60 protein-coding genes, 3 pseudogenes and 2 riboswitches are annotated in these 54,563 nt (G+C 40.0%); of the genes and pseudogenes, 56 read left to right on the top strand and 7 right to left on the bottom strand.

Annotation, left to right across the window (positions count from 1 at the left end):
* Nucleotides 1–231 precede the first annotated feature (231 nt).
* Nucleotides 232–350: riboswitch (Fluoride riboswitch) on the top strand.
* 54 nt (nt 351–404) lie between these two features.
* The 6 genes from ACWJAF_RS10635 to ACWJAF_RS10610 all read left to right on the top strand — a co-directional run bounded on the left by ACWJAF_RS10635 (nt 405) and on the right by ACWJAF_RS10610 (nt 5,043).
* Nucleotides 405–1,586, top strand: coding sequence for a cation:proton antiporter (locus tag ACWJAF_RS10635; RefSeq protein ID WP_448863795.1), 1,182 nt, complete (start codon nt 405–407; stop codon nt 1,584–1,586).
* Between the two features lie 160 nt (nt 1,587–1,746).
* Nucleotides 1,747–2,292: a hydrolase gene (locus ACWJAF_RS10630; protein ID WP_448863793.1), complete on the top strand. Its 546-nt coding sequence runs from the start codon at nt 1,747–1,749 to the stop codon at nt 2,290–2,292.
* A 102-nt stretch (nt 2,293–2,394) separates the two neighbouring features.
* Nucleotides 2,395–2,829, top strand: a complete 435-nt coding sequence (locus ACWJAF_RS10625; protein ID WP_448863791.1) for an RrF2 family transcriptional regulator — start codon at nt 2,395–2,397, stop codon at nt 2,827–2,829.
* 390 nt (nt 2,830–3,219) lie between these two features.
* Complete coding sequence (pdxS, locus tag ACWJAF_RS10620) at nt 3,220–4,095, top strand: pyridoxal 5'-phosphate synthase lyase subunit PdxS (protein WP_296094650.1); 876 nt, start codon at nt 3,220–3,222, stop codon at nt 4,093–4,095.
* Nucleotide 4,096: 1 nt separating this feature from the next.
* Nucleotides 4,097–4,678 carry a pyridoxal 5'-phosphate synthase glutaminase subunit PdxT gene (gene pdxT / locus ACWJAF_RS10615; RefSeq protein WP_448863789.1) on the top strand — a complete coding sequence of 194 codons (582 nt, stop codon included), beginning with the start codon at nt 4,097–4,099 and terminating at the stop codon, nt 4,676–4,678.
* Nucleotides 4,679–4,713: 35 nt separating this feature from the next.
* On the top strand, nt 4,714–5,043 hold the full coding sequence (locus ACWJAF_RS10610; RefSeq protein ID WP_448863787.1) for an ATP-binding cassette domain-containing protein: 330 nt from the start codon (nt 4,714–4,716) through the stop codon (nt 5,041–5,043).
* 18 nt (nt 5,044–5,061) lie between these two features.
* Here the strand turns inward: ACWJAF_RS10610 and ACWJAF_RS10605 are convergent, their stop codons facing one another.
* Entirely contained in the window at nt 5,062–6,063 is a 1,002-nt protein-coding gene (locus tag ACWJAF_RS10605) for a LacI family DNA-binding transcriptional regulator (protein WP_448863785.1), read from the bottom strand.
* Nucleotides 6,064–6,371: 308 nt separating this feature from the next.
* Between ACWJAF_RS10605 and ACWJAF_RS10600 the strand changes: the two genes are divergently transcribed.
* From ACWJAF_RS10600 to ACWJAF_RS10530, 15 genes are all read left to right on the top strand, one after another.
* On the top strand, nt 6,372–6,716 hold the full coding sequence (locus tag ACWJAF_RS10600) for a hypothetical protein (RefSeq protein WP_448863783.1): 345 nt from the start codon (nt 6,372–6,374) through the stop codon (nt 6,714–6,716).
* A gap of 22 nt (nt 6,717–6,738) precedes the next feature.
* Nucleotides 6,739–9,120 carry a TIM-barrel domain-containing protein gene (locus ACWJAF_RS10595; protein WP_448863781.1) on the top strand — a complete coding sequence of 794 codons (2,382 nt, stop codon included), beginning with the start codon at nt 6,739–6,741 and terminating at the stop codon, nt 9,118–9,120.
* Between the two features lie 436 nt (nt 9,121–9,556).
* Nucleotides 9,557–10,003, top strand: a complete 447-nt coding sequence (locus ACWJAF_RS10590; RefSeq protein WP_448863779.1) for a hypothetical protein — start codon at nt 9,557–9,559, stop codon at nt 10,001–10,003.
* A 30-nt stretch (nt 10,004–10,033) separates the two neighbouring features.
* Nucleotides 10,034–10,963 (top strand): cysteine synthase A, encoded by a 930-nt coding sequence (gene cysK, locus ACWJAF_RS10585; RefSeq protein ID WP_296094630.1) that lies wholly within the window; start codon nt 10,034–10,036, stop codon nt 10,961–10,963.
* A 47-nt stretch (nt 10,964–11,010) separates the two neighbouring features.
* Nucleotides 11,011–12,045 carry a glutathione S-transferase C-terminal domain-containing protein gene (locus ACWJAF_RS10580; RefSeq protein WP_296033894.1) on the top strand — a complete coding sequence of 345 codons (1,035 nt, stop codon included), beginning with the start codon at nt 11,011–11,013 and terminating at the stop codon, nt 12,043–12,045.
* 103 nt (nt 12,046–12,148) lie between these two features.
* A complete protein-coding gene (locus ACWJAF_RS10575; RefSeq protein ID WP_448863776.1) occupies nt 12,149–13,186 on the top strand; it encodes a glutathione S-transferase C-terminal domain-containing protein in 1,038 nt (345 codons plus the stop codon).
* 26 nt (nt 13,187–13,212) lie between these two features.
* On the top strand, nt 13,213–13,644 hold the full coding sequence (locus tag ACWJAF_RS10570) for a GNAT family N-acetyltransferase (RefSeq protein ID WP_448863774.1): 432 nt from the start codon (nt 13,213–13,215) through the stop codon (nt 13,642–13,644).
* Between the two features lie 22 nt (nt 13,645–13,666).
* The gene (locus tag ACWJAF_RS10565) at nt 13,667–14,539 is read left to right on the top strand and encodes a transporter substrate-binding domain-containing protein (protein WP_296094639.1); all 873 of its coding nucleotides are present in this window, start codon (nt 13,667–13,669) and stop codon (nt 14,537–14,539) included.
* Nucleotides 14,540–14,572: 33 nt separating this feature from the next.
* The gene (locus ACWJAF_RS10560; RefSeq protein WP_448863771.1) at nt 14,573–15,316 is read left to right on the top strand and encodes an amino acid ABC transporter permease; all 744 of its coding nucleotides are present in this window, start codon (nt 14,573–14,575) and stop codon (nt 15,314–15,316) included.
* Nucleotides 15,313–16,071 (top strand): amino acid ABC transporter ATP-binding protein, encoded by a 759-nt coding sequence (locus ACWJAF_RS10555; protein ID WP_448863769.1) that lies wholly within the window; start codon nt 15,313–15,315, stop codon nt 16,069–16,071. Before ACWJAF_RS10560 ends, ACWJAF_RS10555 begins: the two co-directional genes overlap by 4 nt.
* A 188-nt stretch (nt 16,072–16,259) precedes the next feature.
* On the top strand, nt 16,260–16,745 hold the full coding sequence (locus ACWJAF_RS10550; RefSeq protein WP_448863767.1) for a GNAT family N-acetyltransferase: 486 nt from the start codon (nt 16,260–16,262) through the stop codon (nt 16,743–16,745).
* Complete coding sequence (locus ACWJAF_RS10545) at nt 16,742–17,713, top strand: glutathione S-transferase family protein (RefSeq protein WP_448863764.1); 972 nt, start codon at nt 16,742–16,744, stop codon at nt 17,711–17,713. The genes ACWJAF_RS10550 and ACWJAF_RS10545 overlap by 4 nt, the downstream gene beginning before the upstream one ends.
* A 93-nt stretch (nt 17,714–17,806) precedes the next feature.
* The gene (locus ACWJAF_RS10540; protein ID WP_448863762.1) at nt 17,807–18,292 is read left to right on the top strand and encodes a DUF6483 family protein; all 486 of its coding nucleotides are present in this window, start codon (nt 17,807–17,809) and stop codon (nt 18,290–18,292) included.
* Nucleotides 18,293–18,979: 687 nt separating this feature from the next.
* A complete protein-coding gene (locus ACWJAF_RS10535) occupies nt 18,980–19,816 on the top strand; it encodes a sensor histidine kinase (protein ID WP_448863759.1) in 837 nt (278 codons plus the stop codon).
* Nucleotides 19,809–20,552: a LytR/AlgR family response regulator transcription factor gene (locus tag ACWJAF_RS10530; RefSeq protein ID WP_448863756.1), complete on the top strand. Its 744-nt coding sequence runs from the start codon at nt 19,809–19,811 to the stop codon at nt 20,550–20,552. The genes ACWJAF_RS10535 and ACWJAF_RS10530 overlap by 8 nt, the downstream gene beginning before the upstream one ends.
* Before the next feature lie 136 nt (nt 20,553–20,688).
* On the opposite strand, the gene ACWJAF_RS10525 is transcribed toward ACWJAF_RS10530, so the two are convergent.
* From ACWJAF_RS10525 to ACWJAF_RS10515, 3 genes are read right to left on the bottom strand one after another with little or no spacing between them, the layout of a single operon-like run.
* A complete protein-coding gene (locus tag ACWJAF_RS10525) occupies nt 20,689–20,928 on the bottom strand; it encodes a hypothetical protein (RefSeq protein ID WP_448863754.1) in 240 nt (79 codons plus the stop codon).
* Between the two features lie 2 nt (nt 20,929–20,930).
* The gene (locus ACWJAF_RS10520; RefSeq protein ID WP_448863752.1) at nt 20,931–22,040 is read right to left on the bottom strand and encodes a M56 family metallopeptidase; all 1,110 of its coding nucleotides are present in this window, start codon (nt 22,038–22,040) and stop codon (nt 20,931–20,933) included.
* A 3-nt stretch (nt 22,041–22,043) separates the two neighbouring features.
* A complete protein-coding gene (locus ACWJAF_RS10515) occupies nt 22,044–22,412 on the bottom strand; it encodes a BlaI/MecI/CopY family transcriptional regulator (protein WP_448863750.1) in 369 nt (122 codons plus the stop codon).
* Between the two features lie 225 nt (nt 22,413–22,637).
* Between ACWJAF_RS10515 and ACWJAF_RS10510 the strand changes: the two genes are divergently transcribed.
* The 28 genes and pseudogenes from ACWJAF_RS10510 to ACWJAF_RS10375 form a co-directional block, all read left to right on the top strand.
* A complete protein-coding gene (locus ACWJAF_RS10510) occupies nt 22,638–22,799 on the top strand; it encodes a hypothetical protein (protein WP_448863748.1) in 162 nt (53 codons plus the stop codon).
* Between the two features lie 12 nt (nt 22,800–22,811).
* Nucleotides 22,812–23,084, top strand: a complete 273-nt coding sequence (locus ACWJAF_RS10505; RefSeq protein ID WP_448863746.1) for a hypothetical protein — start codon at nt 22,812–22,814, stop codon at nt 23,082–23,084.
* Complete coding sequence (locus ACWJAF_RS10500) at nt 23,081–23,512, top strand: hypothetical protein (protein WP_448863744.1); 432 nt, start codon at nt 23,081–23,083, stop codon at nt 23,510–23,512. Before ACWJAF_RS10505 ends, ACWJAF_RS10500 begins: the two co-directional genes overlap by 4 nt.
* Before the next feature lie 16 nt (nt 23,513–23,528).
* Nucleotides 23,529–23,717: a LytTR family transcriptional regulator DNA-binding domain-containing protein gene (locus ACWJAF_RS10495; RefSeq protein WP_448863741.1), complete on the top strand. Its 189-nt coding sequence runs from the start codon at nt 23,529–23,531 to the stop codon at nt 23,715–23,717.
* Between the two features lie 182 nt (nt 23,718–23,899).
* Nucleotides 23,900–24,670 carry an ABC transporter permease gene (locus tag ACWJAF_RS10490; protein ID WP_448863739.1) on the top strand — a complete coding sequence of 257 codons (771 nt, stop codon included), beginning with the start codon at nt 23,900–23,902 and terminating at the stop codon, nt 24,668–24,670.
* Nucleotides 24,671–24,690: 20 nt separating this feature from the next.
* Complete coding sequence (locus ACWJAF_RS10485; RefSeq protein WP_448863737.1) at nt 24,691–25,422, top strand: ABC transporter ATP-binding protein; 732 nt, start codon at nt 24,691–24,693, stop codon at nt 25,420–25,422.
* Nucleotides 25,423–25,673: 251 nt separating this feature from the next.
* The gene (locus ACWJAF_RS10480) at nt 25,674–26,387 is read left to right on the top strand and encodes a LytR/AlgR family response regulator transcription factor (RefSeq protein ID WP_448863735.1); all 714 of its coding nucleotides are present in this window, start codon (nt 25,674–25,676) and stop codon (nt 26,385–26,387) included.
* 317 nt (nt 26,388–26,704) lie between these two features.
* A complete protein-coding gene (gene cysK, locus ACWJAF_RS10475) occupies nt 26,705–27,637 on the top strand; it encodes a cysteine synthase A (protein ID WP_006428369.1) in 933 nt (310 codons plus the stop codon).
* Nucleotides 27,638–27,715: 78 nt separating this feature from the next.
* Nucleotides 27,716–29,026 (top strand): O-acetylhomoserine aminocarboxypropyltransferase/cysteine synthase family protein, encoded by a 1,311-nt coding sequence (locus tag ACWJAF_RS10470; RefSeq protein WP_448863733.1) that lies wholly within the window; start codon nt 27,716–27,718, stop codon nt 29,024–29,026.
* A gap of 28 nt (nt 29,027–29,054) precedes the next feature.
* Entirely contained in the window at nt 29,055–29,501 is a 447-nt protein-coding gene (locus tag ACWJAF_RS10465) for an RrF2 family transcriptional regulator (protein ID WP_006428371.1), read from the top strand.
* A gap of 308 nt (nt 29,502–29,809) precedes the next feature.
* Nucleotides 29,810–30,964, top strand: a complete 1,155-nt coding sequence (locus tag ACWJAF_RS10460) for an ATP-binding protein (RefSeq protein ID WP_028086796.1) — start codon at nt 29,810–29,812, stop codon at nt 30,962–30,964.
* Between the two features lie 3 nt (nt 30,965–30,967).
* Nucleotides 30,968–32,113 carry a trans-sulfuration enzyme family protein gene (locus ACWJAF_RS10455; RefSeq protein ID WP_448863730.1) on the top strand — a complete coding sequence of 382 codons (1,146 nt, stop codon included), beginning with the start codon at nt 30,968–30,970 and terminating at the stop codon, nt 32,111–32,113.
* A 12-nt stretch (nt 32,114–32,125) separates the two neighbouring features.
* Entirely contained in the window at nt 32,126–33,301 is a 1,176-nt protein-coding gene (locus ACWJAF_RS10450; protein ID WP_448863728.1) for a MalY/PatB family protein, read from the top strand.
* Nucleotides 33,302–33,331: 30 nt separating this feature from the next.
* Nucleotides 33,332–33,952: a peptidase C39 gene (locus tag ACWJAF_RS10445; RefSeq protein WP_448863726.1), complete on the top strand. Its 621-nt coding sequence runs from the start codon at nt 33,332–33,334 to the stop codon at nt 33,950–33,952.
* Between the two features lie 15 nt (nt 33,953–33,967).
* A complete protein-coding gene (nadA, locus tag ACWJAF_RS10440) occupies nt 33,968–34,882 on the top strand; it encodes a quinolinate synthase NadA (RefSeq protein WP_296033145.1) in 915 nt (304 codons plus the stop codon).
* A 149-nt stretch (nt 34,883–35,031) separates the two neighbouring features.
* Entirely contained in the window at nt 35,032–35,325 is a 294-nt protein-coding gene (locus tag ACWJAF_RS10435; RefSeq protein ID WP_448863724.1) for a hypothetical protein, read from the top strand.
* Between the two features lie 198 nt (nt 35,326–35,523).
* A riboswitch (FMN riboswitch) is annotated at nt 35,524–35,638 on the top strand.
* A 237-nt stretch (nt 35,639–35,875) separates the two neighbouring features.
* Nucleotides 35,876–37,012 (top strand): bifunctional diaminohydroxyphosphoribosylaminopyrimidine deaminase/5-amino-6-(5-phosphoribosylamino)uracil reductase RibD, encoded by a 1,137-nt coding sequence (gene ribD, locus ACWJAF_RS10430; protein WP_448863722.1) that lies wholly within the window; start codon nt 35,876–35,878, stop codon nt 37,010–37,012.
* Complete coding sequence (gene ribE, locus ACWJAF_RS10425) at nt 36,994–37,647, top strand: riboflavin synthase (protein ID WP_296033140.1); 654 nt, start codon at nt 36,994–36,996, stop codon at nt 37,645–37,647. Before ribD ends, ribE begins: the two co-directional genes overlap by 19 nt.
* Nucleotides 37,648–37,665: 18 nt before the next feature.
* A complete protein-coding gene (locus tag ACWJAF_RS10420; protein ID WP_448863720.1) occupies nt 37,666–38,883 on the top strand; it encodes a bifunctional 3,4-dihydroxy-2-butanone-4-phosphate synthase/GTP cyclohydrolase II in 1,218 nt (405 codons plus the stop codon).
* Nucleotides 38,884–38,916: 33 nt separating this feature from the next.
* Nucleotides 38,917–39,390, top strand: a complete 474-nt coding sequence (gene ribH / locus ACWJAF_RS10415) for a 6,7-dimethyl-8-ribityllumazine synthase (protein WP_296033137.1) — start codon at nt 38,917–38,919, stop codon at nt 39,388–39,390.
* A 39-nt stretch (nt 39,391–39,429) separates the two neighbouring features.
* Nucleotides 39,430–39,729: a hypothetical protein gene (locus ACWJAF_RS10410; RefSeq protein WP_448863718.1), complete on the top strand. Its 300-nt coding sequence runs from the start codon at nt 39,430–39,432 to the stop codon at nt 39,727–39,729.
* A 181-nt stretch (nt 39,730–39,910) separates the two neighbouring features.
* A complete protein-coding gene (locus ACWJAF_RS10405; protein WP_448863716.1) occupies nt 39,911–40,294 on the top strand; it encodes a winged helix-turn-helix transcriptional regulator in 384 nt (127 codons plus the stop codon).
* Between the two features lie 3 nt (nt 40,295–40,297).
* A complete protein-coding gene (locus tag ACWJAF_RS10400) occupies nt 40,298–41,644 on the top strand; it encodes an MATE family efflux transporter (RefSeq protein WP_448863714.1) in 1,347 nt (448 codons plus the stop codon).
* A 165-nt stretch (nt 41,645–41,809) separates the two neighbouring features.
* Nucleotides 41,810–41,917, top strand: a pseudogene (locus tag ACWJAF_RS10395) (AAA family ATPase); the annotation flags it as partial.
* A gap of 225 nt (nt 41,918–42,142) precedes the next feature.
* Nucleotides 42,143–42,553 carry a GNAT family N-acetyltransferase gene (locus ACWJAF_RS10390; protein ID WP_448863712.1) on the top strand — a complete coding sequence of 137 codons (411 nt, stop codon included), beginning with the start codon at nt 42,143–42,145 and terminating at the stop codon, nt 42,551–42,553.
* Between the two features lie 107 nt (nt 42,554–42,660).
* Complete coding sequence (locus ACWJAF_RS10385) at nt 42,661–43,701, top strand: alpha/beta hydrolase (protein ID WP_448863710.1); 1,041 nt, start codon at nt 42,661–42,663, stop codon at nt 43,699–43,701.
* Nucleotides 43,698–44,246 carry a DUF2318 domain-containing protein gene (locus ACWJAF_RS10380; protein WP_448863708.1) on the top strand — a complete coding sequence of 183 codons (549 nt, stop codon included), beginning with the start codon at nt 43,698–43,700 and terminating at the stop codon, nt 44,244–44,246. Before ACWJAF_RS10385 ends, ACWJAF_RS10380 begins: the two co-directional genes overlap by 4 nt.
* Nucleotides 44,247–44,321: 75 nt before the next feature.
* Nucleotides 44,322–44,402 (top strand): annotated as a pseudogene (locus ACWJAF_RS10375) (hypothetical protein); the annotation flags it as partial.
* Here the strand turns inward: ACWJAF_RS10375 and ACWJAF_RS10370 are convergent.
* Nucleotides 44,397–44,459 (bottom strand): annotated as a pseudogene (locus tag ACWJAF_RS10370) (hypothetical protein); the annotation flags it as partial. The pseudogenes ACWJAF_RS10375 and ACWJAF_RS10370 sit on opposite strands and share 6 nt — an antisense overlap.
* Here ACWJAF_RS10370 and ACWJAF_RS10365 point away from each other — a divergent pair.
* The 4 genes from ACWJAF_RS10365 (at nt 44,438) to ACWJAF_RS10350 (ending at nt 46,702) form a co-directional block, all read left to right on the top strand.
* Complete coding sequence (locus ACWJAF_RS10365; protein WP_448863799.1) at nt 44,438–44,755, top strand: phenylalanine--tRNA ligase beta subunit-related protein; 318 nt, start codon at nt 44,438–44,440, stop codon at nt 44,753–44,755. The pseudogene ACWJAF_RS10370 and the gene ACWJAF_RS10365 sit on opposite strands and share 22 nt — an antisense overlap.
* Before the next feature lie 242 nt (nt 44,756–44,997).
* Nucleotides 44,998–45,564 (top strand): prolyl-tRNA synthetase associated domain-containing protein, encoded by a 567-nt coding sequence (locus ACWJAF_RS10360; protein WP_448863706.1) that lies wholly within the window; start codon nt 44,998–45,000, stop codon nt 45,562–45,564.
* A 65-nt stretch (nt 45,565–45,629) separates the two neighbouring features.
* Nucleotides 45,630–46,262, top strand: coding sequence for an endonuclease III domain-containing protein (locus ACWJAF_RS10355; protein ID WP_448863704.1), 633 nt, complete (start codon nt 45,630–45,632; stop codon nt 46,260–46,262).
* Nucleotides 46,263–46,411: 149 nt separating this feature from the next.
* A complete protein-coding gene (locus tag ACWJAF_RS10350) occupies nt 46,412–46,702 on the top strand; it encodes a hypothetical protein (RefSeq protein ID WP_448863702.1) in 291 nt (96 codons plus the stop codon).
* On the opposite strand, the gene hcp is transcribed toward ACWJAF_RS10350, so the two are convergent.
* Together hcp and ACWJAF_RS10340 are read right to left on the bottom strand one after the other, a co-directional pair.
* Nucleotides 46,699–48,267 (bottom strand): hydroxylamine reductase, encoded by a 1,569-nt coding sequence (hcp, locus tag ACWJAF_RS10345; protein ID WP_448863798.1) that lies wholly within the window; start codon nt 48,265–48,267, stop codon nt 46,699–46,701. The two genes, ACWJAF_RS10350 and hcp, sit on opposite strands and share 4 nt — an antisense overlap.
* A gap of 198 nt (nt 48,268–48,465) precedes the next feature.
* The gene (locus ACWJAF_RS10340) at nt 48,466–48,702 is read right to left on the bottom strand and encodes a hypothetical protein (protein WP_296033123.1); all 237 of its coding nucleotides are present in this window, start codon (nt 48,700–48,702) and stop codon (nt 48,466–48,468) included.
* A gap of 313 nt (nt 48,703–49,015) precedes the next feature.
* Between ACWJAF_RS10340 and recQ the strand changes: the two genes are divergently transcribed.
* From recQ to ACWJAF_RS10325, 3 genes are all read left to right on the top strand, one after another.
* A complete protein-coding gene (gene recQ / locus ACWJAF_RS10335; RefSeq protein WP_448863700.1) occupies nt 49,016–50,893 on the top strand; it encodes a DNA helicase RecQ in 1,878 nt (625 codons plus the stop codon).
* Between the two features lie 15 nt (nt 50,894–50,908).
* A complete protein-coding gene (locus ACWJAF_RS10330; protein WP_448863797.1) occupies nt 50,909–51,688 on the top strand; it encodes an HD domain-containing protein in 780 nt (259 codons plus the stop codon).
* 253 nt (nt 51,689–51,941) lie between these two features.
* A complete protein-coding gene (locus ACWJAF_RS10325) occupies nt 51,942–54,374 on the top strand; it encodes a cation-translocating P-type ATPase (RefSeq protein ID WP_448863697.1) in 2,433 nt (810 codons plus the stop codon).
* Nucleotides 54,375–54,563 lie beyond the last annotated feature (189 nt).

Raw genomic sequence — 54,563 nt, 5'->3', positions numbered from 1 at the left:
CACGCCGTATGTTGTTAGCAGGATAAATGGGAAGTGTCTGTATCCAGACAATGAAAATATCCCATAACTGGGTAAAAATGAATCGCGGGGCACGCGAGGATAGCTTGTAGATACTTGGCTCAGTAGAACCATTGAGCAAGAAGCCCTCACTTCAAAATCTGTGATTTAAGTGGTGGGAGCATGTCACAAAAGATGAATAATAGTTGCAAATGAAAAAAAGTTATGCTATAACTTTTAGCAGGGAATGAAGTTCTCCCTAAGTGAAAATATCTGGAAGAAAATGCCGGTGGTAGGTGTTGCAGATATAAGATACTTGAACCGCTTTTTTAGCTGATGACTTCTGCGAAATATAACGCAGAAAGTCTCAGCTTTTTTTGTTGCATAAAGGATAAGGAGGAATTTTTATGTTACTAAGTGTTGCGCTGATCCTGCTCTGCGGAATGGGCATGAGCTGGATCTGTCAGAAATTAAAATTACCGGGGCTTCTGGGAATGCTTCTTACCGGGATTGTTCTCGGACCGTATGTGTTGAATCTTCTGGATGAGAATCTGTTGAACATCTCATCGGAATTAAGAAAGATGGCACTCATCATCATCTTAATGCGGGCCGGACTGGGACTGGATATATCGGGACTTAAGAAAACCGGCCGTCCGGCAGTTATGATGTGTTTTGTACCGGCAAGCTTTGAATTATTAGGAATGCTGTTGCTGGCACCGGGGCTTCTGGGGCTTTCTTTACTGGAAGCAGCCATCTTAGGATCCGTTCTGGCAGCAGTATCACCGGCAGTTGTTGTTCCGAGAATGGTAAAATTAATGGAAGAAGGATACGGGACAGAAGAAGGCATTCCACAGATAATCCTCGCCGGAGCATCTGTAGATGATGTATATGTGATTGTGTTATTTACAACATTTACAGGAATCATGCAGGGAAAAGGCGTATCTGTCGTAAGCTTCCTGAATATCCCGGTATCTATTATACTGGGAATCGTCATCGGACTATTTACCGGATGGATTCTTGCAAAATATTTTGAAAAAGTACATATCCGGGATACCGTGAAGGTGTTGATTCTGCTTAGTATCTCGTTCTTGCTGGTAGCAGTGGAAGACCATATGACAACGGCAATTACATTTTCTGCATTGATCGCAGTGATGTTTCTTGGAGTCAGTCTGCAGAAATACAGAGAACCGGTGGCAAAAAGGATATCGGTCAAATGTGGGAAATTATGGGTGGCTGCTGAAGTATTTTTATTTGTATTAGTTGGAGCAACCGTAAATATCGGATACCTTTCCCATGTAGGAATGAAAGCAGTACTTTTGATCTTTGGAGCACTGATCTTCCGAATGGCCGGAGTGTTCGTATGCCTTCTTGGAACGGATCTGAAAGGAAAAGAAAAGTTATTTACCATGATGGCATATACACCGAAAGCAACCGTGCAGGCGGCAATCGGTGGAATCCCGCTGGCACTTGGCTTTGCATGTGGGGATGTGGTTCTGACGGTAGCGGTACTTGCAATCGTTCTAACTGCGCCGCTTGGAGCATTTGCAATAGATGCATCTTATAAAAAATGTTTGAGACTGGGAAAATAATCACAAATGTATGGAAAGACAGTTGACAAATGGCAGTCACATGATATCATATAAAACATATAGGAAAAGAAAGAAAAAGGTTATGATCCTATAATAAAACAGCATGAAACAAAAATAACTTAAAATAAAAAGACACAGATAATAAACGGAGGACTGCCATATGACAAGAGAAGAAGCATGGGAATTATTAACCGAATATAACCAGGATGAATTTCATCTCCAGCACGCACAGACGGTGGAGAATACAATGCGGTATTTTGCAAGAGAGCTCGGGTTTGAAGAGGAAGAAGATTTCTGGGGAATCGTAGGACTTTTACATGATCTGGATTTTGAAAAGTATCCGGAAGAACATTGCATCAAATCACAGGAAATCATGAAAGAGCGTGGAATCGATGAGAAGATCATCCATGCAACAGCAAGCCATGGCTATGCGATTACAGTAGATATCAAACCAGAACATGAGATGGAAAAAGTGCTGTATGCCGTAGATGAGCTGACCGGATTGATCGGAGCAGTCGTATTAATGCGTCCGTCAAAGAGCGTACAGGATCTGACCTTAAAATCCGTAAAGAAAAAGTACAAGAGCAAGAATTTTGCCGCAGGATGTTCAAGAGAAGTCATTGAGCGAGGGGCAGATATGCTTGGATGGACACTGGAAGATCTGATCCAGAGAACGATTGATGCGCTGAAGACGTTTCAGGCATAAAATGAATAAATTCAGAAGCTTTGCATTTATCTGAAAATGTGATATCATAGTAACTAAGTAGGAGATGAAACGGGAAAATGCCCGGATGAAAGGTGAAGTACTATGAAGATATCAACAAAGGGCAGATATGCCCTAAGAATTATGATCGATCTGGCGGAGAATGCAAATGGGGAGTATATCCGGCTGAAAGATATATCAGCGAGACAGGGAATCACACTGAAATACATGGAACAGATTATGCCAATGCTGACGAAAGCCGGATATGTAAGAAGCTACCGTGGTAATAACGGAGGATATATGCTGGCAAAAGAACCGGAAGAATATACGGCCGGAGCTATTATCCGTACCACAGAAGGAAGTCTGGCGCCGATTGCATGTCTGGATGACGTGCCGAACCGCTGCGAGAGACAGGACCAGTGTTCGACACTTGGATTCTGGGAAGGACTTCAGAAAGTGATTGACCAGTATGTGGACAGTGTGACACTTGCGGATCTTGTAAAAGACCATGAAGAAAAATGTAAAAAGCTGGGATTGTAGATTGCGATGACAGAAGGAAAGTGTTAGATTCATGAAAATGCAGACATAAAATTTCTGAAAGTAAATAAGAGATTGAAATATAGCAGGTATAAAATCTATATAGGGATTTACATCTGCTATATTTTTATACCTTAATATGCAAGAGAAGCTGTCAATGGCAGGTCCTGTAGATTACCATATGTTCAAAAATAGTTGTTAATGAGAAATATATATCAAAAAATATAAATATAAGTGAGAAAAAATACTAGTTGGAAAACATGTAATGAACATCGAATGAAAAGTGGCATGGATAAAAACATAAAAACTGGCTGTTTTAAAAGTACCAGATGTGAGAGTATGATAGGACTCATAGAAATCACAAGGAAAATACATAAGAAAGGTATATGAATGATGAAAGAAAACAGATATGAATTAAATAAGCAGCTGGCACAGATGTTAAAAGGTGGAGTAATCATGGATGTAACTACTCCGGAACAGGCAAAGATCGCAGAAGAAGCAGGAGCTTGTGCAGTTATGGCACTGGAAAGAATCCCAGCAGATATCCGCGCGGCAGGCGGCGTATCCCGTATGAGTGATCCGAAGATGATCCGCGGAATCCAGGAAGCAGTATCCATCCCAGTAATGGCGAAATGCAGAATCGGACATTTCGTAGAGGCACAGATCCTGGAAGCAATCGAGATCGATTATATCGATGAAAGCGAAGTACTTTCACCTGCAGATGACATTTACCACATTAATAAAAAAGAGTTCAAAGTACCATTTGTATGTGGTGCAAGAGATCTCGGCGAAGCACTCCGCCGTATCGCAGAGGGGGCATCCATGATCCGTACAAAAGGAGAACCGGGAACCGGAGATGTTGTACAGGCAGTACGTCATATGAGAGCCATGAATGCGGAGATCCGTCGTATCCAGAACTTAAGAGCAGATGAATTATTCGAAGCAGCAAAACAGTTACAGGTTCCGATTGATCTTGTGGAATATGTTCATGAAAATGGAAAGCTTCCGGTAGTTAACTTCGCAGCAGGCGGTGTTGCAACACCAGCCGATGCAGCACTGATGATGCAACTTGGAGCAGAAGGTGTATTCGTAGGATCAGGAATCTTCAAATCAGGAAATCCTGCAAAACGTGCAGCATCTATCGTTAAGGCTGTTACAAACTACACAGATGCAAAACTGATCGCTGAACTTTCGACAGATCTTGGTGAAGCAATGGTAGGAATCAACGAACAGGAAATTGAATTATTAATGGCAGAAAGAGGAAAGTAAGATGACGATTGCAATCTTGGCAATGCAGGGAGCATTCTTAGAGCATGGACAGATGCTGGATCGTCTGGGCGTAGAACATTTTGAAATCCGTAAAAAAGAAGATCTGGAGCGTTCTTTTGACGGACTGATTCTTCCGGGCGGGGAAAGCACGGTTATGAGAAAGCTTCTGATCGAGCTGGATATTTACGATATATTAAAAGAGAAGATTGAAGACGGACTTCCGGTATTCGGAACCTGCGCCGGACTGATTCTTTTGGCAGAGCAGGTAGAAGATGGTGTTCCGTGCTTCGGCACAATGAACATTTTGGCAAAGCGGAATGCATATGGAAGACAACTTGGAAGCTTCTATACAGAAGATGAGATGAAAGAAATTGGAAAGATTCCAATGACATTCATCCGTGCACCGTATATTGCCGGTGTTTACGGAACAGCAGAGATACTGGCTGTAGTAGATGGAAAGGTTGTGGCTGCCAGACAGGGCAGCCAGCTTGCAACTGCGTTTCATCCGGAACTGAATGATGATACAAGTGTGCATGCATATTTTGTAAAAATGATAAAAGGAAGCAAGACACAGGTAGAGTGATTACCTGTGTCTTGCTTCCTTTTAACAGTTATCGAATGGGGTCCGGTAAAGAAGAAGCGGAAAAACTGGCGGTTTCTTTTCAGATTCAAAATCTTCTGGGTAAATATCCATATGAATTGTCCGGAGGGGAGAAACAGAGAACGGCTATCTGCAGAGCACTGGTAAATCAGCCGGATGTGATCTTTGCAGATGAGCCGACCGGAAACCTCGATTCCCGGTCAACCAAGATTGTAATGGATGTATTCAGCATGATCCATTCTAAGATGCACAAGACGATCATCATGGTTACACACGATATCAGTGTGGCAGAATATTCGGAAAGGATCCTTTATATAGAAGACGGTAAGATCACAGAAGACAGATAATATATATAAATTATTTCATTATTGTGTAGAAACAGAATTGCGTTCTACCAGCCTGACATCCAAAGTTACATTTTCGCTTGGTCTGTCAGGATCAGCAATATGCTCAAAAAGAATCTTGCATGTAATTTCCGCCTTTCTGTAGATATCCTGATGTATCGTAGTCAGCATATCGAATGTGGTACAAAAAGAAGGCAGGTCATCAAAACCAATCAGTGATAACCGGGAAGGGATGGCAAGATTCTTTTTGGAAGCAATATTAGAAAGCTGTAATGCAATTTCATCGGAAAAGACAAACAGTCCGCTTGGAGGACAGTTATCCTGCAAAATGGAATCGATAATCTCGGAAGGTTCCATTTTTTCCATATCGTAAACATGATCCGGAGACAGAGAAATATGATGTTTGGCTAAAGTGTCTGTAAATCCCTGATAACGTTTGGTGATAACACCTCCGATCTTTGTAAAAGGTCCGACGAATCCAAGTGTTTTGTGTCCTTTTTTTAAAAAATAGTCTGCGGCGAGCTGTCCTCCCTTATAATCATCAATACCAATATTAATAAGTTGGCGTACATTACTGTAGCTGTCGATAAAGATCAAAGGAATCCGGTTGCTGTTTTGAATCTGTTGAACTTCTTCGTCAAACAGTCCAAGAAAAATTGCACCTTCTGCATTCCAGGAGCGGAGACGGAAGGTGATATCTGAAAAATCCTGAACAAAATGGATCATGACATAGTAGCCCTGTCTTTGGATGATCTGTGTGATCAGTCCAAGAAAAGCTGCGTTGTAAGGATCGGTCAGCGGGTTTTTCGTATCGGAATCCCTAAGAATTACAGCAATGATCTGAGAGGATCTGGCTGCCAGACTTCGGGCGGATGAATTTGGAATATATCCCATTTCATCGGCGAGTGTACGGATCTTTTCAGCTGTCTTTTCGGATACTTTTCCTTCTTTTCCATTCATAACACGTGAGACGGTCATCATACTGACACCGGCACGTTCTGCAATATCTTTTAATGTAACCATAATGATTCTCCTAATAGGGTTAACGTTAATCTAAAAATTATAAATCTATTATACCAAAAAAAGATATATCATATATCATTTTGGGAAAAATAATTTCATAATTGTAAAAATAGACAAAAAACAACCTGCAAATTTAGATATAATGTAGAAAAGGAAAGGAATATTGCAAGAAACATTGACTTCACGACAATGAAGTGCTACTTTTGTTAATAAGGTTAGCGTTAACATATGCAACAGTTAAATAGTTTCTAGGAGGAAGTATCATGAGAAAAAGAATATTGGCAATGTGTCTGGTCATTTCTATGTAGATGGCGATGTTGTGCGGATGTGGAAAGACTGAAACGACTGCTTATAGTGGAAAAACGGATACAAAAGCCGATAAAGGAATGGCAGTTATGGGTGAGAATGTCACCTATGATCCGAATCACCTGGTAAATGACGGAAAGCCGGTGGAGTTGGACTGGTGGTTATGGGATGCTCCAGAGTTATTTGGAAGTATTACAAAAGAGTACGAAAAGATCCATCCAAATGTGAAGATCAATATCATTAATAACCCATGGGATGGATTCTGGACAAAATTGCCGCTTGCATTACAGAAAGGAGCAAATGTTTTGTTGCAGGTGTTGCGGCAGGTTCTGTCAAAGGTTAAATAAATATAGAGGGAAAGGGAATAAAATGGAACAGTTATACCGAATCAATACAAATGGACAGGCGGATAAAGGAGCAATTGTCCAGAGAGAAAAATACAGATTTACACTGCTGACAGAAGAAATGATACGTCTGGAATATAGTGAAGACGGACAATTCGAAGACCGGGCGACGCAGTGTGTTGTAAACCGTAAGTTTGAAGTACCTAAGTATCAGGTCATTGAAAGTGAAGATTCATTGGAGATTATTACTTCTAAGATTCATCTTATTTATAATAAGAAAGAGTTTACCAATTATGGCCTGTCTGTGCAGGTCAGAGGAAATATCAGTGTATATCACAGTATCTGGCACTATGGAGAAGAGGCAACAGACTTGCGGGGAACGGCAAGAACGCTGGATGAGGCAGATGGTGCGATTGAATTAGAGCATGGCATTATCTCAAAATTCGGATATGGAATCCTGGATGACAGCAGATCGCTTGTGCTCACGGAAGATGGATGGGTAGAGCCAAGAAAAGAAAAATGTACAGATATCTATTTCTTTGGATACGGGCATGAATATCAGCATTGCCTGAAAGACTATTATCGTCTGACCGGCAATACACCGTTACTTCCAAGATATGCATTAGGAAACTGGTGGAGCAGATACTATCGTTATACGGCAGATGAATATAAAGATCTGATTACCCGATTCGAAAATGAAGAAATACCATTTGCAGTATCAGTCATTGATATGGACTGGCATCTGGTTGATATTGATCCGAAATATGGAAGCGGCTGGACCGGCTATACATGGAATAAAGAATTATTCCCGGATCCGAAGGGCTTCATGAGATGGCTTCATGATCACGGCCTAAAGGTAACATTGAATGTACATCCTGCCGATGGTGTAAAGGCTCATGAAGAACATTACCGTGAAATGGCAGAAGCTATGGGAAGAGACTGGAAGAAGGAGGAACCGGTGAATTTCGATATTACAGATCCGAAGTTCCTGAAAGCATACTTCCAGTATCTGCATCATCCGAATGAAGAGGACGGAGTTGATTTCTGGTGGGTAGACTGGCAACAGGGCGGTCTGAGTAAAATACCTGGTCTTGATCCACTCTGGATGCTGAATCATTATCATTATCTGGATAGTGCAAGAAGAGGAAAAAGGCCATTAACATTCTCAAGATATGCAGGAATGGGAAGTCACCGGTATCCGATCGGTTTTTCCGGAGACACGATTATCAGCTGGGATTCCCTGGCATTTCAACCATATTTTACTGCAAATGCAAGTAATGCAGGATATGGATGGTGGAGCCATGATATTGGTGGACACATGCATGGATATAAAGATGAAGAGCTTTCTACCAGATGGCTGCAATTTGGAGTATTCTCCCCGATTATGAGACTGCATAGTTCGAATAGTATGTTTACTGGGAAAGAACCGTGGAAATATAATAAAATCTCGGGAAATATCATGAAACGATATCTGAAACTTCGTCATGAGCTGATTCCGTATCTCTATACCATGAATTATCATGCAAGCCATGACGGACAGCCATTGATCAGACCGATGTATTACCTGGAGCCGGAGCGGCAGGAGGCATATCAGGTACCGAATGAATATTATTTTGGAACAGAAATGATCGCATGCCCGATTACAAAACCAATGGATAAAACGGCCGGGGCAGCATCCGTTAAGATATGGATTCCCGAGGGACAGTGGTTCGATTTCTTCAGTGGCATGAAATATGAAGGCGGACGTATGCTGGAACTTTACAGGACACTGGAGGAGATCCCAGTGCTGGCAAAGGCAGGAGCAATCATTCCGATAGCAGATCTGACAGAATTTACAAATTCTGTAGAGAATCCGGGGAATATGACAGTCAAGGTATTTCCGGGAGCAAAAAATAGTTTTACGATGTGGGAAGACGAAGGCGATACCTGCGAAGATAAGTCGGAGAACTGGGCACAGACAGAATTTGAATGGGAAAATAAACAAAAATTCGTGATCCATGCGGCAAAGGGAAATCTTTCTGTAATTCCGACAAAGAGATCCTGGAGACTTGAGTTCTACGGAATTATGAATCCGGAAGAGCTGGTTGTAACTGTAGGAGAAAATAAAATTGAAGCACAGACGGCATATGACCCAGAACGTCATATATATACAGTTGTAATTTCCGGACAGAATGTAACAGAGCAGATCTGTGTTACATTTGCAAAAGAAACTTCAATTGCAGAGAATGATAAAATAAGCGAGGTATACAAAGCATTATACCGTGCGGAGATAGAATACGATACAAAAGAAAAAATATATGCATATATGAAAGCCGGAAAAACACCGACAGAGATGATCGGAATCTTACAGACAATGCATCTGCCGGAATCCGTATGTGGTATGTTGAGTGAAGTGCTGTTAGCATAAAAGAGGAAAGAAATAGATGCAGATGAAAAGGTGAAGGAGATATGAAAGCTCCTTCATTTTTTGTGTGATAATTTACTGCGTTAAAATTGTACAAAAATAAAAACAAAGAAAAACTATAAAACATAGTTGACAAATAGGAAATATATGAATATAATACAAAACATATCAAACAGATAGGAAAACTAAAATGCGAAAAAGGAGAACAAAGCGATGGTAAGAAGATATGTAGAAACAAGCAAAAAGAACATGATGTGTTGTTGCTGTATGATGTCGATGATGGATACAGCTTATTAGTTATGCATATCATGTTACCTGAGATAAGATAGAGATAAGAAGAAGCGGGTACACGATATCAGGATGTATCCGCTTTTGTTATACCATAGTATCCGTAAAAAAGCCAAAGCTGATAAGCGGACAAGATGAAAGGAGTTCGAAAATGGCAGTAAAACTGATTGATGAATTACAAAAAGAAATAAAAGCGGCCGGCGAAGCAGTTACGCAGGAAGCGTATGAAAAAGCATATGATCATACATTTCAGATCCTCGATAATCTGGAAAAGTTGTTAAATGACAACAGATACCTGGAAGGAAATGAGATTACAGAGGAAGACAAGCGATTATACGACATCTTGATCCGGTTCGATGCAGTCTATTATTTCAAACAGAGACTGAACAGAAATGCATTGAGGGATTATGACAACCTTTGGAATTACGCAAAAGAATTATACAGCATTCCGGAGTATAAAGAATTTGCAGATTTCGAAAAGATCAAACAAGAAGAACTTCTCGGAACCAAAGAAGAAAATCCATACCAGATCGTAGGACTTGGACCGGATGAAAGTTACTGGAATGAACCGAACAACAGAGCAGAGAAATTTGCTTAGAATACAGTATTGATAAGAAAGGAGAACGGCATGGCAAATATAGCAGATGACATTACAGAACTGGTTGGAAATACACCTCTTCTCAGATTACACAAATTTGAAAAAGAAGCAGGATTCGAAGGAAAGATCCTTGCAAAGCTGGAAGTATTCAATCCAACGGGCAGTGTGAAAGACAGAATTGCAAAGAATATGATCGAACAGGCTGAACGAGATGGAAGATTAAAACCGGGCGGAACGATCATTGAAGCCACAAGTGGTAATACAGGCATCGGCCTTGCGGCAATTGCAGCAGCGAAAGGATATCAGGCGGTCATCGTCATGCCGGACTCTATGAGTAAAGAACGAATCCGCATCCTGGAAGCTTACGGAGCGAAAGTAGTTCTGACACCGGGCGAAAAGAATATGGGCGGAGCGAATGAAAAAGCAGCCGAAATCCTGGAACAGACAGAAAATGCAATTATTACCGGACAGGGCGGTAATCCATCCAATCCGGAAGCACATTATCAGACAACCGGTCCGGAGATATGGAAAGATACCGGTGAAAATGTGGATATCTTTGTTGCAACGGTCGGAACCGGTGGAACAATCAGTGGAACCGGGAAATTCTTAAAAGAAAAAAATCCGGATATTCAGATCATTGGTGTAGAACCTGCCGGATGCCCGGTACTCTCCGGTGGAGAAGCAGGACCACATAAGATACAGGGAATCGGAGGCGGCATGATCGCACCGGTTACAGATGTAGAACTTCTGGATGAAGTGATCACGGTGACAGATGATGAGGCTTATGAGACGGTAAGAAAAGCAGCCAGAAAAGAAGGAAACTTTATCGGTATATCCGCAGGAGCGGCACTCTTTGCAGCAGCCCAAATTGCAAAAAGACCAGAAAATCAGGGTAAGACGATTGTAACGATCTTCCCGGATTCGGCAGACAGATATTTGTCTACAGATCTGTTCGAATAAAACAGAAGAAAAGATAGAAGAAAGTCAGAAAAAAAGGAGACAATGACATGGCAGAATTTGATTATGAAGTAGTAAATGGAAGAAAGATAAGAGTTCGTCCGGTAGAGACAGTATCAGAAGTAGATGAAAATGGATATTTCGTCCGTCAGCCAAATCATTTTACCGAAGGATTCGGAGAAGGAAAGAATCCGGTAGAAGCAGGCAGATACAGACTGGTGTGGGCAAAGCTTTGCCATTGGTCTAACAGAGCATCCATCGTAAGAGAGCTTCTGGGATTAGACGAAGCAATCAGTGTGAACATGGTAGAGCACGCAGATCATGAGAAGAATCTCGGTTGGGAATTCGTATATGACAAAGATAATGTTGATCCGGTCTTAGACATCCAGTTCTTAAGTGAAGCATACTACAAAGCAGATGATGATTACACAGGAAGAACAACAGTACCTGCATTGATCGACGTAAAGACAGGAAAAGTAGTCAATAACGATTACCACAAACTGACCAATTACTTTGAAGTGGATTTCAAACCATTCCATAAAAAGAATGCACCAGATCTTTATCCGGAAGAATTAAGAAAAGATATCGACGAGATGAACTACTGGTTATTCGATAACATCAATAACGGAGTATATAAGACAACGTTCTGCAGATCAAAAGAAGCATACTGGGATGCATACAATTCATTTTACGCAGCCATGGATCTGCTGGAAGAAAGACTGGAGAATCAGAGATTCTTATTCGGAGATTATGTAACAGACAGTGATGTAAGACTTTATGTAACACTTGCAAGACTGGACATCCGTTATACACACCAGCTTGGACATACAAAACATCCATTGTTTACTTACAAGAATCTGTGGGCATATGCAAGAGATCTGTATCAGATTCCTGCATTTAAGAACAATACATATTTTAAAGATTTTGCAAATCCAAATAATAAGAAAAAGGGCAGAACATTTGAGTCATTTAATGCAAGATTTTTAGATGAAATTGATTTTGAAGCGTATTGGGGAGCACCACACGACAGAGCAAGACTCAGCAGTGATCCTGGAAACAAATTCAAAATCGAAAAACAGGATTAAGATGAAGAATAAAGATAAGAAATCTGAAATTATATATAAGAAAAACAAGAGTGAAGACTGAAAGAGTCCATAACCAGCAGGATAGAAAGGCAGGAATCAGAAGATGGCAGAACATGAATATTATGAAGTAAATGGAAGACAGATTAGAGTCAGACCTACAGAATCTGGTCAGGAAATAGATGAATATGGTAACTTTCACAGACAGCCGAATCATTTCACAAAAGGATTCGGAGAAGGAGAAAATCCGGTAGAAGCAGACAGATACATCTTATTCTGGGGCAAGGGATGCAACTGGTCCAACAGAGCATCGATCGCAAGAGAGTTACTTGGACTTGATAAAGCAATCAAGGTAGAGATCGTAGACTGGGGCGATTATGAAAAGCCGCTCGGATGGGAATTCGTAAACTCACCAAATCACATCAACAAAGAGACAGGAGCCCAGTTCTTAAGCGAATTATATTACAACGCAGACGATGATTATGAAGGAAGAACAACAGTACCTGCACTGGTTGATTACAAAGAAAAGAAGGTTGTAAATAACGATTACCACCATCTGACCAATCATTTTGAGACAGCATTCAAGCCATTCCATAAGAAGGGCGCACCGGATCTTTACCCGGAAGAATTAAGAGAAGAGATCGATAAACTGAATGTATGGTTATTTGAAAATGTCAATAATGCGGTGTACCGTGCACAGTTTGCAGAGAGCTTACAGGCATTCAAAGACGGATATGAGACATTCTTTGCAGGACTGGAAGCAATGGATAAGAGACTGGAAAATCAGAGATTCTTATTCGGTGATTACATTACAGACAGTGACATCCGCCTGTATACAACACTTGCAAGATTCGATTACAGCTATTCAAGAAACATCGGACCATGCAAGCACAGACTGGTAGATTATAAGAACCTGTGGCCATATGCAAGAGACCTGTATCAGATTCCGGCATTCAGACACAATACATACTTTAAAGACTTTGCTGCATCTGAAGATCTTACACATGCACCGGAAGATTACTGGGAGAATGTATACTACGACATCGTTGTACAGGAAACAGACTGGGATACCATCTGGAGCCAGCCAACCGGAAGAGAAGCGCTCAGTAAAGACCCTGCGCACAAGTGGAAAGCAGAAATTTAGTTCATAAAAAGCAGGAGGAAGATGGAATGGAAGCAATCCGCGTAACAGATAAAGAATGGCAGCTCGCAGGAGTCCATTATGTGAGAACAGAAGCCATGTGCAATGGATTTGGCGTATCACTGGAAATGGAATTCGGCGAAGATAAAGCAGGAGATGAATATATACTGGTGCTGGATGGAACCCATCCGGTATCGACCTGCAGGTTACATCAGCTGGATGAGACGACCGGGAAGATCGAAAGAGTTGCAACACTGGAAGAGTACAGGGGACAGCATTACGGGGCAGCGGCAATCACCGCAGCAGAAGAGTGGTTCGCTGAACGAGGTGTAAAAAAGATTCTTATCAATTCCAGAACAGAAGCAGTCGGATTCTATGAAAAACTCGGTTATGCTGTAATTCCTGAGCAGATTACAGGAAGCGGCACATTCCAGTGTATTATGACAGAAAAATCTTTATAAGTAGAAAAAGGGAGAATGTATTATGAAAAGAAATAAATTAGTAAGCGTAGCAGCAATCACCGTAGCACTTGGAGTTCTTGCAACAGGATGTGGAGGATCCGGTTCATCAGGAAGTGACAGTAAAACTTCAGACGGGAACAAGACAATTACAGTAAAAGCAGGAACAGGAGGAAATGTTAAACCTTATACATATGTGGGAGAAGATAACGAACCAACCGGTTATGATATAGAAGTATTAAAAGAGGTCTTTGAACATCTGGATGGGTATGATCTTCAGATTGAAGTTACAGATATTCCTTCCGTATTTTCAGGTGTTACAAGTGGAACTTACCAGATTGGTGTAAATAACTTCTCATATAACGAAGAAAGAGCAAAATCATACCTCTATTCTTATCCATATGACAAGATCGGATATGTATTCATTACGAAGAAAGGTGCACCGGAAGTAAAGACATTTGCAGATGCGGCAGGAAAATCTTTTGAAGGACAGTCAGGTGTCAGCGTTACAACAGCAATTGAGGGCTGGAATGAAAAGAATCCAGATCAGAAGATTGATATCACTTACACAGATGCAGATACAGCGATTACATTACAGCACATCGAAGATGGCAGCGTAGACCTTGCAATCATCGATGTAGCAATGTACAACGCATATCAGAAAGAATACAACTATGACGTAGTTGCAAACCAGATTTCTGACGAAGATGCAAAAGCAATCGCAGACAATAGCTATGCTTATTACATTTTCCCGAAAGATCAGGAAGAACTTAGAGATAAAGTAGATGCAGAGTTAAAAGAACTGAAAAAAGACGGAACACTTACAGAATTAAGCCAGAAATATTTCGGACAGGATACAGCTCCGGAAGATGAACAGTTTGAAAGCACTCCAAACTAACATCAGTCTGGAATCCAGAAAGGAAGAATCAGCATGAGTAATTTATTTGATATCAAGATGGTATTTACACAGATACCGGATCTGTTAACGTATCTGCCGGTGACATTGGAACTGGCAGTGGTAGCCATGATCGTCAGCCTGATCTTAGGTCTGATCCTGGCATTGATTAAGATGAAGAAGATTCCGGTGTTAAAACAGATCGCCAATCTGTATATTTCAGTCATCAGAGGAACTCCGGTACTGGTACAGTTATATGTAACATATTTTGGTATTCCGATGATCTTAAAAGCCATCAACCTGAAGTATGGAACCAACTATAACGCCAATGGTGTGGCACCGATCATTTACGCATTCATCGCTCTGGCGGTCAATGAATCAGCGTACAACGCAGAGGTCATCAGAGCATCTCTGGAATCTGTACCAAAGGGACAGATTGAAGCGGCCAGTGCACTTGGTATGACATATTTCCAGGCATTACGAAGAGTGATTCTTCCGGAAGCAATCGTGGTGGCACTGCCATCACTTGGTAACTCCTTTATCGGTCTGATCAAAGGAACATCACTTGCATTCGTCTGTGCGGTTGTAGAGATGACAGCAGCAGGAAAGATCATTGCAGGACGTACATACCGTTACTTTGAGGTCTATGTATCTCTGGCAATTATCTACTGGGTTATTACGATTATCGTAGAGCAGGGAATCAAGCTGATCGAGAAGAAAATCCGCATACCGGAGAATGCACCGGCAATACAGACAGATGAGGGGGCATTGAACCAATGATTGAAGTAAAAAATATTTCCAAAAAATTCAATAATAACGTGGTCTTAAATGGCATCGACTTAAACATCAATAAGGGTGACGTTGTAGCAATCATCGGACCATCCGGAACAGGAAAATCAACGTTCCTCCGCTGCCTGAACAGACTGGAAAAGCCGGAAAACGGAAGCATTACCATTGATGACTTGAATGTAGATCTGGCCCACAGTGATAAAAAGTCGTTGGTAGAACTTAGAAAGAAGACCAGCATGGTATTTCAGGGATTTAACCTCTTTTCTAAAAAGACAGCACTGGAAAATGTAATGGAAGGCCTGATCGTCGTAAAGAAAATGGACAAGAAAAAGGCAGAGGAGATTGCAAGAGAACAGCTTAAGAACGTAGGGCTTCTGGAATGGGCGAACCATTATCCGGCACATTTATCCGGAGGACAGCAGCAGCGAGTTGCGATCGCAAGAGCACTTGCGATGGAACCGGAACTGTTACTTCTGGATGAGCCGACATCCGCACTGGATCCGGAGCTTGTAGGAGAAGTGCTGGATACGATTAAGAAGGCAGCCAATGAAGGATACACGATGCTGTTAGTATCGCATGAAATGAACTTTGTAAAAAATGTTGCGACAAGAGTCATCTTCCTTGAAAACGGTAAGATCATCGAGGACGGACCTCCGAAGGAAGTGTTCAATCATCCAAAGAGTGATCGTGTCAGAGAGTTCTTTGCGAAGATTAACCGTATGGTGGAGCCGGAATATTCGATTTAAAAAATATGACAATATAAAATATAACATGAAGATACCGGGATTTTAAGATGAGGAGGCTATTCTTTATATCTTTAAAATCCGGCAGGTATCTTTTGTTATATCCAGGTGATTATATTTCGTTAGAATTATGCCCGCTTCGCAGCAAGGATGCAGGGGATTCTTGAGATTAGTCAGAGAAAGGAATTAAGATGGACATTTGGATAAAAACAGACAAAGAAAATGTAGATTGGAATGAAGTAGCAGACATTTTGGATGAAAGCCAGTTAAGCCATTACGATCCGGCTACAGAAGAAAAGATATTTAAGAACAGTTATGCAGTAGCGTTTATCTGCGACGGAGATAAAATAGTTGGCTGCGGAAGAGCATTGTCAGACGGTGTATGCCAGGCGGCAATCTACAATGTAGCCTTAAGACCGGCATATCAGGGAAATGGACTTGGAAGAGCAATTATAGAGTCGCTCCTGGAACAGGTAAAAGGATGTAATGTGATACTGTATACACATCCACAGACACTTGCCATGTATGAAAAATTCGGCTTCCGCAGACAGAAGACAGGATTTGCAATCTTTGCAGGAGATGAGGAACAGCAAAAATGGCTGGAGGAGACAGGATTCCTTCTGCCGGATGGATACAGATTTGGAGATAACGAATACGAGAGGAGACCAAAAGAATGAGAATTTCATCAGATAAATGGACAGGAAAAGAAGTAGACAAAAGCGGAAAATTCGTAAGACAGAAGAACCGGTTTGATACACCGTTCGGAGAAGAGGAAGGACAGCTCCCGGTAGAAGCCGGTAGATACAGACTTCTCTGGGCACCTGTATGCCCATGGGCACACAGAAGCATCATCGTAAGAAAATTACTGGGACTTGAAGATGTGATCAGTGTCGGAAAAGCAGATCCAAAACGTCCGAATGTACCAAGAAGCGACTGGGCATTTACCCTGGATGAAGGTGACGTAGATCCGGTACTTGGAATTCATTATATCAGCGAAGTGTATCTAAACGCAGACCCGGATTATCAGGGAAGATTCACGGTACCGGCACTGGTTGATCTGAAGACAAAGAAGGTTGTAAATAACGATTACTTTCATCTGACACTGTATTTTGAAACAGCATGGAAGAAATATCACAAGCCGGGAGCTCCGGATCTTTATCCGGAAGAATTGCGGGAAGAGATCGATGCCCTGAATGATATCATTTTCAGAGAAGTAAATAACGGAGTGTATAAAGCGGGATTTGCCAGAAGTCAGGAAGCATATGAAGAAGCTTATCATACCGTATTCAACCGTCTGGACTGGCTGGAGGAAAGACTGGCAGACAGAAGATATCTGTTTGGAGATAAGATTACGGAATCCGATGTCAGATTATATGTAACACTGGCAAGATTCGATGTGGCTTATCACAATATTTTCCATGTGAATAAGAAACGTTTGAGAGATTATGATAATCTGTGGGCTTATGCAAGAGACCTGTATCAGACACCGGGATTCGGAGATACGACAGACTTTGCTGCGATTAAAAAGCATTATCATATTGACTGCAACCCGGGAAATATCCATCAGATCATTGCCAAAGGCCCGGATGAAGAAGCGTGGCTGCTTCCACATGGAAGAGAGAAACTTTCAGAAAATAAAATATAAGAGATTAGAAAAATAAAAAAGCTGTCAGGTTATGAAGGTATGCTAACCAGACAGCTTTTTGTGATATAAAAGTGTACACGGGAAGATACCGGGATGTATAATATTTTAGAGAAAGTATTTTTCGGAGATACACTAGTATTAAAATTTCGGAACATCCAGTTTTGGAATGATTTAATAATCGGAGGAGTGAAATATATGTATGAGCAGGATTATATAATAAGAATGAATAATGAAGTTATCAGAACAATGGTGAAGTTATTATTAAACAAGGATATAGGTGTACCTGTAAATATTTCAGAGGGAACAATTAAAAGCGAAAACAAAAAAATGTTAGAACTTGCGAACGGACAAAGTGGTATAGAAGATATTAAGAAGCAGGAAGAGGAGATACTAACACTTGTAGATGCTGGTAAAGAAGGAGCTTTAGAAAAAGCACTTGTATTTTATGGATATCTAAATGAATTGACGGAAGATGCATTATTGTCGAAGAATTATAATCACGAAAAAATTAAAAAAGGACTGAAGATTATTGCAGAGCGTTATGGAATATTAAATGTTATTGATTTGATATACAGATAAAGCTTTTATAGAGGTAAAAGTAGAATGGTTGTTGAATATTGCAAGGATAATTTTTAGTTGCTTTGGGGGGACTTGAATAATATAAATATATTGATTTATAATATAGATATTGTTCACATGTTGTCCAAACAGTAAGATAATATAGTCTGCAGAAATATAAACTTAGAAAATTAAGAGGTAAATATGCAACAGATAATCTACAATGGAATAACGATTATATGCGCAGTATATTTGGCATTTGTTTATGTGGCTTACTTAAATATCACATTAGATAAAAGCAATAAAAAGAGAAAACCATTATGGCTGTGTGGAATCATATTGGCTGTTATTTATTACTTTAGTAGTTGGGGAGTTATTTCAGCATTTAAATTATTATACATGCCATTTGTTTATTTCATATTGTGTAATATTTTTTTTAATGGAACGAAAAAGACCATGATAGTAGCCAGTTTATTTTTTTATATATTGAATTATGGATTGCAACTGGCTCTGGCTATGTTAATGTTAATGAAAGAAATTCCTGAAAATATCATGGATTATGTTAGTGTCGGTATTATGATACTCAGATGCATTTTACTAACATGTATTATAATCCTGTTAAAAAGATATATATCAAAGCATGTAGAAGTATTAGATAAAATTTTTTCCAGAATTATCGGATGGATGACTTTGATATGGTTTGTATATATGGGGATAATTGCTGGAATTACGCTTTATGTATCCGGAAGATCAGGCTTTTCAATGAAAGAAGCAATGCTGGGAAGTATCATTATGTGTTTACTGATATTACTGGTTATGCTTGCATTCCTGGCTTTTGTAAAGATTGAAGAGTACACAGAGCGGATAAGAATACAGGAAAGAGAAATGCAAAAAGCGATCTATTCGACAGATTATTACCGGAAGCTTGAGAAAGTCAATGATGAAAACCGGAAATACATCCATAATATAGAACATTACATGAAAGCAATAGCCGGACTTGTGAATGAAAATAATAATCGTGAAGTTATAAATATTATAGAAGAAATGGAAAAGCAGGCATTGTATGTCACTAAGGAAATTTTTTGCACAGATAAAATAGTAAACGGTGTAGTAAGCGAAAAGAATGGAGAAGCTAAAAATAAAAATATAGAGTTCAGAGTTAATATAGAGCCAACCGCAGATCTGACTTTTTTGGATGATATCGACAAAATTGGAATTCTCGGTAACCTTTTAGATAATGCGATGGAGGCGGCTGGAAAATGCAGAGATAATAAGAGTGTTGCATTAGATATATATACCTCGAATAACAATCATTTTATCGTATTGAATATTCAAAATACAAGCGAAACAGCACCGCTGAAAAAGGGAACAAGGTTTCTTTCAACCAAAAAAAATCAGGAAAATCATGGAATCGGACTGGAATATGTAAAAAATGTTGTTGCGAAATACCAGGGATTCCTGAATATCAAATATGAAGACGGCGTCTATTATGTAAGAGTTATTATTCCAAAAATACAAGAGATAAAAGGAGCAGACAGTGTATAAAATAGCAATTTGTGATGATAATTTGTTCTTTATAAAACAATTAAAAACTATGTTGAAGGAGAAAATCAGATCAGACGACCAGATTGAAATTTATGAATACCATTCTGGGGAACAGTTATTAATGGAAATGGATCATTTCTTTGATGTGATTTTTATGGATGTTGTTTTACCAAAGAGAGATGGGATGTCAATTGCAGAAGAGTTGTATAGAATGAATCCATTGATTCTGTTAATTTATTGTTCCGGTACCATATTGCCGACATCGGAGGCATTTCAGGTACAACCATATAGATATTTGTTAAAGCAGGAGATGAACAAATCCTGGAGTCAAAATATTGATGATATATTACAGGAAATGAAACTGCGAAATCAGAAAATATTGAAAGTTACATATGAAAAAGAAGAAAAATGGATTCATAGTGATAATCTGTTATATGTAATGACGGAAGGAAAACATTCCCAAATAACGTTTTATGAGTATGAGGGAAAGGAACGGAAAATAAAAACAATTACAGTAGGAGAAAACATTAAAGAAATAGAAAAGGAAATGGATCAGGAAAACTGTTACAGAGTACATAGAAGTGTAATCGTTCAATTCAACCACATTATCCAGATAAAAAATAATATAATCACAATGGAAGATGGCCAGGAAATACAGATTTCCAGAATGAAAGCAAAGAAATTTCATGAGAAGTTTTCTAATTATATGGGTGTGAAATATAGAAGAGACAAGTAAAGTATAAGGCAAGAAAAGAAACAGCTTAGAAATAACAGCTGTTTTTTTCTTGCCTTTATTATTTGATGTGTTTCACACCCAGACATAATCTGTTTGTTAGGATAAGTATCTGTTTTCTGTTGTTGAGTTTTGGCTGTTATGCAGGTAACCATTTAGTTAACCATTTTTCATAAGTGATAGACCAAAGACGTTTTTGCTTTTTGCCTTTGTATGTACGATAATGCCATTCAATTTGCTCTGCTCTTGCAGAAGAAAGATGCTGATAAGAATCTTGCATAGATGTCTCTGCAAAAACAGGCGTTGGATAAGACAGAAACAGAAGTATTGTGCTTATTACGCAAGTGGAAAATGAAAAAATAATTTTTTTAAGATGCATGATTATTTGCTCCCTTCTATAATTTCATATTTTGAATATTTATTAGAATAAATCTCTTTTTGTGTTAATTTTTTATAGAATACTCCATTAATATATAATTCGTATTCATTTTGGACTGTATGCAGGATTAAACTAGGACCTTGTTCGACAGTTTTCTTTTCAGCAGGTTGTAATATAATAAAGTAAGAGCAGATGAATATTAAAATAGTAATACTATAACAAAGTAAAATTTTAGTTTTATTTAAACTTTTTTTATCCAAAATTATTTCAAAACGTTGACGAGTTAAAGCATAGGCAGAATGATTTACAAATGACGCAGTTAAATAGTTTGGGAAAGTTGCAGGGGGAGAAGTTCGAACACCCTTTAATATTTTTAATATAGTTTTTAAATACTGGATTTGCATTTCTAAAGAATAATTTTGAGTTAATTTTGAGTCACAACGCAATTCTAACATTTGATCAATATCTTTTCTCAGTATGTGCATAATTGGATTCCACCAAAATAGAGCAGTTAAAAATAGTAAAAGTATTTTAATAAAAGTATCATGCAATTTTATATGTTGCACTTCATGATCCAAAATGAACTTCCATTCATCAGAAGAAAGCGTATAATTTGGAAAATATATATGACATTTATAAAATCCCCATACTTTAGGAACGTCTATGTCTGGAGAAACTGTAATGATTATTTTTGCATATGTATATTTAGAACATAAAGTTTCTAACGTTGGACAAGGTATACAATGTGTGTGGTTTAATCTGTATATTTCAAGTATCGAAGTATATGAATAATAAAATAAAAATGATACAGTTCCTAATGCCCATAGTGATAAGACTATTTGGTATACGAAAAGTTGATCTGTAATTTGAAAAAATAAAAATAATTTTAATGGTCTATATATTTGATGAATGTCGATTATTTTTGCATTATATAAATCTATAGGAAATATTAGTCGTATAAAAGCAAGTAAAGTTGAAAGTAAAAGTAGATTTATTCCATAATTTATAATGAAAGCAGTTTTTTTGCGGCTTAAAATTATAATGAGAGCAGCAAAGTTAAATAAAATAATACTACTAAATACTGAAAAGATGCTGATATTGAAGAGTTTCATAGGTTACTTCCTCGATTTAATTAAATTTTCTAATTCATCTAGTTCAGCGTCTGTAAAAGAGCCTTCTTGTATTAAACGTGAAAATATTTTATATGGTTCAGTTTTTTTTGTGATATCTATTAATAGATTTGAAAAATAGGAGCAGCCTTTTTCTGTTGGGGCAAAAGTACGTCCATAGCCTTTCCCTGTTCGAACAAAACCAGCTTCATAAATTACACCTTTTTTTAATAGACTGTTTAATAAAATGTGAATAGAACCATCTTTCCAAGGCTTCGTTTCTAATGCATGGTCTAAAATACCAGATTTGGACAATGGTTTATCAGCATTTAATAATATTTCTAAGACATCGGCTTCACTTTTTGTTAATTCCATAAAATCCCTCCATTTTTATTAACATTATATAATAAAAAATATATTAATGCAATAAAATAAAAAGAATAATAAAAATATTAATGCATAATAATATTGACAATGATTAAAAATAAATGTATTGTTTAAGTATAAAATAATAAGCGAATATTAGTAGTTATCTTTTCAAAGCAAGTAAAGAGAGCCAGTTATTGTTTGAATTTTTACTATATCGTGAATGGTGATAATATGAACGGAAGAAAAAGAATTGGAAAATATTTTTTACATTTAGATAATCGTATTGTAAGTGAAAAAAAGAAAGAACTTCATAGAGAAAATATTTTTGGAAATAATGAAGTGAAAGAATTGTTTTTAAAAGTGTTCAATCAATTAATAAATTATAAAGTATGATGGAGTAAATATATGGAAAATGATAAAATTTTAAATGATATATTTAAAGAAAAAACAGGAATAGATTTTAATTCCAAAGAGAGTTTGAAAAATGTAAATTTATTTTCTGATAAAATAAATTTACAACCAAGGGATCTCATGACTGTTTGTATATCTATTGAAAAAATATTTGATATAAAATTTGATGAAAAGGAGTTTTTAGATAGAAAGTTTGATACGTTTAATAAAATAATGGAATTAATAAAAAAGTACTGTGAAAAAAAAGGAAGGAAGAATAGTAGATGAAAAAAAAGAAAATATCAGATATGATAGAAAATTTATTTATTGTGGCAATATTGTTTTTATCGTTTTTTCCTGTTACATACTATCAAGGAAAGAAATGTACTTTACTTGCATTAATTAAATTATTTTACGATTTATCTGTTTTATATAAAGTTCTTGTTTGGGTTCAAATTTGTATAATTATTAATTTTAGTATTATGTTAGTAGTGCATATATTACAGAAAAAAAACAGCAATATAATATTGTGTCTGGGGTGTATAGAATGTGTTTCTATTGTGGCGATAAATTATTCTATATATAGTGAAAATATTCGGAAAGGGATTGAAGAAATAAATTCGCCAATTTCGTTTTGGACTTTGGTTAGAATATTTTTGATACTTTTGCTTTTTATTAATCATACTTCTGGAGACCAGTTATGGAATAAAAAGTAAAATTGAACAAAAGGAAATGGATCAGGAAACCTGTTACAGAGTACATAGAAGTGTAATCGTTCAATTCAACCACATTATCCAGATAAAAAATAATATAATCACAATGGAAGATGGTCAGGAAATACAGATATCCAGAATGAAAGCAAAGAAATTTCATGAAAAGTTTTCTGATTATATGGGTGTGAAATATAGAAGAGAAAAGTAAAGTATAAGGCAAGAAAAGAAACAGCTTAGAATGACAGCTGTTTTTTTCTTGCCTTTACTATTGTAGTTTCTGGATATAAATGCAATGGAGAACAATATTTCCGATTTATGGTACGTTTAAGAACAAGAAGCCTTATTTCCGAATAAAAATGAGATGATGACGTGCAAGGAGGTCATCAGGATATGAAACGTAAGGAAATAAAGCAATATTATCCACTGCTAATGGAACTATTGAAAAGAGATATAAAAGTAAAATATCGAAAATCAGTGTTGGGAGTGTTATGGAGTATATTAAATCCATTATTTATGATGATGATATTATCCGTTGTGTTTTCAACATTGTTTAAGAATAATATTGAAAATTACCCGACCTATATTTTTAGCGGGCAGTTGATTTATAACTTTTTTTCGGAAGCAACGACGGCTTCAATGTCCGCTATTACGGATAATGCATCGCTGATTAAGAAAATATACGTACCGAAATATTTATTCGTATGTGCAAGAATATGTTCCAGTCTGATTAATCTTATGGCGACACTGAGTGCTCTGTTTTGCGTCATGTTAGTTTTGAGAGTTGATCTGAGCTATAAAATATATGAAGGAATTATTCCATTGGTTTTATTAACGCTGTTTTCAACAGGTGTGGGATTGGTATTGTCTGCTCTTGCAGTTAAATTTAGAGATATTATGCATTTATATTCTGTATTTTTAACTGCGGTTATGTATCTGTGTCCGATTATTTATGCAATGTCATTTTTGCCGGAACAGGTACAAAAGATTGTTATGCTGAATCCGTTGACACATTTCTTGATTATATTCCGGGAATGTGTGTTATATGGTGAGAATATTTCGATAAAAATTCTTGGAGTCAGTATTTTAGAGACATTTATCATGTTGGGAATAGGAATTTATGTTTTTACTAAGAGACAAGATAAATTTATTATGGATATATAGGAAAAAAAGCAGGAGTGAACATGAAAGAAACGGTTGTTGAAATAAAAGATGTATCAATAAAATTTAATATGTCATCCGAAAAATATGACAATTTCAAAGAATATATGATAAAGATGATAAAGCAGCAGGTTACATATCAGTCTTTCTGGGCATTGAAAAATGTAAGTTTTACTGTAAAAAAGGGTGATACTTTAGGGTTTATAGGTTTAAACGGAAGTGGAAAAAGTACAATATTAAAGATTATTGCAGGAATATTAAAGCCAACACAAGGAATGGTCAGGGTAAAAGGAAAGATTGCACCGTTGATCGAACTTGGAGCAGGATTTGACGGAGATCTGACAGGGGAAGAAAATGTCTATTTGAATGGAGCACTATTGGGATATTCGCAAAGTGAGATGAAGAAAAGCTATAGAGACATTGTTGAATTTTCAGAACTGGAAAATTTTATGAATGTGCCTGTAAAAAATTATTCTTCTGGCATGTTATCAAGATTAGCATTTGCAATCGCAACGATTGGAATACCGGATATTTTGATTGTGGATGAGGTGTTGTCTGTGGGAGATTTTAGATTTCAGAAAAAGTGTGAAAGCAGAATAAAGAAAATGCAGGAAAACGGGACGACAGTTCTATTTGTGTCGCATAGCATTGAACAGGTAAAGAAAATTTGTAATAAAATAGTGTGGCTGGATCAGGGAAAAGTAAGAATGTATGGAGATACAGAGGAAGTATGTGAAGAATATGAGAAAATATAAAGGAACTATTATAGCGATTGCAGTGTGCATCATATTTTCATATTTGTATGCACATATTGGGCAGAAGACAGATATAGAAACCGTGATTGTGAGTTGCTCGATGTGTTTATACATATGTGTATTTTTTAAATGGCTATATAGGATGTTTAAGTAAAAAATGTAGTAACGCTTAAGAATAATTGGAAAATATGGAAGTATGTGATAAGGTGGTAAAAGTATAGGATTCATTATGGATTAAAGGGGAACATAGAGTGATAAAAATAGGAATTTGTGATGATGATAAAAACTTCCGGACATTGCTTGTAGAAGCTATCCGAAGAGAAGATAGTGAAAGCTTTATATATGAGTATTCGACAGGTGAAACATTAATACAGGATGAAGAAAATGATCTGGATTTACTTTTTTTAGATATTCAGTTACCGGGAATTTCCGGGAATAAAGCATCTGAAATAATGAAGAAGAAAAATAAAGATTTAATTCTTGTATTTGTAAGTGGCATATACCTGCCTACACCAGAAAGCTTCTGTGTGCAGCCATACAGATATTTATTAAAACAAAGTAATCCGTCAGAAATTCAAAGAGAACTTGGAACAATACTAACATATACAAAAGAACATAAAGGGAAAAAATACTTTATTGCGGAAGATGATGGTATGTATCAGAAAATAGATATAGATGAAATCCTGTATTTTTCAATTATCAGACGAGGATGTGAAATACATATATTGCAGAATGGTACCGGCAAAATATTAAGAACAAGAAAAAGAATCCAGGAAATAGAAGAAGAATTAAGAAGAGAATATTTTTGCAGAATCCATAAAAGTTTTCTTGTAAACCCAAGGTATATTACAGAAGTGAAAAAGTCAGAAATCAAGATGGATAATAATGAAATCTTGTCTGTATCAAAGGCAAGGAGAAAAACATTTGAAGATATGTTCGCTGAATACCTAAGTTACAGGAAGTAGAGAGTGTGTGAAAAACTAAAAAACATACTTGACAAATATGACATAGCGGTAATATAATAAAACCAATCCATAAAACCTATCAAAATAATAGGAAATATAAGGATTGGTTTTATTTAGTTTAAAGAACGGAAGGGAGCGTGCAGGATAATGACAAAAGAAAAGCGAATGTGGGGACTAATGCGATGTTGTTGCGCTTGCGCGCATGAAAAATAAAAATTACAAAAACATACTAAACATAGTTGACAAATAGGAATTAAAGTAGTATAGTAAATTCATCAAGAAAACATACCAAAAAAGTAGGAAAGGTAGGAAGCAAAATGTCAAAGATTTATAAAGGAACATTAGGACTGATCGGAAATACACCACTGGTGGAAGTAGTAAACATAGAAAAAGAACTTGGTTTGGAAGCAACACTTCTTGTAAAGCTTGAGTACCTCAATCCGGCAGGAAGCGTCAAAGACAGAATTGCAAAAGCAATGATCGAAGATGCGGAAGAAAAAGGAATCTTAAAAGAAGGTTCTGTGATCATCGAACCAACATCCGGTAATACAGGAATTGGTCTTGCATCTATTGCAGCAGCAAAAGGATACAGAATCATTCTTACGATGCCGGAGACGATGAGTGTGGAAAGAAGAAACATTCTGAAAGCTTACGGTGCAGAGATCGTACTTACCGAAGGAGCAAAAGGAATGAAGGGAGCCATCGCAAAAGCAGATGAGCTTGCAAAAGAGATTCCGAACAGCTTCGTTCCTGGACAGTTTGTAAACCCTGCTAACCCGGCAGCACACAAGAAGACAACAGGTCCTGAGATCTGGAACGATACAGACGGAGCAGTCGATATCGTGATCGCAGGTGTCGGAACAGGCGGAACACTTTCCGGAATCGGTGCTTACTTAAAAGAGCAGAAACCGGAAGTTCAGATTGTAGCTTTGGAGCCGGCTTCCTCACCGGTACTTTCAGAAGGAAAAGCAGGCCCGCATAAGATTCAGGGAATCGGAGCCGGATTCGTTCCGGATACATTAGATACCAAGATCTATGACGAAATCTACAAAGCAGAAGCAGACGAAGCATTTGAGACAGCAAAACTTCTTGCTAAGAAAGAAGGAGTTCTGGTAGGTATTTCATCAGGAGCTGCACTTGCAGGAGCTATCGCACTTGCAAAACGTCCGGAGAACAAAGGTAAGACAATCGTAGCATTACTTCCAGATTCAGGTGACAGATATTATTCAACACCATTATTTACAGAATAAAAAGATATAGAATCCAAGACAGAACGGACAGTATCAAGAAATAACGATAAAATTATGAAGAAAAAGGAGATTACCCCAATGAGCGAAAAAATCACAAGAGAGAATAGAGAATTAAAATTTGAAACATTACAGTTACACGTAGGACAGGAAAGTCCGGACCCGGTTACAGATGCAAGAGCAGTGCCGATCTATCAGACATCTTCTTATGTATTCCGCAACAGTGATCATGCAGCAGCACGTTTCGGACTGGCAGATGCAGGTAACATCTACGGACGTCTGACAAACCCTACAGAAGACATTTTTGAAAAACGTATTGCAGCACTGGAGGGCGGAGTTGCAGCACTGGCAGTAGCATCCGGAGCAGCAGCAGTAACATACACGATCGAGAATCTCGCACAGAATGGAGATCATATCGTAGCAGCTAAGAATATTTACGGTGGATCTTTTAACCTGTTAGAGCACACACTTCCACAGTATGGAATTACAACCACATTCGTTGACATCTTCGATTATGATGCAGTAGAAGCAGCAATCCAGGATAATACAAAAGCACTCTACATCGAGACACTTGGAAATCCAAACTCAGATGTTGTAGATATTGAGAAGATTGCAGATATCGCACATGCGCATAAGATTCCGCTCGTTGTAGATAATACATTTGCAACACCTTATCTTGTAAGACCAATCGAGTACGGTGCAGACATTGTCATCCACTCAGCAACAAAATTCATCGGTGGACACGGAACAACAATCGGCGGTGTCATCGTTGACAGTGGTAAATTCGACTGGGAAGCATCAGGAAAATTCGCTTCTCTTACAGAGCCAAACCCAAGCTACCATGGAATCAGCTTCACAAAAGCAGTAGGACCTGCAGCATTTGTTACAAAGATCCGTGCAATCCTTTTAAGAGATACAGGAGCAACCATTTCTCCGATCCATTCATTTATCTTCTTACAGGGACTCGAGACATTATCATTACGTGTAGAGCGTCATGTTGAGAATGCACTGAAAGTAGTAGAATACCTGAACAACCATCCACTGGTAGAGAAGGTTAACCATCCGGCTGTATCGGATGATCCGGAACAGCAGGCATTATATAAGAAATATTTCCCAAATGGCGGAGGATCTATCTTCACATTTGAGATCAAAGGTGATGCACAGAAAGCAAAAGATTTCATCGATAATCTGGAACTCTTCTCACTGCTTGCTAACGTTGCAGATGTAAAATCTCTGGTTATCCATCCGGCAACAACAACACACAGCCAGTGCACAGAAGAAGAATTATTAGATCAGGGAATCAAGCCTAATACAATCCGTCTGTCAATCGGAACAGAGCACATTGATGATATTATCCAGGATCTGGATGAGGCATTCAAAGCCGTAGAATAAGTAATAATGAAGGAGTGTGGAGATATACATGAAACTTTCAATGAAAAGCAGATATGGCCTGAGAGCGTTGATCGACCTGGCCATTAATTCAAAAACTGAACAGGTGGCGCTCAACAGCATTGCAGAGCGGAACAAGATATCTCCACAGTATCTGGAACAGGTATTTGCAAGCCTTAGAAAAGCTGGAATCGTAAAGAGTATCAAAGGCTCGCAGGGAGGCTATTTCTTAAGCCGTCCGCCACAGGAGATTACCGTTTCTTCTATTATAGAAGCTTTGGAAGGTGACTACCGCATCGAAGATGAGGAGCTTCCGAAAGAAGGTAAATATACCGGGAGTGTCAAAGCAATCCAGAAACTGGTGATCGACAGGGTAAATGACAGTGTGACAGAGATTCTCCAGTCAGTAACCTTGCATGATCTGGAGAAAGAGTATCAGGAATACATTGATTATGGACAGGATATGTATTATATATAACATCAGTTCACACAAGCGTTGAAAGACTTGCAATTTGTGCTTGCACAAGGATTGCAGGTCTTTCTAACGCTTTGGGGGAGCACCCGGAGAAAACAACAAAACATACTGTATTAGCGGGAAACCACTGGTACAGTATTCTTTTTTATGGTAAACTTTTTTAGCGTATAGTTGAAAGATATCAAAACACATTTTAGTTCCTTGACAGACAGGGAAAAACATCATATAATACCAGATAAATAACAAAACCTATCTGGTTAATAGGAATATATACTGCATGAACAGTAACCCAAAAAGAGAGGTTAAAAGATATGAAGACAATCACGATAGAAGAGTTATTACAATTAGATCAGAATACAATCACAGTACTGGACGTACGTCCTGCAGATGCATATACCAGAGGCTCTGTACCGGGAGCGGTCAGCATCCCGCTTGCAGAAGTAGAAGAACGTATGGAAGAACTTCCGAAAGAAAAGCCGGTGTATGTATTATGCCATACCGGTGAATGGAGTGTTGATGCTGTTTATGAACTGGAAGCAGCCGGATATGATGCGGCGAATATTGAAGGCGGATACCGTTCTTTTTTGAGAAAGAAACTAAGTGAGTTCGTACAGGATGAAAATACTACCGGAGAGAAGCAGAAAGAGATTGAACGCAGTATCATCAAGAAATTCCGCAAGGGAATCTGGAGAAAGTTCACGAAAGGGATCAGAGAATACGATCTGATCCAGGACGGAGATAAGATTGCAGTCTGTATTTCCGGCGGAAAAGATTCGATGCTGATGGCAAAGCTTTTCCAGGAACTGTTAAAGCATGGAAAGGCAAATTTTGAACTGGTATTTCTGGTAATGAATCCAGGATACAATGAAGATAACTGGAAGATTATCCAGGATAATGCCAAAGTGCTTGGAATCCCGCTTACTGTATTCGAAACACAGATTTTTGATACAGTGGCAGATATCGATAAGAACCCTTGTTACCTTTGCGCGAGAATGAGAAGAGGTTATCTATACTCTCATGCAAAAGAACTGGGATGTAATAAGATTGCGCTCGGACATCATTTCGACGATGTGATTGAGACGATCCTTATGGGAATGTTCTATGGTGGAAAGGTGGAGACGATGATGCCGAAGCTCCATAGCCAGAATTTTGAGGGTATGGAGCTGATCAGACCAATGTATCTGATCAAGGAAGATGACATTATAGCATGGAGGGATTACAATCAGCTCAACTTCATCCAGTGTGCATGCAGATTTACAGAGAACTGTGTATCCTGTGGCGGCGGAAGAGGTTCCAAACGTGACGAGATGAAGGAGCTGATCAAGGAATTCAGAAAACAGGGAGATATTATCGAAAAGAATATTTTCCGGAGTGTACATAATGTCAACTTAAGAACGATTATCGGATACCACAAAGATGACATGGAATATAATTTCCTGGACGATTACAATGAAAGAGGTAAATAAATAATGAATTACGGATTTGAGACACGATGTATACACGGAAACGGAACAGATGAAAAAACACATTCTTACGGTTCGGTAGCAGTACCGATCTACCAGGCAGCAACATTTGCACACCCTGGAATTGGAAAATCTACAGGCTACGACTACACAAGAGAGAGCAACCCGACAAGAACAGAGCTTGAGCATACGATGTCGGCACTGGAAGGTGCGGTAGATACTGTAGCATGCGCAAATGGCATGGCTGCGGTAGGTCTTTGTCTGGAGTTATTTGACCGCGGGGATCATATCCTTTGTACAGATGATCTGTATGGCGGTTCTGTCAGAATGTTTGAATCTGTCGGCGGGAAGAGGGGATTGGAGTTCTCTTATGTAGATACTGCGGATGCAGATCTTGTAGAAGCAGGTATCCGGGAGAATACAAAAGCACTTTATATCGAGACACCAAGTAACCCGACCATGCGTGTCACAGATCTCAGAAAGATGAAAGAAATCGCAGATAAACATGATCTGAAGATTATCGTTGACAATACATTTCTTTCACCATTATTTCAAAGACCGATTGAACTGGGAGCAGATCTGGTTATCCACAGTGGAACAAAATTCCTTGGCGGACATAATGACACACTGGCAGGATTCCTGTGTTCGGCGGATGAAGAGACAGCGAAGAAGATCCGTTATATATATAAGACAGTCGGAAGCTGTCTTGCACCATTTGACAGCTATCTGATCTTGCGTGGAATTAAGACATTGTCTGTAAGATTAAGAGCACAGCAGGATAATGCGATGAAGATTGCGAACTGGTTAAAAGGACATAAAAAAGTAAAACAGGTCTATTATGTAGGCTTGAAAGAGCATCCGGGATATGAAGTAAATGCATCACAGGCAAGCGGATTCGGAAGTATGATTTCTTTCAAAGTAGATAGTGAAGCAACAGCAAGGAAACTCCTGGAAAGTGTGAAACTGATCGCTTATGCGGAAAGTCTCGGAGGCGTAGAGTCACTGATCACTTACCCGATGCTTCAGACACATGGAGATCTGCCGGTAGAAGTAAGAGAGAAGCTTGGAATCACAGAAGATTTCTTAAGATTGTCAGTTGGAATTGAAAATGCAGATGATCTAATCGCAGATCTTGAGCAGGCACTTGCGTAGGAGGATATACGGATGAAGTTCGATTTTGACAAAGTAGTAGACAGACATGGAACAAAATGTCTGAAATATGATTTTGCAAAAGAAAGAGGAAGAAGCGATGATATGCTTCCGCTCTGGGTAGCAGATATGGATTTCCCGACAGCACCGGGAATCCAGGAAAGATTAAGTGAAGCAGTTGCTCATGGAATTTACGGATACAGCGAAGGAAAAGACGATTATTTCCTGGCAGCAGCCGGATGGTATGAGAAACATTTCGGATGGAAAGTGGAAAAAGAATGGCTGATCAAGACACCGGGCGTGGTATTTGCACTTGCTATGGCAGTGAAAGCTTATACAGAAGAGGGCGACGCAGTCCTTCTGCAGCAGCCGGTATATTATCCATTCAGCGAGGTGATCACAGATAATCACAGAAGACTGATCAATAATCCACTTCAGCAGGTAGACGGACATTACAAGATCAACTTCGAAGAATTCGAGCAGAAGATCGTAGATGAAAAGGTAAAATTATTCTTAATGTGCAGTCCGCACAACCCGGTTGGACGTGTATGGAAAGAATGGGAGCTTCGTAAGATCGGAGATATCTGTCTGAAACACAACGTACTGGTAGTCAGCGATGAGATCCACAGTGACTTTACATATGGAGACAATGTACACCATGTATTCGCATCGTTGGATGAAAGATATGCAGCGATCACTACCACATGTACTGCACCAAGTAAGACATTTAACATCGCCGGACTTCAGATTTCGAATATCTGGATTTCGAATCCGGAACTTCGTGCAAGATTCCAGGCAGAAGTGACGGCAGCCGGATACAGTCAGGTGAACCTGATGGGACTGGTAGCATGCCAGGCAGCGTACGAAACAGGTGAAGAATGGTTGAAAGAATTAAAACTCTATCTGGCAGAGAACCTGGATTACGTCCGTACATTTTTAAAAGAAAATCTTCCGGAGATCAAGCTGACAGAGCCGGAAGGTACCTATCTTCTGTGGCTGGACTTTAAGAGTCTTGGCATGAAAGAAGAGCAGTTAAAAGACCTGGTAGAGAACAAAGCAAAGCTCTGGCTTGACAGTGGGGCGATGTTTGGACCGGACGGAGAAGGATTTGAGCGTATAAATATTGCGTGTCCACGAGAAATTTTAAAACAGGCATTGACACAACTGGTTAATGCGGTGCATGATAGATAAGTGAGAATATGTTAAAGAAGGGAATTTTTCATGAAGAATCCACTGCACTATCAATTTTCCGAATATGACTGCGGACCAACAACGATGCAAAATGCAATCAGCTATTTATTTGAGAGGGAGGAGATCCCGCCGGAGATACTTAGAAATATTATGCTATATTGTCTGGACTGCTATAGTTCTGACGGTAATCCGGGTGAAAGCGGGACTTCCTGTGCGGCAATGATGTTCTTAAGTAACTGGCTGAACAGTATGGGCAATATCGATAAACTGGCTGTTTCCAGCAAATATCTGTCCGGGAAATCCGTCTATATCGGAAATGAAAGTTATGTGAACGATGCACTAAAACGCGGAGGTGCCGTGGTTTTACGTCTGTATACAGATGAATGGCATTACGTACTTTTAACCGGAGTGGAAGGTGAGAATGTACGGATGTTTGATCCTTATTATTGTGACCAGGATTATGAACAGAAGGATATCATAAGAGTTCTGGATCAGCCGACCTGTTGCAACCGGATCGTTCCATGGAAGTATTTTAATAAGACAGCACTTAACATGTATTCCCTAGGACCGTACGATGGGAGAGAAGCTGTGGTCTTATTTAATGAAAAGACCAGGCTTACGGAGGAAGAGACCATCGAATACTTTATTTAGAGGTGAAAGTTTGAAATGAACGAAGAAATCAAAAGCGAAATCCAGAAACTGAAAAAAGAAAAAGATGCTGTTATCCTGGCACATTATTATGTAGATGGGGAAGTACAGGAGATTGCAGATTATGTAGGAGACTCTTATTATCTTGCAGAGATCGCAACAAAAGTGCCGGAAAGCACAATCATTTTCTGCGGTGTATCTTTCATGGGAGAAAGTGCGAAAATCTTAAACCCTGAGAAGAGAGTCGTAATGGCAGACGGTCATGCAGACTGTCCGATGGCACATATGGTAGATGTGGACAAGATCAGAGAAGTAAGAAAAGAATATCCGGATGTATCCGTAGTCTGTTATGTGAACTCGACTGCAGAGATCAAAGCAGAATCCGACGTCTGTGTAACATCATCCAATGCACTGAAGATTGTAAAGAATCTTCCGAATAAAGATATCTTCTTTATCCCAGATGAGAACCTTGGCCGTTATGTGGCAAGCCAGCTTCCTGAGAAACACTTTATCTTCAATGATGGATTCTGCCACGTACATAAGAGCATCCATAAAGAAGAACTTCAGAAAGCCAAAGAAGCACATCCGGAAGCACTTGTACTGACACATCCGGAATGTACGGGAGATATTCTGGAATTATCCGATTTTATCGGAAGCACATCACAGATCATCGATTATGCGACAAAGTCAGATAATAATACATTTATCATCTGTACCGAGATGGGTGTGTTCTATGAACTGCACCAGAAGAATCCAGAGAAGAAGTTCTACTCTGTAGGACACAGACAGTTCTGTCCGAATATGAAGATGGTACGTCTGGAAGGTGTAAAAGAAGCACTCGAGACTATGCAGCCGGAGGTCAATCTCGGTGAAGAGATGCGCCAGAAAGCAGCACTTCCACTGGAGAAGATGCTGAAGCTGGCAGCACAATAAGCCAGGGTAAGCCAGGGGGACGGGACAAGGGGTTTTTTTAGTGTCCCGGTGGCCCAAGTAAGAAGAAAAATTTGATTACACAATTGGATTACACATAGAAAGACTTCGTATCTAACAGGGGATACGAAGTCTTTTTTAACGGAATACAGTTGAATTGTTCAAAACCGACAGTAGAGCGTTGGGAGAGAAGTGAAGACGTTATCCGCGGACCAATTGTTCTATTTCTTAAGATGCTGCAGAAGTATCCGGAATATGAACAGGAAGTTAAAGTTCCGGAAAAAGTGTGGCCTCTCAGAATCTGGTATAAAGCGGATTATACAGGATACGAAGGACTGGCAGAGTATATGATATCGCATCTTCTGAAAAAGTCTACGTTGGCTGAACAAGAATTTGTATGTTATGACCTGGAAGAAATCAAATATGGAACGATGGTTTATAATTAATAAAGGAATATTACAAAAGAGAGGTAGTAGCGAATGAAATTTCATAGTTTGTAATTGAGATTAGAGGAAAATGTTTCGGACAATTGAAGTCGGTGGCAGGTTCTGCAGATAAGGAATTTCCGGATTTTGCAATAATATGGAAAAAGAAATAGAAATTTTACTTTACAAAGCACATATAAAGTACTAAGATAAAAGAAAAGATATCTTCAGGGCAGGGTGAAATTCCCTACCGGCGGTAAAGCCCGCGAGCCGAAAGGTATGATCCGGTGAGATTCCGGAGCCGACAGTACAGTCTGGATGAGAGAAGATGATGGTACAGTTAAGTTTTGCAATGAATGTAGTATCAAAGCTCTGAGATGGTAATCCATTTCAGAGCTTTTTGTAAAATAATATTTTAGAGAAACATTTATCAATTTTGGAAAACAAATCGTGCCCCCTGTAGATAATCTACAGGGGGTTTTTGCATAGTAAAGTATGCAAGAAAAGCTGTTCTTTTGTATATCAAAATAAGAATTGAAATAAGAATTAAAATAAGAAAGAAGGAATAGAAGTGACAGATAAAGATTACATGCTCCGGGCAATCCAGCTGGCCAAAAAAGGAGAAGGCTGGACGAATCCGAATCCAATGGTAGGTGCAGTAATTGTAAAAGATGGGAGGATCATAGGAGAAGGTTATCATAGAAAATGCGGAGAACTTCATGCAGAACGTAATGCACTCGCATCTCTTACAGAATCAGCGGAAGGCGCAACGTTGTATGTTACACTGGAACCTTGCTGCCATTATGGTAAGACTCCACCATGTACAGAAGCAATTATTGAACAAAAGATTAAAAAAGTAGTGATTGGTTCCAGAGATCCAAATCCGGAAGTAGCTGGAAAAGGTGTACGGATACTGAGAGAGGCTGGTGTTACCGTAACAGAAGATTTTATGAGAGACGAATGTGACCGCCTCAATCCGGTATTTTTCCATTATATTACAACGAAGACGCCTTATGTGGTGATGAAATATGCAATGACGCTGGATGGAAAGATTGCGACGAAAACAGGCGCATCAAAATGGATTACCGGAGAAGCAGCAAGAGCAGAAGTACAGCAGATGCGCCACCGGTATATGGGAATCATGGCCGGTATCGGAACCGTGCTTGCGGATGATCCGATGTTGAATGTCCGGGTAGAAGGTTTGAAAAGCCCGGTCAGGATTCTGTGTGACAGTAAGCTTAGAATTCCGCTTGACAGTCAGATTGTAAAAAGTGCAGGAAAGTACCGGACAATCGTAGCTTATGCGGATTTTGGAAATGACAAAGAGAAACAAGAAAAAACAGATATATTACATGCCATGGGAGTAGAGACTATCTGCTGTCCGGATGAGAATTGTCAGATAGATCTTAAGAAACTGATGCATGATCTTGGAAATGAAGGCATTGACAGTATCCTTCTGGAAGGAGGAGGAACGTTAAATGACAGTGCGTTGCGGGCAGGAATCGTAAAAGAAGTACAAGCCTTTATCGCACCAAAGATATTTGGCGGCATGAATAGTAAGACACCGGTGGAAGGCATCGGAGTTGATATTCCTTCCGAAGCAGTGAAATTAAAATATACAGATATCTGTCAGATCGGGGAGGATATTAAGATTACATGTCAGGTGTGTGAAAAAGAACAGGAGGAGTCATGTTTACAGGAATCGTAGAAGAGAAAGGAAAAGTCCGGTATATGCAGCTTAACGGAGAATCGGGAGTCCTGGCGGTGAAAGCAAAAAAAGTGCTGGAAGGTACGAAGATTGGTGACAGCATCGCAGTAAATGGAGTGTGTCTGACGGTCACATCACTTCAGCCGGATGGATTTACTGCGGATGTGATGGCAGAGACAATCCGACGGAGCAGTCTTGGAAGCTGCAAGGCCGGAAGTTATGTGAATCTGGAACGGGCAATGGCAGCAGATGGAAGATTCGGAGGGCATATTGTAAGTGGCCATATTGACGGAACCGGTGTGATACGCTCCATGATCAGGGAAGAGAATGCCATCTGGGTGTCTATTGGGACATCACAGAAGATATTACATCTGGTCGTAGAAAAAGGATCTATCTGTATAGATGGAATCAGCCTGACAGTGGCGAAAGTGGACGAAGCAGGTTTTCAGGTGTCAGTCATTCCTCATACAGGAGAAGAAACTACGCTTTTGGAAAAAGCGCCGGGTGATCCGGTCAATCTGGAAAATGATGTAATCGGTAAATATGTAGAAAGGCTGCTTGGCATTGATAAAAATAAAGAAGAAAAAAAAGAATCCGGAATTACGATGGAGTTCCTGGAAAAATTCGGATTTTAGAACAGGAGGATATATATTATGTCACAAAAGTATCAATACAACACAATTGAGGAAGCATTAAAAGACTTACGGGAAGGAAAGGTCATCCTGGTTACGGATGATCCGGACCGGGAGAATGAAGGAGATCTGATCTGCGCGGCAGAATTTGCAACACAGGAAAATATTAATTTCATGGCGACTTATGCGAAGGGACTGATCTGTACACCGATGAGTGCGGAGATTGCAGCGGATCTGAATTTTCCTCCGATGGTTGCGGAGAACACAGATAATCACAGTACAGCATTTACCGTGGCAGTGGACCATGTGGACACAACGACCGGTATCTCGGCAGCAGAACGTTCGTATACCATTATGAAATGTGTGGATGAAGAGGCACGACCGGAAGATTTCAGAAGACCGGGACATGTATTTCCACTCATTTCCAGAAAAGGTGGGGTTCTGGTACGTAATGGCCATACAGAAGCAACGGTGGATCTTGTGAGACTTGCTGGATTAAAAGAATGCGGTGTGTGCTGTGAAATCATGAAAGAAGACGGAACCATGATGCGGACACCGCAGTTGTGGGAACTTGCCAAAGAACATGGTCTTACATTTATCACAATCCGTGATCTGCAGGATTATCTGAGGATACATGAAAAACATGTAAAAGAAGAAGCAGTTGCAGACCTTCCGACGCAGTATGGTGATTTTAAAATCCATGGATATATCAATGATATTACAGGGGAGCATCACCTGGCACTGGTAAAAGGTGATATCGGAGATGGCGAAGACGTACTTTGCCGTGTGCATTCGGAGTGCCTGACCGGAGATGCATTTGGTTCACTCAGATGTGACTGTGGGCTGCAGCTTCAGACGGCGATGCGCCAGGTAGAAGCAGAAGGAAGAGGCATCATTCTTTATATGAGACAGGAAGGAAGAGGAATCGGTCTGATCAATAAGATCAAGGCATATGCGCTTCAGGAACAGGGATATGATACCGTTGAGGCAAATGTAAAGTTAGGATTTGCACCGGATCTCAGAGAATACTGGATCGGGGCGCAGATATTATCAGACCTTGGCGTGAAATCATTGAGATTACTGACTAACAATCCGGAAAAAGTTTATGGACTTGGTGGTTTTGGGCTGAAGATTAACGAAAGAGTACCGTTAGAGATTCCACCGCAGAAGTATGACCTGAAATATATGAAGACAAAACAGGAAAAGATGGGACACATTTTCAAAGAAATAAATTTATAAAACATTTATTAAAAATAACAGGAGGAAGAAATCATGAGACAGATCAATGTAGTAGAAGGAAAAGTAGTAGCACCAGAGGGAATGAAAGTTGGTATTGTAGCGGCAAGATTCAATGAGATTATTGTAAACAAATTATTAGGCGGGGCAGTTGACGGACTGGTCAGACATGGAGTAGAAGAAGAGAATATTACAGCAGCATGGGTACCGGGAGCATTCGAGATTCCGATGACCGCACAAAAGATGGCAAAATCAGGAAAATACGATGCAGTTATCTGCGTAGGTGCAGTTATCCGTGGGGATACATCACACTATGATCTGGTGTGCAACGAGGCAGCCAAAGGAATTGCACAGGTGGAACTTGCAACAGGAATTCCGGTATTATTCGGAGTTATCACAACAGAAAATATCGAGCAGGCGATTGCGCGTGCCGGAAGTAAGGCGGGAAATAAAGGATATGACTGTGCACTGTCAGCCATCGAAATGGTGAACCTGATGAAGCAGCTCTAATTGAGAAGAAAAAGATAAGGAAAAGTGATAATAAAGACGATGGTAAAAACAATCATATTTGACTATGATGGAACAATCCATAACACACTTAGAATCTATGAACCGGCATTCCGGAAAGCTTATCAGTGGCTGGTTGAACAAAATGTTGTGGAAGAACAGAAGATTGAGTCATCCCGGATTGCAGGCTGGCTTGGACTTAACAGTAAAGAAATATGGTATCCGGGGGCGGAAAAGATGCTGACAACGTTAAAGAACCGGGGATATCATTCGCGACTCATTATTACACCTTCCAAAGTTATCGTTACAACACCAGGCGCAGATAATAAAAAAGAAATCTAATAAAATGGTTACTAATAAATTTCTTAGTAACTTCAAAAAACATCACCTTCAGGCTATAATGGAGTAAAACACATGGCTTGAAGGTGATTTTATATGCCAAAGTATGTGCGAAAAGTTGCCGGTGGCAATTTTTTTGTATCGCCATGCGTTTGGAAGAAGCTGCCGGTGGGAGGTTTTTTTGATGGCAAAATATAAGAAAAAATTAGAAGATGACATACGATGTCCGCTCGAATATGGACTGACAATATTTGGCGGGAAGTGGAAGTCGCGCATTATCTGTGTACTGTCAGCGAAAAAAAGACTGCGCTACAGTGAGATACGCAAGGAAATGTATAACATCACAGATGCGGTTCTTGCATCAACATTAAAAGACCTGATAGAAGATGGAATTATAGACAGAAAATCTTATGACGAGATTCCACCAAAAGTAGAGTACTCATTGACGGAAAAAGGAAGATCTGTGGTACCGATTTTACAGAGTATCTGCCAGTGGTCAGATATTTTTTACAAAGAAGAGGAAGAAAAAGAGATGGTACAATGTCAGAAATGCGATCACAGGAGATAAACGATGCAAAAAGATAACGAATTGTTGGCTTCTATGCCGGTACCAAGAGCTTTTCTTAAGCTTGCGGTTCCGGCTGTAGCAGCACAGCTTATTAATATTTTATATAATTTAGTAGATAAGATGTTTATCGGTCATATCCCGGAGGTGGGAAAGCAGGCACTGGCGGGGGTAGGTGTAACAGCACCAGTTATCCTTGCTATTTCGGCTTTTGCAGCACTTGTAAGTATGGGTGGGGCACCGAAAGCATCTATTTTTATGGGAAAAGGCGAGAAAGAGAAGGCTGAAAAGGTCATGGGAAGCTGCACCTGGATGCTGGTGGCACTTTCGGTGATATTAACCGGAATCATGCTGCTTTATGGGAAAAAGATTCTGCAGCTGTTCGGCGCAAGCGGCGATACAATTACTTACGCGGTAGATTATATGAATATCTATTGCCTTGGGACATTATTTACCCAGCTTACATTGGGACTGAATGCATTCATTACAGCACAGGGGAAGACACTGATCGGTATGTGGAATGTGGCGGCCGGAGCAGTGGCAAATATGCTGCTCGATGCAGTCTTTATCAATGGATTGGGAATGGGAGTAAAAGGTGCAGCACTTGCGACTGTGATTTCACAGGGCGTATCCGCATGTCTGGTGATCCGTTATCTGACAACGCCCGGGAGTGAGCTGAATCTCTATGTGAGAAATATACGTTTTAAAAGAGAACTTCTGTGGCCATGCGTGTTGCTTGGTGCGTCACCGGCATTGATGCAGCTGACGGAAAATATGGTTGCGATTAGTTTTAATACTTCTCTGCAAATACATGGCGGAGACATGGCAGTGGCATCTATGAGTATTCTGAACAGTATCATGCAGTTCGTTATGCTGCTTTTACCGGGACTGGTGCAGGGCGCCCAGCCATTGTTAAGCTATAATCTTGGAGCAAAGAATATTCCAAGGGTAAAGAAAACATTCCGGCTGCTGCTGGCATGCTGTGTAAGTGGTTCTTGTTGTATCTGGCTGATATGTATGGTAATGCCGGGAACTGTCGCTGCTATTTTTACGGATAATGTGGCTTTGATCGTATATACGGAAAAAAGTATGCGAGTATATCTGGCTATGCTTTTTATATATGGAATACAGGTCGCATGCCAGTATAGCTTTGTTGCGCTGGATCAGGCGAAGAAGGCAATCTTTCTTACGATATGGCGTAAGATTATTTTGCTTATACCACTGATATTTCTTTTGCCGCAGATTTTTCCGGATGCAGTAATGGGGGTGTATCTGGCGGAACCGATTGCCGATACAATCGCGGTCTGTACGACAGCGCCTATGTTTTACATGTATTATAGAAAAATGTGTTAGGAAACAGGAACTGAATTCGCATATAAAAATCGGAGTGTTTGTTTTATGTCGCCGTGTAAGGTGGAAATGATAGGAAAAACATGGGAAATCTGTTATACTTAAACAAATAAATACGTATAATAATAGCAATAATCAGGGGAGGGAAAACCAATATGCAAAAAAAATATTTCCAAAGAAAGCATCTTTACAGGACTTAATAATTTTAATGTCATGTCTATAACGGATGTAGAGTTTGATGAATATTTTGGATTCACAGATGAAGAGGTGAGAAAACGAGGTATGAGGAAGAACTCCGGGAGGAAGGAATGGAGCATATATGGAAATACGGGATTGCCTGCTATAAGAAAAGATGTAAGGTAAGCATATAGCTTGAAGGTGATTTTATATCGCTATGCGTTCGGAAGAAGCTGCCAGTGGTCAGATATTTTTTACAAAGAAGAGGAAGAAAAAGAGATAGTACAATGTCAGAAATGCGATCACAGGAGATAAGGAGATATCATGATTAAATATACAGAAGAAAAGAAATTTACACAGGAACAGGTACAAAAGCTGTTTTTATCCGTAGGCTGGACTTCGGGAAATTACCCGAAGCGTCTGTATAAGGCACTGATGAATTCCTCTACGGTGTTTACTGCATGGGATGAGGAAGAACTGGTAGGACTGATAAGAGTATTAGATGATACAGAGATGCTGGCACAGATCCATTATGTACTCGTCCATCCGGACCACCAGGGGAAAGGGATTGCAGGGACGATGCTTGAGCATGTAAAAGAAAAATACAAAGACTTTATGTATATTGATGTCATGCCGGAAGATAAAAAGAACGTGCCATTCTATGAAAAGCATGAATTTAGTGTTATGGAAAATGGAGCGGCAATCCAGATCTGCAATTATGAGAATAGGCAGTAGCAGAGGTGGAAGATAAGCGATGAAAGATAAGCGATGCAGAGAAGTATAATGGGGAAAGAATGACAGTTGATCAGAGAGGAACATAACAGAAGGAGAAAATAAAAACTATGATAAATGAAAGAACCGAAATATGGAAAAAAGAAGAATACCATTATCCGGCTGCACACGGCTTCATACCGGTGATGTTCAGCTACATTCATGAGGATGAAAAGAAGCATCCGGCAATGATTATTGCACCGGGTGGTGCATACAGGGAAACATCCCCGTCGGAGGCACATCTGCCGGCTATGGAATTCTATCAGGCAGGCTACAATGTATTCGTCCTGGAATACACGGTAAACCAGCTGGATGAAGCACCACTGAAGCTGCAACCGTTAAATGACATATCAAGAACCATCCGGATGATCCGTTCCCGTGCAGAAGAATTCCATATCAGGCCGGATCAGATTGCAGTCTGCGGATTCTCAGCAGGAGCACATTTGTGTGCGAGTCTTTGTGTACATAACAAGGATGTAAAAGATCCGGAAGAAGCATATCAGAACATATCCAACCGCCCGGATGCAGCAATTCTGGCTTATCCAGTCATCAGTTCGGGAGAATATGCACATAGAGATTCTTTTGTTGCATTGTTAGGGAAAGAGCCGGCAGAGCAGGAACTGGATTATATGTCACTGGAAAATCATGTGACAGAAGATACTCCACCGTGCTTCCTTTGGCAGACCGTAACAGACCAGACCGTTCCGGTACAGAACAGCTATCTGTTTGCACAGGCATATGCGAAGGCGGGAGTACCATTTGCACAGCATGTATTTTCAGAGGGGATCCATGGACTTTCTGTGGCAACTGAAGCGTGGTTAGAACAGAATATCGGACAGGAAGAAGGAAAAAGATATACACAGGAACAGGTACAGCTTCTTGCAGAGGCAATAAAAGCCGGTGAGACTTCATTTCCAGAGGAAAAGGGAGAAGAACTTCTGGTGAAGTTTGGTATCGGACGTAAAAAGCCGGCAAGATGGACAGAAAAGCAAAAAGAGGAAATCCGCAAAACTTTGAAGGAAGTACAAAGCTGGACGTATCTTGCGGAAGAATGGCTTAAGAAGTATCTGGCATTGGAAGAATACTTACCATTATATGGACCGCACTTGTGATAGCAGCATTGTCTGCCTGCGGAAGCTCAGAGACATCAGGAAGTCCGGAGACATCAGGAAGTTCGAATGTTTCAGAAAGTTCGGATGTGTCAGGAAGTTCGGATGTTTCAGAAGATGAAAATACGGAATCAGATGCGGAGAAAGAGGAAGCAGCGGTATATGAAACTCCTGGCGTAGAGAACGGTGAAATTTCAATTGATGCAGATACATTGACTTCAAATCCAATGTACATCAATTACGATTCCAATGGAACCAATATCCAGCTTATTGCTGTAAAAGGATCAGATGGGACTCCGCGTTTATCACTTAATACATGTCAGGTATGCAATCCATCGCCAAGGGCGTATTTTAAGGAACAGAACGGAAGACTGGTATGTCAGAATTGTGGAAATGTATTCACGACAGACAGCGTAGGTGAAACTTCGGGCGGATGTAATCCGATGTATATAGATTATGAAAATACAGATGGTAAACTGACTGTAAGTGTGGCAGATCTGGACACATATGCAGATCAGTTTACAGCGTGGGCAGGTCCGGTAAACTAGAGCATTTTTCAGACATGCTCTAGTATCTCCATCGTAGAGATATCAGCCTGAAAGGTGGATGCATCTTATAGAAGAATGCTTAGAGCGTGTTTGAAAAATCATTCCTACAATCTATATGCCCCACTTTGCGGTATATTTTTCCTTCATTCGGTTGACGTAGCCCGCTACGCCGCCCTCATTCAGACAAAAGTCTGGCAAAAGAAGGGGATACATTTCTCCCGTTTGGCTCTGATACAGAAGAAACACCGGATGTTGGTGAAGTGGTATATGCAGTTGGTCAGCAGGTGCGTACAAGACGCTGGACATGGAGACAAAGTGAACATGGCAAGATTACTGCTGATTCATCGGACATCTTCTTTCCAATAGATGGCTTCACAGATTTCAACAGAGAGAACGTGATCAAGGCACAGACAGAACTGGATAGTCTCCTGAAAACTATTTGTATTTACGGAAAAATATTCAGGAAGAATATGGAAGAGATATCTGGTTTATACGAAAGATATGAGTAAAGATCAGGATATTTTTTGTATACCAGTTTATATGGTGCCATTTTTATAGAAGAATGTATTGTATATAAGGGAAAGTACGGAATATGCATTTATACGAAAATATATTTGGAAAGGAGTTGTCTATGAAAAAGATATTGATAGTTCTGGGCGGCGGACCAATAGTGTTACTTGCGGTACTAAGTAGATAAGCATATAATATTGAAAAAGAATGAACAAAAAATTGATATAAGACAGGAGATAAAATGAAATTATACAATGGCCGTCCGGAAGACATCTCCGGACGGAAAGAAAAAGAAATAAAAGTCTACAATATACTGGACAGCCTGAACATCCCCTACATCAGAGCGGATCACGAAGCGGTCATGACCATGGAAGCCTGTGAGGAGATTGATAAAGCACTGAGAATGGAGATATGTAAGAACTTGTTTTTATGTAACCGGAAGAAAACAGCATATTATCTTCTTTTAATGCCGGGAAACAAAGCGCTCAAGACAAAAGAACTGTCACAGCAGATTCCGACCACGAGATTATCCTTTGCATCGGGAGAAGACATGGAAGAGTATCTGAATGTAACACCGGGATCAGCTACTGTCATGGGACTGATCTTTGATCCGGAGAATAAAGTGCAGCTTCTGGTGGATGAGGATTTGTTGAAACTGGAAGAATTCGGATGCCATCCATGTGTGAATACTTCGACTATTAAGATGAAAACAGAAGATGTTTTTGATAAATTTCTGAAAGAAATCCATCATGATTATATTACGGTGAAGCTTTCAGATGGAAATATGTCAGAGGATGGAAAGCAATAAAAACATTATAAGTGATGATTGTGTATAAAAAATAGATGATAGAAAGAGCAAGCAGGTGAATAGAGATGGATAAACAAGAACTGGCATTAGAGGTCATTGGCCGCCTGAAAAAAGAATACCCGGATGCGGGATGCACGTTGGATTATGACGATGCATGGAAGCTGTTGGTCAGTGTACGTCTGGCAGCACAGTGTACCGATGCAAGGGTAAATGTAGTGGTAGAAGGACTATATGCAAAATACCCGGATGTCAATGCACTGGCAGAAGCAACACCGGAAGAGATTGAAGAAATCGTAAGACCATGTGGACTTGGGAAGAGTAAGGCGAGAGATATCAGCGCCTGTATGCGTATACTCCGTGATGAATATGGTGGAAAAGTTCCGGATGATTTTAACAAATTGTTGAAACTTCCGGGAGTCGGAAGAAAAAGTGCAAATCTGATCATGGGGGATGTGTTCGGTAAACCGGCGATTGTTACGGATACACATTGCATCAGACTCTGTAACCGGATCGGTCTGGTAGACGGAATCAAGGAACCGAAGAAAGTAGAGATGGAACTTTGGAAGATCATCCCACCGGAAGAAGGCAGTGATTTCTGTCACAGGCTGGTATATCACGGAAGAGACGTCTGTACAGCGAGGACGAAGCCGCATTGTGAGAAATGCTGTCTGGTGGATATATGTGGTAAATATATTTAACAAAATATAGCATGCCATGAAAATAAAGCTTGCGTAAGTAAAATGAAATTTATATAATAGTTTTAAGGACGAGGGAGTAGCATAGAAAAAGTGTTACTCTCTTTTTTGCTTCGCATTAAAAAACATATCATGAAGAGAGGAAATTTGTTATGGCGGACGTAGTAAGTATATTAGACGAATTACAAAACAAAGCATTAAAAGACGAAAAGTTAAAACAACAGCTTCTCGCAACCAGAACAGAAGCAGATCCATTGTCTGCATTCTGCAAGACCTGTCGTGAACTTGGCTATGAACTATATGAAATGGAATTAATTGCGGCAGGAGAAGAATTCCATGCCGCAATGAAAAGAAGTACCAACGGCGGAGGGGAGAACTCGCCGATGATCAAGGCTGAAGATGATTTTTATGAATTATTTTTTGCAAATCTGGAGGGAAATTAGCCCAGAATTTTCTTCATATCTTCCTCCACAGTACTGATCTTCTGAATATTATAATTCTCCACCAGTATCTTCCACACATTCTCGGAGACGAATGCCGGAAGTGTTGGTCCAAGCAGGATGTTTTTGACACCGAGTGATAATAACGTAAGAAGGATACATACGGCCTTCTGTTCATACCAGGAAAGAACCAGGGTGAGCGGGAGGTCGTTTACTGTGCAGTTGAAAACTTCCGCAAGTGTAAGTGCAACCTTGATGGCACTGTAGGCATCATTACATTGTCCCATATCCAGAATCCTTGGAATACCATCGATGGAACCAAGATCAAGGTCATTCAGACGGTATTTGCCGCAGGCCAGTGTCAGGATCAGAGTATCCATAGGTGCAGCCTTGGCGAAATCCGTATAATAACTGCGTCCCGGAGCGGCACCGTCGCATCCGCCGATCAGAAAGATATGGCGGATCTTGCCGGCTTTGATCAGTTCTACAATGTGCCCTGCATGGGAAAGGACGGCATTGTGGGCGAATCCTGTCGTAACCGTAGAGCCGCCGTTGATACCGGTCATTGGATGATCTTCAGGGTAGCCCTTGCATTCCAGTGCTTTTTCGATAACAGGGGTAAAATCTTTATCGTCCCCGATATGAACAAGGTCAGGATAAGATACGATTGAAGTGGTAAATACACGGTCACAGTAACTTTGACGTACCGGCATCAGGCAGTTTGTAGTAAACAAAACAGGTGCCGGAATATTATGAAATTCCGACTGCTGACTCTGCCAGGCAGTTCCAAAGTTTCCTTTCAAATGAGAATATTTCTTTAACTCTGGATATCCATGTGCCGGGAGCATCTCACTGTGGGTGTAGATATTAATTCCTTTGCCTTCTGTTTGCTTTAATAATCGTTCCATGTCATGAAGGTCATGTCCGCTGACGACGATAAATGGCCCTTTTTCGATGGTCAGCGGAACTTCTGTCGGTACCGGATTTCCGTAAGCACCGGAGTTGGCATGATCCAGAAGTTCCATACAGCGGAAATTAATCTCCCCTGTCTTCAGAACAAGCGCCAGCAATTCATCAGAATTTTTTTCAGAGCCAACCGCTTCCAACCCTTCATAAAAGAAATCCAGGACATTCCGATCCACATAATCCAGCGCATATGCGTGGTAAGCGTATGCAGCCATACCGCGCAGACCAAAAAGAATGAGTGATTTTAGTGACCGGATATCTTCCAGGTCTTCCCAGATATGACGGACATCATAATTCATGACATCCGGGTAGATCCGGTCTTTTTCTATGTTCACTTCATGAATGAGTTCCATAATCGTATCATTGAAAAAATTAACATTGGTAATGGTGGTGAATAGCCCTTTTAAGATAAGTTCATCGGCGTGACCGAAAGAAGCATCCGGATTCAGGGCAAGTTTTTTACGCACGGCACGTGAGAGACCGATGAGTGCACTGGTCAGTTCATCCTGATAATTAGCAGTATCACTTTTCTTCCCGCAGACACCGGCACGCCCTTTACAGCCAGAATTATGAGCAGTCTGCTGACACTGGAAACAAAACATTTCTTCCATAATAAATACCTTCCTTGTTGTAGATTTATAACATGGTTTAGTATGTTGCTGATAAAGGAAAAATATACGGATGAAAATATACAGAACCTGTCACTGGCAGTTTTTCTTGCATACGCAGGTATAAAAAATGCGTATACATTTTGGAAAATGAATCCATATGTATACGCATAAAGCAGAATCAAAAAGCTCTTAGTTCTGCATAGATTTAAAAGCATCGAATAATTCCATGTCATCTGCTTTTAATCTGACGTTGGTGCAGTAATTTTTTCCTTCGGGAGTGGTAACATTAATTTCGATAATGGTTCCTTCCACTAATGCATCCTGTGAAACCGCACGCAGGAACATTGGAAATTTTGGGTGGTTGGCACGGAAACGGTCCATACCTGATTTTATTTTCTGCATCATAGCAATCTGACGAAAATCCATTTTTAATCCTCCTGAAATATTATGATGTTGGGGGCAAAAGGTATTTTGACCCCTATGATACACGGATTGCTTCGCATTCATGCTCTCACAATCCTAAAACATCTGATTATAAAGTTATAAAGAAACTGAGACAATTATACTGAAAAAGATATAGAAAGTCAAAAATTTTGTTGATTATGTAACGTTGCTTTATAACTATAGTATGATACTATAAGGGAGAAATATTATTTGTAGATGGGGATTTTTTACAATAATGGAGTATGAAGTATACCGGCATAGGGAGTTACAAAATAAGCATAAGGGAGAATACAAAATGCAAAAATTAATAAAAGATGCAGAAAAGATATTGAAGCAATACTATGGATACGACCATTTCAGAGAAGGACAGATTCCCGTGATAGAGGCAGTTCTGGAAGGAAGAGACGTTCTTGGAATCATGCCGACCGGTGCAGGAAAGTCAGTGTGTTATCAGGTTCCGGCGCTTATGATGGAGGGAATTACCCTTGTCATCTCGCCACTGATTTCGTTGATGAAGGATCAGGTAGGGACATTGAACCAGATGGGGATCCATGCCGCCTTCCTTAATAGTTCCCTGACAGCAGGGCAGTATTATAAGGCATTGCAACTTGCAAAACAGGGAAGATATAAGATCATCTATGTAGCACCGGAGCGGTTAGAGACAGACAGTTTTCTGGATTTTGCATTGTCAGAGCAGGTGAAGATAGCATTCGTCGCGGTGGACGAGGCACATTGTGTGTCGCAGTGGGGACAGGACTTCAGACCGGGGTATCTGAAAATCCTGGATTTTCTGGAGCGTCTGGCATATCGTCCGGTGGTTGGTGCATACACAGCAACAGCAACGGCGGAAGTACGGGAAGATATCCTGGATATATTAAAGCTTCAGGATCCATATGTGGAAACAACCGGGTTTGACCGTGGAAATCTTTTTTTTGCAGTGAAGAAACCGGTGGATAAGTATAAGGAGCTGGTCAGTTATCTGAAAGAAAAGGGATATGACACATCCGGGGACAGTGGAATCATTTACTGCCTGACCAGAAAAAGCGTGGAGCAGGTGAGTTATGATCTGAGAAATGAGGGATTTTCTGTTACAAGATACCATGCGGGACTTTCGGATGAAGAACGCAAGGAAAACCAGGAGAATTTTATATATGGAAAACGCCAGATCATGGTGGCAACCAATGCATTTGGTATGGGAATTGATAAGCCGGATGTCCGATTTGTCATCCATTATAATATGCCGAAAAATATGGAAAGCTATTATCAGGAGGCCGGACGTGCAGGAAGAGACGGGGAACCTTCAGAGTGTATCCTGTATTATGAGCCAAGAGATGTAAGAACGAACAGATTGTTTATTGAAAATGGGGAAGAAAACAGTGAGCTGGATGATGTGACACGCCAGATCGTAAGAGAACGGGATCTGGAACGTCTGAAGCAGATGACATTTTACTGCTTTACTTCCGAATGCCTGCGGCAGTATATATTGAACTATTTTGGAGAGAAGAGCAGCTCCTACTGTGGAAACTGTCTGAACTGTCAGACACAGTTTGAAGAGGTGGATATTACAGAAGAGGCGAAGACCATTTTACGATGTCTGTATGCACTGGACTGGAATTACGGGGCATCCACAGTGATTGATATCGTGCATGGAGGAAAAAGTCAGAAGATATTTGGAAAGAATCTGGATAAGAATCCGGAATATGCAAAATTAACTGACAGAACGGTTCCAAGATTGAGACAGATCTTAAGGGAACTGCAGTTTCGTGAGTATGTAGAAGAACAGGGAGAGAAGTATCCGGTAATCTGTCTGACACCGGCAGGAAAAGCATTTATGGAGACGGAAGAATCTCTGATCATGAAGCTTCCGAAAGAAGAGACGGAGAAAACGTCTGATGCAAAGGTAAAAAAGGAACGCCGCAAAAAAGGAGCGGTGGCAGCAGAACTTTCAGAACAAGATGCAGAATTATTCGAAAGTCTTCGTGAGCTTAGAAGAGAGATTGCGTCAGAAGAAAAGATTCCGCCATACATGGTATTTGCAGATAAGACGCTTGCCGGTATGTGTGTCATGCGTCCGGAGAATCTGGATGAGATGCTGGACGTATCAGGAGTTGGGGAACATAAGCTTGAAAAATATGGGGAAAGATTCCTGGAGAGAATATTAAACCATAGATAGAAGGAGAATCAGATGATAGATTTACAACACGCAGAGGAAGAATTTGAAAAATATCTGGATGGTTATGACAGAGACAATGATAAGGTAAAGCTGAAAATAATACATACATATGGAGTCGTAAAATGCAGCAGAAAAATTGCGGAGGGTCTGAAACTTTCCGAAGAAGACTGTAAACTTGCGCAGGTGATAGGTCTGTTACACGATATAGGAAGATTTGAACAGTTAAAGCGTTACGACAGTTTTGAACCAGGAACGATGGATCACGCTTCGTTTGGAGTGCAGATACTGTTCGAAGAAGGTATGATCCGCAGGTTTGTCAAAGAAGATACCTGGGATGAGATCATCCGGACAGCAATAGCAAGACACAGCGATTATTCGCTGGATACGAAAGAAAAGATTGAAGATGAACGACAGCTGCTGCATGCAAAGATTATCCGGGATGCGGACAAACTGGACAACTGCCGAGTTAAATTAGAAGACTCTATAGAAACAATGCTTGGCGTATCTGCAGAAGAGGTAGGAAGTTCAACGATCAGCCCTGAGATCATGGGGCAATTTGAAGCAAGGACATCGATACTGTCTGAGACAAGAAAGACAAAGATGGATTACTGGATGTCTTATCTTGCATACTTTTTTGACATTAATTTTAAAGTAACATACGAGCTGATAGCTGAGAATCGTTATGTAGACAAACTGGTTGCAAGAATCCCTTATGGTAATCCAGATACAGCAAAAGAGATGGAGCGTGTAAAGAAAGAATTGAATGAATATGTTAGCTGGCGCTCACAGGCATAAAGGATAGAATTGAAAAAACATATTTATTAGAAAAGTTATACAGATTTCATAAAGTGTTAATACATTTGTGCAATAATGTGTTGTATACTAAATACAACCCAGAGTGCGTCTGAAAAATCATTTCTGCAATCTGTGACATATATCTTGCAGAAAGCATTTTTAAGACACACTCTGGAGCGTATTAATATACACATTGTGGTTCACATAATAATACGCTTCCAAAAAATGGATGTAACTGACAAGGAGGTACATTATGAAACGAAAAGACAGGCGAAAACTACAGGATGAAGCCTGGGATTATGAAATAGAACGTACACCGACGACCAGGTACGAGCCGGAATATCAGACAGGCTTAACCAGTGCACAGGCTGCAGAACATAAAAGAGATGGCTGGTCAAATATGTCAGTCGATCCGCCGGCTCAGACAACGGAAGAGATTATTAAGGAAAATGTATTTACGTATTTTAACCTGATCTTTCTTGTGCTTGCAATTTTACTGATAATTGTAGGTTCGTTCCGTAACCTGACATTTCTTCCGGTCATTATATTCAATACTTTGATTGGTATTGTACAGGAAATACGTTCCAAACGTACACTTGAAAAGTTAAATATGCTGAATGCACCGCATGCAAATGTTGTGAGAGATGGAAAAATACAACGGGTGAATTCAGAAGAGCTTGTATTAGATGATATCGTTATATTCAAAGCAGGAAATCAGGTCTGTGCAGACGCAGAAGTGGTACACGGAAGTGTACAGGTGAATGAATCGCTGCTGACAGGTGAATCGGATGAGATTACCAAAAATCCGGGAGACAGACTGATGTCCGGAAGCTTTATCGTGGCAGGAGAATGTCATGCAAGACTGGATGCTGTCGGTGTGGATTCCTATATTTCCAAACTGACACTGGAAGCAAAAGCGATGCAGAAAGGGGAGCAGTCAGAGATGATCCGCTCTCTTGACAAACTGGTAAAAGCAGTAGGTATTGCATTGATTCCAATTGGAATTGTATTATTCGTGCAGAGCTTTTTATTTAACGGAGATCCGTTCCGAAGCAGTGTTACTTCGATGGTAGCAGCTGTGATCGGTATGATACCAGAAGGCCTGTATCTGCTTGCAAGTGTGGCGATGGCAGTCAGTGCCATGCGTCTTGCGCAGAAAAAAGTCCTGTTACATGATATGAAGAGTATTGAGACCCTTGCCAGAGTCAATGTACTTTGCGTGGATAAGACAGGAACGATCACAGAAAATTCCATGAGTGTAAAAGATCTGGTAAAGACTTCGAATTATAAAGAAGATGAAATGACAGATCTTACGAAGATACTTGGAGATTTTGCAAAGGCTATGAGCAGTGATAACAGTACCATGGAAGCTCTGAAAGAATATTTCAAAGAAGGAACGGGAAGAAAGCCGGAATCTGTTACACCATTTACATCTGCAACAAAGTACAGTGGAGTTACTTATAATGATGAAGTGCACGTTCTTGGTGCGCCGGAATTTGTATTAAGAGAGGACTATGATACGTACAAAGAAGAAATCCAGACATATGCAGGAAAAGGTTATCGTGTTCTGGTGTTCGGTACGTATGATGGAACGCTTGATGGAAAAGCACTGACCGGAAAAGTGAATCCACTGGGATATGTACTTCTTGCTAATCCAATCAGAAAAGAGGCACCGGAGACATTTGCTTACTTTGCGGAGCAGGGAGTGGAAGTAAAAGTTATATCCGGAGATAATCCTTTAACCGTTTCGGAAGTGGCAAAAGAGGCTGGTATCGTAAATGCGGACAGATATATTGATGCAGCTACATTGCATACAGATGCTGAGATCGCAGATGCGATAGCGAATTATACGGTATTTGGCCGCGTAACACCGGCACAGAAAAGACAGTTTGTCCATGCACTGAAGGATCAGGGCAAGACGGTAGCAATGACCGGAGATGGTGTCAATGATGTACTGGCTTTGAAGGATGCGGACTGCAGTGTAGCCATGGCATCGGGAAGTGATGCGGCAGTACAGGCTTCGCAGGTAGTATTACTGGAGTCTAATTTTGCATGCATGCCGTCTGTTGTAATGGAAGGAAGACGAGTGGTAAATAATATCCAGAGATCAGCCAGTCTGTTCCTGGTTAAAAATATCTTCTCATTCCTGTTATCACTGTTTTCAGTGGTGCTGATGATCACATATCCACTGGAGCCTTCACAGATATCATTGATCAGTATGTTTACCATCGGAGTACCGGGATTCTTCTTGGCATTCCAGCCGAATAAAGAAAGAATCAAAGGACATTTCCTTACGAATGTATTCCTGAAAGCATTACCTGCAGGACTTACAGATGTACTGATGGTCGGAGCGCTGGTAGTATTCGGAAAGACCTTCGGTGTGAATGCAACAGATATCTCGACAGCAGCGACAATCCTGCTTCTGATCGTAGGATTTATTATCCTGTTCAATATCTGTAAGCCGTTAAATATCTTCCGTGGTGCAGTATGGGGCGGCTGTTTGATCGGCTGCGTACTCTGCTTCATCTTTCTGCCGAAGCTGTTCGCAATTACAAGCATGTCTAAGAAATGTATCATGCTATTCGTGGTATTCTCGATCGCAACAGAGGCAGTGCTTAGATATCTGACGCTTTTGGTGAAGGGATTACGGAAAGGGTATCGGAAGATTATGCATAAAGAAGGGTAATTAGGTGTTTAATACACTAGTTCATCATGGCCTCCCGGTCCATGAGAAAGCGCTGGTATCCTGTTTGCTGCTAGATGTCACGATGCAGAAGTTCTAAGGCAGTCCGACTTTCCTAAGGACGAAAGGGACTCCGCTCCAAACTCGCCGTTCGGCTCAAACAGTGTCGCTCCGTCCCTTTAACGGAAAGTC

The organism is Dorea sp., assembly GCF_977044405.1.
Note: the sequence above shows the minus strand (reverse complement) of the source record. Positions and strands in the feature narration are given on the sequence as shown.

What these genes read in the sequence shown, in the direction of transcription:
- ACWJAF_RS10600 (WP_448863783.1), top strand. Translation starts at nt 6,372, where the DNA reads ATGGCGATGTTGTGCGGATGTGGAAAGACTGAAACGACTGCTTATAGT.
- ACWJAF_RS10405 (WP_448863716.1), top strand. Translation starts at nt 39,911, where the DNA reads ATGGCAAAATATAAGAAAAAATTAGAAGATGACATACGATGTCCGCTC.
- ACWJAF_RS10350 (WP_448863702.1), top strand. Translation starts at nt 46,412, where the DNA reads ATGGCGGACGTAGTAAGTATATTAGACGAATTACAAAACAAAGCATTA.
- ACWJAF_RS10625 (WP_448863791.1), top strand. Translation starts at nt 2,395, where the DNA reads ATGAAGATATCAACAAAGGGCAGATATGCCCTAAGAATTATGATCGAT.
- ACWJAF_RS10455 (WP_448863730.1), top strand. Translation starts at nt 30,968, where the DNA reads ATGAATTACGGATTTGAGACACGATGTATACACGGAAACGGAACAGAT.
- ACWJAF_RS10565 (WP_296094639.1), top strand. Translation starts at nt 13,667, where the DNA reads ATGAAAAGAAATAAATTAGTAAGCGTAGCAGCAATCACCGTAGCACTT.
- ACWJAF_RS10535 (WP_448863759.1), top strand. Translation starts at nt 18,980, where the DNA reads ATGGGGATAATTGCTGGAATTACGCTTTATGTATCCGGAAGATCAGGC.
- ACWJAF_RS10560 (WP_448863771.1), top strand. Translation starts at nt 14,573, where the DNA reads ATGAGTAATTTATTTGATATCAAGATGGTATTTACACAGATACCGGAT.
- ACWJAF_RS10575 (WP_448863776.1), top strand. Translation starts at nt 12,149, where the DNA reads ATGGCAGAACATGAATATTATGAAGTAAATGGAAGACAGATTAGAGTC.
- ACWJAF_RS10505 (WP_448863746.1), top strand. Translation starts at nt 22,812, where the DNA reads ATGGAAAATGATAAAATTTTAAATGATATATTTAAAGAAAAAACAGGA.
- ACWJAF_RS10635 (WP_448863795.1), top strand. Translation starts at nt 405, where the DNA reads ATGTTACTAAGTGTTGCGCTGATCCTGCTCTGCGGAATGGGCATGAGC.
- cysK (WP_296094630.1), top strand. Translation starts at nt 10,034, where the DNA reads ATGGCAAATATAGCAGATGACATTACAGAACTGGTTGGAAATACACCT.
- pdxT (WP_448863789.1), top strand. Translation starts at nt 4,097, where the DNA reads ATGACGATTGCAATCTTGGCAATGCAGGGAGCATTCTTAGAGCATGGA.
- ACWJAF_RS10390 (WP_448863712.1), top strand. Translation starts at nt 42,143, where the DNA reads ATGATTAAATATACAGAAGAAAAGAAATTTACACAGGAACAGGTACAA.
- ACWJAF_RS10590 (WP_448863779.1), top strand. Translation starts at nt 9,557, where the DNA reads ATGGCAGTAAAACTGATTGATGAATTACAAAAAGAAATAAAAGCGGCC.
- recQ (WP_448863700.1), top strand. Translation starts at nt 49,016, where the DNA reads ATGCAAAAATTAATAAAAGATGCAGAAAAGATATTGAAGCAATACTAT.
- ACWJAF_RS10355 (WP_448863704.1), top strand. Translation starts at nt 45,630, where the DNA reads ATGGATAAACAAGAACTGGCATTAGAGGTCATTGGCCGCCTGAAAAAA.
- ACWJAF_RS10515 (WP_448863750.1), bottom strand. Translation starts at nt 22,412, where the DNA reads ATGGAATTAACAAAAAGTGAAGCCGATGTCTTAGAAATATTATTAAAT.
- ACWJAF_RS10545 (WP_448863764.1), top strand. Translation starts at nt 16,742, where the DNA reads ATGAGAATTTCATCAGATAAATGGACAGGAAAAGAAGTAGACAAAAGC.
- ACWJAF_RS10360 (WP_448863706.1), top strand. Translation starts at nt 44,998, where the DNA reads ATGAAATTATACAATGGCCGTCCGGAAGACATCTCCGGACGGAAAGAA.
- ACWJAF_RS10580 (WP_296033894.1), top strand. Translation starts at nt 11,011, where the DNA reads ATGGCAGAATTTGATTATGAAGTAGTAAATGGAAGAAAGATAAGAGTT.
- ACWJAF_RS10340 (WP_296033123.1), bottom strand. Translation starts at nt 48,702, where the DNA reads ATGGATTTTCGTCAGATTGCTATGATGCAGAAAATAAAATCAGGTATG.
- ACWJAF_RS10540 (WP_448863762.1), top strand. Translation starts at nt 17,807, where the DNA reads ATGTATAATATTTTAGAGAAAGTATTTTTCGGAGATACACTAGTATTA.
- ACWJAF_RS10495 (WP_448863741.1), top strand. Translation starts at nt 23,529, where the DNA reads ATGGATCAGGAAACCTGTTACAGAGTACATAGAAGTGTAATCGTTCAA.
- ACWJAF_RS10445 (WP_448863726.1), top strand. Translation starts at nt 33,332, where the DNA reads ATGAAGAATCCACTGCACTATCAATTTTCCGAATATGACTGCGGACCA.
- cysK (WP_006428369.1), top strand. Translation starts at nt 26,705, where the DNA reads ATGTCAAAGATTTATAAAGGAACATTAGGACTGATCGGAAATACACCA.
- ACWJAF_RS10610 (WP_448863787.1), top strand. Translation starts at nt 4,714, where the DNA reads ATGGGGTCCGGTAAAGAAGAAGCGGAAAAACTGGCGGTTTCTTTTCAG.
- ACWJAF_RS10460 (WP_028086796.1), top strand. Translation starts at nt 29,810, where the DNA reads ATGAAGACAATCACGATAGAAGAGTTATTACAATTAGATCAGAATACA.
- ACWJAF_RS10485 (WP_448863737.1), top strand. Translation starts at nt 24,691, where the DNA reads ATGAAAGAAACGGTTGTTGAAATAAAAGATGTATCAATAAAATTTAAT.
- ACWJAF_RS10570 (WP_448863774.1), top strand. Translation starts at nt 13,213, where the DNA reads ATGGAAGCAATCCGCGTAACAGATAAAGAATGGCAGCTCGCAGGAGTC.
- ACWJAF_RS10520 (WP_448863752.1), bottom strand. Translation starts at nt 22,040, where the DNA reads ATGAAACTCTTCAATATCAGCATCTTTTCAGTATTTAGTAGTATTATT.
- ACWJAF_RS10595 (WP_448863781.1), top strand. Translation starts at nt 6,739, where the DNA reads ATGGAACAGTTATACCGAATCAATACAAATGGACAGGCGGATAAAGGA.
- ACWJAF_RS10630 (WP_448863793.1), top strand. Translation starts at nt 1,747, where the DNA reads ATGACAAGAGAAGAAGCATGGGAATTATTAACCGAATATAACCAGGAT.
- ACWJAF_RS10525 (WP_448863754.1), bottom strand. Translation starts at nt 20,928, where the DNA reads ATGCATCTTAAAAAAATTATTTTTTCATTTTCCACTTGCGTAATAAGC.
- ACWJAF_RS10555 (WP_448863769.1), top strand. Translation starts at nt 15,313, where the DNA reads ATGATTGAAGTAAAAAATATTTCCAAAAAATTCAATAATAACGTGGTC.
- ACWJAF_RS10420 (WP_448863720.1), top strand. Translation starts at nt 37,666, where the DNA reads ATGTCACAAAAGTATCAATACAACACAATTGAGGAAGCATTAAAAGAC.
- ACWJAF_RS10470 (WP_448863733.1), top strand. Translation starts at nt 27,716, where the DNA reads ATGAGCGAAAAAATCACAAGAGAGAATAGAGAATTAAAATTTGAAACA.
- ACWJAF_RS10325 (WP_448863697.1), top strand. Translation starts at nt 51,942, where the DNA reads ATGAAACGAAAAGACAGGCGAAAACTACAGGATGAAGCCTGGGATTAT.
- ACWJAF_RS10410 (WP_448863718.1), top strand. Translation starts at nt 39,430, where the DNA reads ATGGTAAAAACAATCATATTTGACTATGATGGAACAATCCATAACACA.
- ACWJAF_RS10510 (WP_448863748.1), top strand. Translation starts at nt 22,638, where the DNA reads ATGAACGGAAGAAAAAGAATTGGAAAATATTTTTTACATTTAGATAAT.
- ACWJAF_RS10465 (WP_006428371.1), top strand. Translation starts at nt 29,055, where the DNA reads ATGAAACTTTCAATGAAAAGCAGATATGGCCTGAGAGCGTTGATCGAC.
- ACWJAF_RS10500 (WP_448863744.1), top strand. Translation starts at nt 23,081, where the DNA reads ATGAAAAAAAAGAAAATATCAGATATGATAGAAAATTTATTTATTGTG.
- ribH (WP_296033137.1), top strand. Translation starts at nt 38,917, where the DNA reads ATGAGACAGATCAATGTAGTAGAAGGAAAAGTAGTAGCACCAGAGGGA.
- ACWJAF_RS10450 (WP_448863728.1), top strand. Translation starts at nt 32,126, where the DNA reads ATGAAGTTCGATTTTGACAAAGTAGTAGACAGACATGGAACAAAATGT.
- ACWJAF_RS10400 (WP_448863714.1), top strand. Translation starts at nt 40,298, where the DNA reads ATGCAAAAAGATAACGAATTGTTGGCTTCTATGCCGGTACCAAGAGCT.
- ACWJAF_RS10605 (WP_448863785.1), bottom strand. Translation starts at nt 6,063, where the DNA reads ATGGTTACATTAAAAGATATTGCAGAACGTGCCGGTGTCAGTATGATG.
- ACWJAF_RS10550 (WP_448863767.1), top strand. Translation starts at nt 16,260, where the DNA reads ATGGACATTTGGATAAAAACAGACAAAGAAAATGTAGATTGGAATGAA.
- ribE (WP_296033140.1), top strand. Translation starts at nt 36,994, where the DNA reads ATGTTTACAGGAATCGTAGAAGAGAAAGGAAAAGTCCGGTATATGCAG.
- ACWJAF_RS10490 (WP_448863739.1), top strand. Translation starts at nt 23,900, where the DNA reads ATGAAACGTAAGGAAATAAAGCAATATTATCCACTGCTAATGGAACTA.
- nadA (WP_296033145.1), top strand. Translation starts at nt 33,968, where the DNA reads ATGAACGAAGAAATCAAAAGCGAAATCCAGAAACTGAAAAAAGAAAAA.
- ACWJAF_RS10385 (WP_448863710.1), top strand. Translation starts at nt 42,661, where the DNA reads ATGATAAATGAAAGAACCGAAATATGGAAAAAAGAAGAATACCATTAT.
- pdxS (WP_296094650.1), top strand. Translation starts at nt 3,220, where the DNA reads ATGAAAGAAAACAGATATGAATTAAATAAGCAGCTGGCACAGATGTTA.
- hcp (WP_448863798.1), bottom strand. Translation starts at nt 48,267, where the DNA reads ATGTTTTGTTTCCAGTGTCAGCAGACTGCTCATAATTCTGGCTGTAAA.